Origin of the sequence: Colwellia sp. KU-HH00111 (assembly GCF_040362745.1) — a bacterium.
In the GTDB taxonomy this organism is placed as follows: Bacteria; Pseudomonadota; Gammaproteobacteria; order Enterobacterales; family Alteromonadaceae; genus Colwellia.
In genome coordinates this window covers 1-54,894 of sequence record NZ_BAABWO010000014.1, presented here as the reverse complement: position 1 = coordinate 54,894, position 54,894 = coordinate 1, and the positions used below count along the sequence as shown (strand labels likewise).

44 protein-coding genes are annotated in these 54,894 nt (G+C 36.2%); 24 read left to right on the top strand and 20 right to left on the bottom strand.

The genetic code is table 11. The annotated features are described in order from the left end of the window. Positions 1–36: 36 nt before the first annotated feature. The 5 genes from ABXG98_RS18620 to ABXG98_RS18600 form a co-directional block, all read right to left on the bottom strand. Positions 37–1,095 (bottom strand): XrtA/PEP-CTERM system-associated ATPase, encoded by a 1,059-nt coding sequence (locus tag ABXG98_RS18620; protein ID WP_353540214.1) that lies wholly within the window; start codon positions 1,093–1,095, stop codon positions 37–39. Between the two features lies 1 nt (position 1,096). Then, complete coding sequence (locus ABXG98_RS18615; protein ID WP_353540213.1) at positions 1,097–2,710, bottom strand: TIGR03016 family PEP-CTERM system-associated outer membrane protein; 1,614 nt, start codon at positions 2,708–2,710, stop codon at positions 1,097–1,099. Next, positions 2,673–3,563 carry an XrtA-associated tyrosine autokinase gene (locus ABXG98_RS18610; RefSeq protein ID WP_353540212.1) on the bottom strand — a complete coding sequence of 297 codons (891 nt, stop codon included), beginning with the start codon at positions 3,561–3,563 and terminating at the stop codon, positions 2,673–2,675. The genes ABXG98_RS18615 and ABXG98_RS18610 overlap by 38 nt, the downstream gene beginning before the upstream one ends. A 3-nt stretch (positions 3,564–3,566) precedes the next feature. Beyond that, on the bottom strand, positions 3,567–5,156 hold the full coding sequence (locus tag ABXG98_RS18605) for an XrtA system polysaccharide chain length determinant (RefSeq protein ID WP_353540211.1): 1,590 nt from the start codon (positions 5,154–5,156) through the stop codon (positions 3,567–3,569). Between the two features lie 502 nt (positions 5,157–5,658). After that, positions 5,659–6,294, bottom strand: a complete 636-nt coding sequence (locus ABXG98_RS18600; RefSeq protein ID WP_353540210.1) for an XrtA/PEP-CTERM system exopolysaccharide export protein — start codon at positions 6,292–6,294, stop codon at positions 5,659–5,661. A gap of 298 nt (positions 6,295–6,592) precedes the next feature. On the opposite strand from ABXG98_RS18600, the gene ABXG98_RS18595 reads away from it, so the two are divergent. The 6 genes from ABXG98_RS18595 to ABXG98_RS18570 all read left to right on the top strand — a co-directional run bounded on the left by ABXG98_RS18595 (position 6,593) and on the right by ABXG98_RS18570 (position 13,665). Then, positions 6,593–7,996, top strand: a complete 1,404-nt coding sequence (locus tag ABXG98_RS18595; RefSeq protein WP_353540209.1) for a TIGR03013 family XrtA/PEP-CTERM system glycosyltransferase — start codon at positions 6,593–6,595, stop codon at positions 7,994–7,996. A 3-nt stretch (positions 7,997–7,999) separates the two neighbouring features. Continuing rightward, complete coding sequence (locus ABXG98_RS18590) at positions 8,000–9,058, top strand: glycosyltransferase family 4 protein (protein ID WP_353540208.1); 1,059 nt, start codon at positions 8,000–8,002, stop codon at positions 9,056–9,058. After that, entirely contained in the window at positions 9,059–10,183 is a 1,125-nt protein-coding gene (locus tag ABXG98_RS18585) for a glycosyltransferase (RefSeq protein ID WP_353540207.1), read from the top strand. A gap of 180 nt (positions 10,184–10,363) precedes the next feature. Further along, positions 10,364–11,479 carry a glycosyltransferase family 2 protein gene (locus tag ABXG98_RS18580; RefSeq protein ID WP_353540206.1) on the top strand — a complete coding sequence of 372 codons (1,116 nt, stop codon included), beginning with the start codon at positions 10,364–10,366 and terminating at the stop codon, positions 11,477–11,479. A gap of 18 nt (positions 11,480–11,497) precedes the next feature. Continuing rightward, positions 11,498–12,679: a hypothetical protein gene (locus ABXG98_RS18575; RefSeq protein WP_353540205.1), complete on the top strand. Its 1,182-nt coding sequence runs from the start codon at positions 11,498–11,500 to the stop codon at positions 12,677–12,679. Next, positions 12,679–13,665 (top strand): polysaccharide deacetylase family protein, encoded by a 987-nt coding sequence (locus ABXG98_RS18570; RefSeq protein ID WP_353540204.1) that lies wholly within the window; start codon positions 12,679–12,681, stop codon positions 13,663–13,665. The genes ABXG98_RS18575 and ABXG98_RS18570 overlap by 1 nt, the downstream gene beginning before the upstream one ends. 5 nt (positions 13,666–13,670) lie before the next feature. On the opposite strand, the gene ABXG98_RS18565 is transcribed toward ABXG98_RS18570, so the two are convergent. After that, entirely contained in the window at positions 13,671–14,675 is a 1,005-nt protein-coding gene (locus ABXG98_RS18565) for a glycosyltransferase family 2 protein (protein ID WP_353540203.1), read from the bottom strand. 159 nt (positions 14,676–14,834) lie between these two features. On the opposite strand from ABXG98_RS18565, the gene ABXG98_RS18560 reads away from it, so the two are divergent. From ABXG98_RS18560 to ABXG98_RS18545, 4 genes are read left to right on the top strand one after another with little or no spacing between them, the layout of a single operon-like run. Then, entirely contained in the window at positions 14,835–15,572 is a 738-nt protein-coding gene (locus ABXG98_RS18560; protein WP_353540202.1) for a hypothetical protein, read from the top strand. Then, on the top strand, positions 15,572–16,075 hold the full coding sequence (locus ABXG98_RS18555) for a GNAT family N-acetyltransferase (RefSeq protein ID WP_353540201.1): 504 nt from the start codon (positions 15,572–15,574) through the stop codon (positions 16,073–16,075). Before ABXG98_RS18560 ends, ABXG98_RS18555 begins: the two co-directional genes overlap by 1 nt. 33 nt (positions 16,076–16,108) lie before the next feature. Continuing rightward, positions 16,109–17,296 carry a glycosyltransferase family 4 protein gene (locus ABXG98_RS18550; protein ID WP_353540200.1) on the top strand — a complete coding sequence of 396 codons (1,188 nt, stop codon included), beginning with the start codon at positions 16,109–16,111 and terminating at the stop codon, positions 17,294–17,296. A 3-nt stretch (positions 17,297–17,299) separates the two neighbouring features. Continuing rightward, on the top strand, positions 17,300–18,337 hold the full coding sequence (locus tag ABXG98_RS18545) for a glycosyltransferase family 2 protein (protein WP_353540199.1): 1,038 nt from the start codon (positions 17,300–17,302) through the stop codon (positions 18,335–18,337). 4 nt (positions 18,338–18,341) lie between these two features. Here the strand turns inward: ABXG98_RS18545 and ABXG98_RS18540 are convergent, their stop codons facing one another. After that, positions 18,342–19,877 carry an oligosaccharide flippase family protein gene (locus ABXG98_RS18540; protein ID WP_353540198.1) on the bottom strand — a complete coding sequence of 512 codons (1,536 nt, stop codon included), beginning with the start codon at positions 19,875–19,877 and terminating at the stop codon, positions 18,342–18,344. Between the two features lie 116 nt (positions 19,878–19,993). On the opposite strand from ABXG98_RS18540, the gene ABXG98_RS18535 reads away from it, so the two are divergent. Together ABXG98_RS18535 and ABXG98_RS18530 are read left to right on the top strand one after the other, a co-directional pair. Continuing rightward, entirely contained in the window at positions 19,994–20,389 is a 396-nt protein-coding gene (locus tag ABXG98_RS18535; RefSeq protein ID WP_353540215.1) for an FAD synthase family protein, read from the top strand. After that, positions 20,386–21,402, top strand: coding sequence for a CDP-glycerol glycerophosphotransferase family protein (locus tag ABXG98_RS18530; RefSeq protein ID WP_353540197.1), 1,017 nt, complete (start codon positions 20,386–20,388; stop codon positions 21,400–21,402). The genes ABXG98_RS18535 and ABXG98_RS18530 overlap by 4 nt, the downstream gene beginning before the upstream one ends. A gap of 164 nt (positions 21,403–21,566) precedes the next feature. Here the strand turns inward: ABXG98_RS18530 and ABXG98_RS18525 are convergent, their stop codons facing one another. From ABXG98_RS18525 to ABXG98_RS18500, 6 genes are all read right to left on the bottom strand, one after another. Further along, positions 21,567–22,883 carry an O-antigen ligase family protein gene (locus tag ABXG98_RS18525; protein WP_353540196.1) on the bottom strand — a complete coding sequence of 439 codons (1,317 nt, stop codon included), beginning with the start codon at positions 22,881–22,883 and terminating at the stop codon, positions 21,567–21,569. 12 nt (positions 22,884–22,895) lie between these two features. After that, the gene (locus ABXG98_RS18520) at positions 22,896–24,008 is read right to left on the bottom strand and encodes a GNAT family N-acetyltransferase (RefSeq protein WP_353540195.1); all 1,113 of its coding nucleotides are present in this window, start codon (positions 24,006–24,008) and stop codon (positions 22,896–22,898) included. 59 nt (positions 24,009–24,067) lie between these two features. Beyond that, on the bottom strand, positions 24,068–25,183 hold the full coding sequence (locus tag ABXG98_RS18515) for a right-handed parallel beta-helix repeat-containing protein (protein WP_353540194.1): 1,116 nt from the start codon (positions 25,181–25,183) through the stop codon (positions 24,068–24,070). Positions 25,184–25,357: 174 nt separating this feature from the next. Then, entirely contained in the window at positions 25,358–26,776 is a 1,419-nt protein-coding gene (gene xrt, locus ABXG98_RS18510) for an exosortase (protein ID WP_353540193.1), read from the bottom strand. A 17-nt stretch (positions 26,777–26,793) separates the two neighbouring features. Continuing rightward, positions 26,794–27,732, bottom strand: a complete 939-nt coding sequence (locus ABXG98_RS18505) for a glycosyltransferase family 2 protein (RefSeq protein ID WP_353540192.1) — start codon at positions 27,730–27,732, stop codon at positions 26,794–26,796. 42 nt (positions 27,733–27,774) lie between these two features. Further along, positions 27,775–28,881 carry a hypothetical protein gene (locus tag ABXG98_RS18500; protein ID WP_353540191.1) on the bottom strand — a complete coding sequence of 369 codons (1,107 nt, stop codon included), beginning with the start codon at positions 28,879–28,881 and terminating at the stop codon, positions 27,775–27,777. Between the two features lie 463 nt (positions 28,882–29,344). Here ABXG98_RS18500 and ABXG98_RS18495 point away from each other — a divergent pair, with 463 nt between their 5' ends. Beyond that, entirely contained in the window at positions 29,345–30,022 is a 678-nt protein-coding gene (locus tag ABXG98_RS18495) for an endonuclease/exonuclease/phosphatase family protein (RefSeq protein ID WP_353540190.1), read from the top strand. Here ABXG98_RS18495 and ABXG98_RS18490 read toward each other — a convergent pair. Further along, on the bottom strand, positions 30,019–31,359 hold the full coding sequence (locus tag ABXG98_RS18490) for a UDP-glucose dehydrogenase family protein (RefSeq protein ID WP_353540189.1): 1,341 nt from the start codon (positions 31,357–31,359) through the stop codon (positions 30,019–30,021). The genes ABXG98_RS18495 and ABXG98_RS18490 overlap by 4 nt on opposite strands. A gap of 232 nt (positions 31,360–31,591) precedes the next feature. Here ABXG98_RS18490 and wecB point away from each other — a divergent pair, with 232 nt between their 5' ends. The 3 genes from wecB (at position 31,592) to ABXG98_RS18475 (ending at position 36,556) form a co-directional block, all read left to right on the top strand. Continuing rightward, a complete protein-coding gene (wecB, locus tag ABXG98_RS18485) occupies positions 31,592–32,680 on the top strand; it encodes a non-hydrolyzing UDP-N-acetylglucosamine 2-epimerase (protein ID WP_353540188.1) in 1,089 nt (362 codons plus the stop codon). Between the two features lie 240 nt (positions 32,681–32,920). Beyond that, positions 32,921–35,572, top strand: a complete 2,652-nt coding sequence (gene prsT / locus ABXG98_RS18480) for an XrtA/PEP-CTERM system TPR-repeat protein PrsT (protein WP_353540187.1) — start codon at positions 32,921–32,923, stop codon at positions 35,570–35,572. 177 nt (positions 35,573–35,749) lie between these two features. Then, positions 35,750–36,556, top strand: a complete 807-nt coding sequence (locus tag ABXG98_RS18475; protein ID WP_353540186.1) for a PEP-CTERM sorting domain-containing protein — start codon at positions 35,750–35,752, stop codon at positions 36,554–36,556. A gap of 971 nt (positions 36,557–37,527) precedes the next feature. Here ABXG98_RS18475 and ABXG98_RS18470 read toward each other — a convergent pair. Both ABXG98_RS18470 and ABXG98_RS18465 read right to left on the bottom strand, forming a co-directional pair. Further along, positions 37,528–39,483, bottom strand: coding sequence for a ThiF family adenylyltransferase (locus ABXG98_RS18470; protein WP_353540185.1), 1,956 nt, complete (start codon positions 39,481–39,483; stop codon positions 37,528–37,530). Positions 39,484–39,496: 13 nt separating this feature from the next. Further along, positions 39,497–40,267 carry a PEP-CTERM/exosortase system-associated acyltransferase gene (locus ABXG98_RS18465; RefSeq protein ID WP_353540184.1) on the bottom strand — a complete coding sequence of 257 codons (771 nt, stop codon included), beginning with the start codon at positions 40,265–40,267 and terminating at the stop codon, positions 39,497–39,499. 230 nt (positions 40,268–40,497) lie between these two features. Here ABXG98_RS18465 and ABXG98_RS18460 point away from each other — a divergent pair, with 230 nt between their 5' ends. The 4 genes from ABXG98_RS18460 to prsT (ABXG98_RS18445) all read left to right on the top strand — a co-directional run bounded on the left by ABXG98_RS18460 (position 40,498) and on the right by prsT (ABXG98_RS18445) (position 47,606). Beyond that, positions 40,498–41,922, top strand: coding sequence for a mannose-1-phosphate guanylyltransferase/mannose-6-phosphate isomerase (locus tag ABXG98_RS18460; protein WP_353540183.1), 1,425 nt, complete (start codon positions 40,498–40,500; stop codon positions 41,920–41,922). A gap of 576 nt (positions 41,923–42,498) precedes the next feature. Next, on the top strand, positions 42,499–43,953 hold the full coding sequence (locus ABXG98_RS18455) for a phosphohexomutase domain-containing protein (protein WP_353540182.1): 1,455 nt from the start codon (positions 42,499–42,501) through the stop codon (positions 43,951–43,953). A 108-nt stretch (positions 43,954–44,061) separates the two neighbouring features. Beyond that, positions 44,062–44,511 (top strand): REP-associated tyrosine transposase, encoded by a 450-nt coding sequence (locus tag ABXG98_RS18450; RefSeq protein ID WP_353540181.1) that lies wholly within the window; start codon positions 44,062–44,064, stop codon positions 44,509–44,511. 347 nt (positions 44,512–44,858) lie between these two features. After that, complete coding sequence (prsT, locus tag ABXG98_RS18445; protein WP_353540180.1) at positions 44,859–47,606, top strand: XrtA/PEP-CTERM system TPR-repeat protein PrsT; 2,748 nt, start codon at positions 44,859–44,861, stop codon at positions 47,604–47,606. Positions 47,607–47,626: 20 nt separating this feature from the next. Here the strand turns inward: prsT (ABXG98_RS18445) and ABXG98_RS18440 are convergent, their stop codons facing one another. Continuing rightward, entirely contained in the window at positions 47,627–48,442 is an 816-nt protein-coding gene (locus tag ABXG98_RS18440; protein ID WP_353540179.1) for a patatin-like phospholipase family protein, read from the bottom strand. 139 nt (positions 48,443–48,581) lie between these two features. Here ABXG98_RS18440 and ABXG98_RS18435 point away from each other — a divergent pair, with 139 nt between their 5' ends. Further along, on the top strand, positions 48,582–49,349 hold the full coding sequence (locus tag ABXG98_RS18435; protein ID WP_353540178.1) for a S1 family peptidase: 768 nt from the start codon (positions 48,582–48,584) through the stop codon (positions 49,347–49,349). 255 nt (positions 49,350–49,604) lie between these two features. Here ABXG98_RS18435 and ABXG98_RS18430 read toward each other — a convergent pair whose 3' ends face one another. The 3 genes from ABXG98_RS18430 to gpmI form a co-directional block, all read right to left on the bottom strand. Further along, entirely contained in the window at positions 49,605–50,381 is a 777-nt protein-coding gene (locus ABXG98_RS18430; RefSeq protein ID WP_353540177.1) for a divergent polysaccharide deacetylase family protein, read from the bottom strand. 157 nt (positions 50,382–50,538) lie between these two features. Further along, positions 50,539–51,702, bottom strand: coding sequence for a murein hydrolase activator EnvC family protein (locus ABXG98_RS18425; protein ID WP_353540176.1), 1,164 nt, complete (start codon positions 51,700–51,702; stop codon positions 50,539–50,541). Positions 51,703–51,745: 43 nt separating this feature from the next. Further along, complete coding sequence (gene gpmI, locus ABXG98_RS18420) at positions 51,746–53,308, bottom strand: 2,3-bisphosphoglycerate-independent phosphoglycerate mutase (protein ID WP_353540175.1); 1,563 nt, start codon at positions 53,306–53,308, stop codon at positions 51,746–51,748. Positions 53,309–53,539: 231 nt separating this feature from the next. Here gpmI and ABXG98_RS18415 point away from each other — a divergent pair, with 231 nt between their 5' ends. From ABXG98_RS18415 to secB, 3 genes are read left to right on the top strand one after another with little or no spacing between them, the layout of a single operon-like run. After that, positions 53,540–53,968: a rhodanese-like domain-containing protein gene (locus tag ABXG98_RS18415; protein ID WP_353540174.1), complete on the top strand. Its 429-nt coding sequence runs from the start codon at positions 53,540–53,542 to the stop codon at positions 53,966–53,968. A gap of 24 nt (positions 53,969–53,992) precedes the next feature. Beyond that, positions 53,993–54,271, top strand: coding sequence for a glutaredoxin 3 (grxC, locus tag ABXG98_RS18410; protein WP_353540173.1), 279 nt, complete (start codon positions 53,993–53,995; stop codon positions 54,269–54,271). Between the two features lie 35 nt (positions 54,272–54,306). Then, positions 54,307–54,813: a protein-export chaperone SecB gene (gene secB, locus ABXG98_RS18405; protein WP_353540172.1), complete on the top strand. Its 507-nt coding sequence runs from the start codon at positions 54,307–54,309 to the stop codon at positions 54,811–54,813. Positions 54,814–54,894: the final 81 nt, after the last annotated feature.

The window sequence follows — 54,894 nt, the reverse complement described above, 5'->3', positions numbered from 1 at the left end:
AATCTCCAAGGTTTGTGGTTCTATGTAGGTTAGAATTTATTCTGACACATTATCTTGCTTTAGTTGTTCTGCTGCATATTCTCTATTCTTCTGTTTTAGCAGTTTATCAACATAACGGGTCATTTTAATTTTTTGCTTTATCGAGCCATCAAGAATTTCTTCTATTTCTCTTAAAACTTCTTTAATATTTTCAACGTTTTCAGACGAATTTACCACCACTTGCTGATTAACAGACTCACCGTTGTTTTGGTTATTTTTAAGCGCCTGAGAGCTTAATGAGCCTGTTAACTCAACTGACATTTCCTCGGCAACGTCATTAATAGCATCAACATCAAAGTTAGTTAACTCTTCTAAAAAGCCAAACAGCAATAAGCGATCAACAAAAATGTTAATTTTACGTGGCACACCTAAAGTCTTTTCATGGATTGCGGCAATAGCATCATCAGAGAACAGCTCATCCCTCTCACAACCTGCTTGCTGTAAGCGATGATTTATATAATCTTTAACCTCAGCTAGGCTTAGCGGCTTTAAATGCGCTGACGCAATAATCCGCTGCCTAAACTGTTCCATATTAGGCGCTTGAATTATATCTTTAAGCTCTTCTTGTCCCAGTAAAAAACTCTGAATCAAGGGTTTGTCATCAAGTTGAAAATTGGAGAGCATTCTCAGCTCTTCCACTGTTTCAGCAGGTAAATTTTGTGCCTCATCAACAAGCAGTAATGCACGTTTTCCTTGCTGGTGAAGTTGAATTAAAAAAGCCTCTATACTTCGAAGTACCTCAGCTTTGCTGTTACCATTAAGCGGGACTTTAAACTCAGCTGCAACTAATTCAAGCAGTTCATCAGGGGATAACTTGGTGGTAACTAATTGAGCTGCAACTATGTTGTCGTCGCCAATAGATGATAATAAATTACGTGCTATTGTGGTTTTTCCTGTGCCAATAGGCCCAGTAATAACAATAAACCCTTCACCTTGATCTAAGCCGTATTGCAAATAGGATAAAGCACGTTGATGATGACTGGTAGCAAAGAAAAACCGTGGATCTGGGCTTAATTGAAATGGTTTTTCTGAAAAACCATAGTAACTTTCATACATGTTAAAATTCTTTTTTTACGTTAATAATTGCGCGAACTTCATCGTAGCTATACAGCTCAACTGTAGAGTCTCGATTAACATGTTGAACTGTAAAGTCAGTAGATAACGATGAAGCTAAGTCTTTTGTGTAAGTTGCAGAAACGGTTCTGTAATAATCCTCTTGCCTAATGCCTTCAGGATTATTCTTATCAAAAATAAGGTAATCAAACTGAGCTAATAGAGTCAGGTTACTTTTACCACTAATTTTACGCGTAATGGTTAGAGAAGAGGTTAAAGTATCGTCGATAACGTCAGTTTCAAGCTTTTCACGCCTAGAGGCATTAGCGTTTATGATAAATGATGTTCTGGGTAATGTTAGAGTTGAGCGCCAAGAAAACTGCTTGTTCAATGAGAATTCATTGCTTTGTATCGGCTCTAATTGTGATAATCGACGTAATTCATAATCGCCCTCAACAGGCTGTTCAGCTTGCAAAGCACACTGTAAAATACTGATGTTGTCGCTACCAGCAGGGCACCAGAAGGTGCCAATATCAACCTGTTGATAATTGTATCGATCAAATACCTCTATGCTTTCATCGTAGGTAATAGCATTAGTTAAACGCTTTGTTTTGTGCTGTAGGTCAAGCAGATAGGAATCACCAAAAAAACGTTTGCTATACCCTGCCGTAAAAGAGGTTCTCGCTGATGGCTCCCACTGTATTGAAGAAGAAACGTAATTGTCACTAACAGTTTCATCTGCTACATAGTTGTATGAAACATCTATTTTCAAATGTGGCGAAGCAAGCCAACGAATACCTGGGCCCCACGAAGAGGTCGTTTCTTGATTTTGATTAGCAAAATTACCAGAAAAATCTTCATCGTAATAACGAATAAAAGGATTAAATCCAAATGCAGTTATTGCCCCTAGTAGAGCTTCAATTCTGAATTGTTCGCCCGTTCGTTTTTCACCAAAATCATCACTGCTTCTGTCGAAAAAACTTGACGAAGCTTGCCAAAAAACATGACGCGCATTATTAGTATTCTCTGTTGACAATATACCAACCACACCGTCGTACTCGCCAATAGAATCTTCCACCTTATTCGTGTTGTAGAGCAGAGAAGCGCTAACAGAAAAAGCATTGTTATTAATCATATAGCGTAGCCCAGAAACATACCTTTCAGATTGTATCGTATCTCCTGACACTAAATCTGCAAGGCTGTTTTTAGCCGAGTTGCGACTAATATTCTCGATTTTACCGCTAGCCACAAGTTGTAAACCACTATCACCCAAGGCGTATATTGCAGCAGTATCTAGGGTGAGAAAATCATCATCTAAGTCGTGATCATGACTATAAAATACATTACTGGTTTCTCCCGAAAACTCAAAGTGTATAAACTGAGACTGATACTCAGAAGTCAATCCGGCATTTACTTGTGAAACAAGGCTAGAGATAGGGTCGATAATGATTAATTCTACGTTATCAGTATGGGTTGCTTCTAATGCCAAGCTTGGAGCAAACTGCCACTCTCCGGCAAGTGTCGAAGATGAAATAACAAACCAAGATAATAACGCTGCAACATTTGCTGAGCGCAATGGGTTAATTTTTCTTACCATAGCCATAGCCGTAATAGCCATACTCATCCTTTTTAGAGCGTACGGTTTTGTTCATAACAAAGCCGATAGCAATATCTTCATCAAGCTGGGAAACCGCTTTTTTTACATTATTGACTTTTGTTTTAGACTCTTCCACCACAATAACTGCCTGACCAACAAGGCTTGACAGAACAGGTGTCTCAGTTACACCCAAAATGGGAGGACAATCAAATATTACTATTCTGTCGGGATAACGTTGGGCTAGCTCTTCAGCTAAAGCGGCCATTTTGGTACTAGCTAATAATTCATTTGTTAAACGGTGAGGTCTTCCTGCAGGTATTAACTTTAAATTAGCAACACTTGTATTATAAATCACGTCAGACAAAGTGGTCACTTCGTCAAGCAAATACTCAAGTAACCCTTGCCGGCTTTCAAACTCTAATTCACGGTGTAAGCTTGGCCTCAATACGTCAGCATCTACCAGCAATACGGTTTTATCTTGCTCAAGAGCGATACTTAACGCTAGGTTTATAGAAATAAATGTTTTACCTTCGTTTGGGTTAGAGCTGCTCACCATAATAAGGTTGCTGTGTTTCAACGTTTTTGCAGCTGGACCAAACGCATTATTTAGTAACTTACGTTTTATATGTCTAAACTCTTCTTGGATATGATGAGCGCTATCAGGGCTATAAATAAAACCTCGTTCGGTTAAGTGTTCGCCATTTAATACAATGGTTTCTTTATTTTGCTCTGATGGCTGAACAGCGGGTTCAGTTGTTTTAGCCCTAGGCTCACAGTCACTCTGATTGGATGTATCAACCGGCGTAGTGGTTACCTTGTTTTCATCTAGCTTTGCTTGTTTTTGTTTGGCTAACGCCTTTTCAATTGTACTCACGGCTTAAAGTATCCTTTTCAAAGGTGCTTGAATGGCATCAGGAAATAAAAAGTAACTCATAAACATAACCAAAATAACGAGTAATACCAAATTAGAGATAATAAAAATGATGGTTTTGTTTCTATGCCATTTTTGTAAGCCTAAGTTGGTATTTGCTGACACTACCCCGAAAACAGGCACACCAGTAGCTTTAGAGAGTTGCGCTGTAGAAGTGGCCACGGGTGATAATTGACTGAACAACAACGATAGCCCGATACCCGCAGCAAAACCGACAACAGTGACCACCATAAATAGTAAAATTCGTTTAGGGCCTGATGGTGCAGTTGCAGCTCTAGGCGGGTCTATAACTTTGAACTGTATTTTATTAGTGGTTTCATCAGCATTTTGTGCAAGTTGCGCGGTTTCTTGACGGCTTAACAGCTCTTCATATTTATTTTTGGTAATTTCATAGCCCCTGTTTAAAGCCACAAGTTCAGCTTCAATTTCTGGCAAAACATGAATTTTATTTTCAAGCTCTTTCACTTTAGCGCGCTGATCATCAACTCTTACCTTTATTGATGCTACTTGGTTTTCATATTCATTCACTTGAATTTGAAGTTGCTGTATTACGGGGTTTTGGCTAGTGATCAAGGTACTACCATCGCTACTACTAGTAGTGTTTAGGTAGTCATCAATTTCTTTTTTACGCTGCTTTGATAAATGCGTTAAACGTTTAGTTGCCTCAACAACATCTGGGTGTTTATCAGTATACTTTAATTGTAGTGAATCTAAAATAAGCTCTAATTCAGTGATACGGTCGTCATAACTGGTTCTGATAGAGCTTGAGGTTTGTATATTACCTTGCTCATTGTTAGCTTCGGTTGGCGCGGTACTCAGTTGTTCTTTAGCAGATTTAAGTTGCGTTTGATATTCTTTTAAAGTGAGTTCCATTATTGCTAATTGTTCTTTGGCAATATTGAGTTTGTTGTAATAACCGCCGTATTGGTCTGGCAGCATATTACTATATTTTTGCTTAAAATCGGTTAACCGAGCTTCAGAGCTAGCTAGCCTGTTTTCATATTCGGCAATTTGGTTCTTTAAAAACTTTTGTGCTGAATCAGCATCAGTGCGGTTTTCACCTAGGGTATTTTCAATAAATACAGTTAAAGATGATTGCACAACGTTTTTTGCCATTTCAGGATTTTTATCTTCAAAAGAGATAGTAAAGATGTTATCTCGGCCACGGGTTTTGATAATCTTAATATCTTTTTTCAGTCGTTCAATGATTTCTTCATACTGCTGAGGGTTTTCAGCTTGAATGTCTAAGTCCGTCATTCTTGAGATACGTTCTAAATTAGGACGACTTAATAATGTTTTAATCATTAAGTTGATTTGTACATCAGGATTAGTTTGAACCGTTAGCCCTTTAAGCAAAGGGGCTAAAATTGATTGCGTGTCAGCATATATTCTCGCTTCAGACTCATAAACATCCGGCATCATTGACACAACACCCCAGCCGATAGGGCAGATTAACCAAGTAGATATAATAATATATCTTCGCTTAATCCAAATTCCTTTTAAATAATCTAACAGATCATCAAATAACTCTTGCATTCGTAATGTTAACCTTAAATTTATATTCTTTGTAACGTGTTATTTATTTTGTAGGGTGTAATTCATTGCACCAATGTCTGAATAAATTCTAACCTACATTGAAGCACAAACCTTGTAGCACCAACCAATGTAGGGTGTAATTCATTGCACCAATCCCATGTAGGGCGTAATTTATTGCGCCATTGTCAGGCTCTTATTCCCTGCACCATGTCAGAATGAATTCTAACCTACATTAAGTCACATCTCATGTAGGGCGTAATTTATTGCGCTATTGTCAGGCACTAATTCCCTGCACCATGTCAGAATGAATTCTAACCTACATTGAAACACATCTCATGTAGGGCGTAATTTATTGCGCCATTGTCAGGCTCTTATTCCCTGCACCATGTCAGAATGAATTCTAACCTACATTAAGTCACATCTCATGTAGGGCGTAATTTATTGCGCTATTGTCAGGCTCTAATTCCCTACACCATGTCAGAAAATGCTAACCTACAAGTATTTAAAACCACGCTTCTGGAATTATAATAATATCCCCTGGAAGCATATCAACGTTTGCACTGATCTCACCATCTTTTAACAACTCATCAATCAGAATATCATATTGTTTTTGAACACCATTTTCTATTCTCACTAAAACAGCATCATCACCGTCAGCAAACTCAGTTAAACCACCCACTCTTATCATCACATCAAGCAGGGTCATGTGCTGAGTATAATTGATTGCTTGCGGCTCGGCGGCCTCACCAATAACTCTAATTTGTTCACTAAAGGGACCTACAAATTGATTCACAGTAACGGTAACAATAGGATCTCTCAAGTAGGTTCCAAGTATCTCTTCAATTGAACGGGCCAATTCTGTAGGGGTTTTTCCGGCAACGGCTATATCTTCAACAAGCGATGTGGTGATCATGCCATCAGGACGAACAACAAATGAGCCTGAAACTTCAGGATTACGCCAAACAAAAATATTGAGCACATCACCAGCACCAATAAGGTATTTGTATGAGCCAATATCTGTAGTATTAGAAGAGTGAAGTGTCGCAGAAGGTAAGTGATTATTTGAGCAAGCAGCGATAATTTGCGATAACAGTAAAGCAACTATTACTTTTAGTGTTTTGGTAATGTGTTTTTCCATGATTCATACCTTTGCATTAAAAAAACTTTAATTTATCTATTGATTGTATGGTATTTTATTGAAAGATGCACATGTTTTAACAACCCCAAATAAAGCGTTAACTTTAAGTATATATTTGATAGAATCAGCTCTTCGCTTTGTTTATAGCATTTTAAAATAATCAGTTAGAACGGGCATGTTAGTCTAATGTGGTAGTTGTTGTTTAATTTCAAGATTAATAATATGCATTGTTCTATTATGCCTGTAGGGCGGAATTTATTCCGACAAGTGTATAATTTACTAAGGAAACTAGTCTCATATGTCTAGCCCCAAGTTCCGAGATTTATCTATCGCGAGTAAGTCACTAATCATCATTGAGTTTTTACTTTTTGCTGGGGCATTGCCTTTAACCCTTTATGGCAATAATTTTGCTTCTTTTGTCGATATAACCACTATTCCAGACAATTATTTAGTTATTTACGTACTGGTGTTTGCCTTAATGAACCAGCTCACCTCGTTAGCTTTAGGTTTATATAACTCTAAATTAAGGGTTAATTTTCGTGGTGTTCTTCGTCGGTTATTGATGTGTGTAGCGGTTGCTTTTTTCATTGTTACCATACTTAACCCCTTCTATGGTCAATACGCTCTACCTATTGAAATATTAGCACTGGCATCGTTAGTTAGTTTTATTCTTGTAAGCTTATTTCGGTATTTAACCTTTAAAATTGATTTTTTTGGTTATAACAAACAACTTATCTTAGTACTTGGCGCTGGAGAGAGAGCCGCAATTATAGAAAGACGCATGAGACGAGATGTAGACAGGCAAAACTTCTGTGTACATGGTTACATTATTATGGATGGTGATGCTGAAGACGGCATTAAACAGGAAACACGCATAATGCTAGAGGGCTCTCTGGTTAATTACGCGTTAAAACACCACATCGACGAAATAGTAGTAGCCAGTGATGAGCGTCGCAACAACATTCCAGTAGACGAGTTGTTTGCTTGTAAAATCCGTGGCATTGAAATTACTGAAATTTTAGATTTTATAGAACGTGAAACAGGACAAATTGCGGTAAACCTAATTTATCCAAGTTGGGTTATCTACTCTAATGGTTTTGCCTCGGTGAATTATCTTCGTAACACGCTTGATAGGATCTTCAACGCCACCATGGCACTGGTTTTATTTTCTGTTACATGGCCAATCATGCTTATTACAGCCATATTGATAAAATTAGACGAAGGTATGTCAGCACCAGTTTTTTACCTACAAGAGCGAGTTGGCTTAGATGGCGAGCCCTTTAACATCTATAAATTTCGAAGTATGCGCCTTGATGCTGAAAAATTAGGCGCGCAAATGGCATCTGAAAATGACCCACGCATCACTAAAATTGGTAATATTTTACGTAAATATAGAATTGATGAATTACCACAAATATATAATGTTATGCGCGGTGACATGGGCTTTGTTGGTCCCAGACCCGAGCGCCCACAATTTGTACAAAATTTAATTAAAAACATCCCTTATTATAATGAGCGTCATAACGTTAAACCAGGCCTGACCGGCTGGGCGCAATTAAAATATCCCTATGGTGCAACAGAAGATGATTCGTTAGAAAAGCTGAAGTACGATCTTTATTACATCAAACACCGTAGTTTTATGTTGGATTTACTTATTTTAGTAAGAACGGTGGAAATTGTGTTGTTTGGGAAAGGTAGGTAATAAATGGAAAGGATTGCTCATATAGTTAGTAGTTTGAATGTTGGAGGGGCAGAAAAATTTGTTAAAAACATTTCAATTGAACAATTAAAAAAAGGCAACAATGTTGTTATCGTCAGTTTTGGTAAGCCCAGCGATGATTTTCAGCCTATTATCCAACAGCATGGAATTGAAGTGCATAATCTAGCCGGTGGGATTTTATCTCGTTTGGTTCAGTTTGTTAGAATTTTTTTAAATATTGAAATAATTCACATTCATTCCCCCGCGGTTATTCGTGCTCTCTTGCCAATATTCCCTATTATGTTATTGAAGAAGGTTATTTATACAATCCATGGGGAAGTAGATCCTCCTCAAAAATTGATAAAACTATCACATAAAGCCGCGTTGCTTTATCTTAACGCAGTGGTTGCTGTTTCAGAATCAGCGAAAAAGAGTGTTGAGAAACGTTATGATTGGAAAACAGGTCCAATAACGTTGATCAAGAATGGCGTTAATGTTGTAAAGTGTGTAAAGGGTAATGATAGCGAAAAAGGTATAAGATTAGGGGTAGTTAGTCGGCTTATACCACTTAAAAATATTCCAATGTTATTTAAGGCGCTATCACAATTGTCAAAAAATGATTCCGAGCAATTTTCAATTCAAATTTTTGGCGATGGTAGCGAAAAGAATAACCTTCAACAAATCGCAAGTAAATTACAAAATGACGGAATGAAAATTGAATTTCATGGGAATGTTATTAATGAAAGTGATATTTATAGCGTTTTTGATATTTTAGTCATGTGTTCAGATACTGAAGGTCTTCCTATGTCTATTCTTGAAGCCATGGGGTATGGCTTACCAGTTATTTCAACTAACGTTGGTGCTATTCCTGAAGTTATTTCACATGAAAAAAATGGTTGGTTATATAACGTTAAAGATACAGAGGGCTTACAAAAAATACTTGAAAATATTGTGTCCTCACCTCAAGTAATCTATAAGTTTGGAAGCTTAGCCAAAAAATATATAGATGAAAATTATGCAATATCATTAATTTACCATGACTATAATAAAGTGTACGCAGGCTAAATGAATAATCATAAAAACAACATACTTTTGTTTACTAGTATATACCCTTTGCCATGGCAACCTAATAAAGCCACCTTTAATTTTCAACAGTATCAGTGTTTGACAGATAAACACAATGTAGATTTTTTAGTTCCCGTCCCTTGGTTAGCATGGTTCAAAAATATTGGTATGTTAATTGGTAATCATGACTATAAGCATGTTTGCTATTTTCCTTTTTTTTATATCCCTGGAGTTTTTAGGGGGTTGAATAGTTTTTTTTTAGTGTTTTCAATTATTATTTCTATTGTACCAATCATAAAATTACTGAAAGCAAAAACGGTACTTGCTAGTTGGGCTTTTCCTGATGGGCTGGCTTGTGCGTGGTTAAAAATTGTTTGTAAATACCGTTTATATATTCAATGTTTAGGTAGTGATGTAAACGTGCATAGCAAAAATGTTTTTAGAAGAAAGCTACTGAAAAAAAGCTTTGATTTGTCTGACGGAGTTATAACTGTTAGTAAAGCTTTGCAGGATGAAGTGGAGAAAATAAGTATAAAGGCTAATGTCAAAACGATTTACAATGGCGTTAATTTTAATAAGTTTACCCTACCAGATGAAAAGTTTAATGAAACATCACTAATTTTTATTGGTAATATTATTAAAACTAAAGGGGTGTATGAATTATTAAATGCCGCTAAAATCATGGTTAAATCTGGAAAGGAATTTCATCTTCACATGGTTGGTAATGGCCCCGAAATTGACAATATAAAAGCAATTATTACATCTAATAATTTACAGCAGAATTTAACCATACACGGAACGGTGAATCATCACCAAGTTGTCGATTTATTGCAAAAGTGTCACGCACTTATTTTACCAAGTTATCAAGAAGGTGTACCTAATGTTATTATGGAAGCGTTAGCTTGTGGTGTTCCGGTTGTTGCTACAAAAGTTGGTGGTATTCCGGAAGTTGTTAATGACAACAATGGGGTGTTAATAAACCATTATAATGAAGCTGATATTGTAAAAGGTATAGAAAAGTGTTTGTTTACTCAATGGAATGCACAAACTATAAGAGAATCAATAAAAACCTATACATGGGACGCTAATGTGCATCAATTAAGTTCGTTTATATTTCATCGTTAATTTATAAAATTTCTTGGCTATGCACTTCACTCAGGAAAAAGTGTAACACCCAATGTAGGGGGTAATTTATTGCCCCGTGTTAGAATAAATTCTAACCTACATAGGATATTTCAAATTTAACAGTAGATCCTGAGTTGTCTACATAAACATGTAAAATTTAGTAAGACAGAGAATATATTTGTGGCAAACATTATTTTAGAGTGCTCACTAGGCTTTTTAATCTACACCTATTTGCTTTATCCATTAATTATTTGGTTAATGGCAAAGTGGTTTGGTAAAGAAATAACTAAAAGAATGCCAAATCAGCTTCCGCAAATCACTGTGGTTTTGTGTGTTTATAATAGTGAGAAAATAATTGAAGCGCGCATCCGGAATATTTTTGCTCTCTGTTACCCCACTGAAAAATTAAATGTAATTGTTGTTGCTGATGGCTGTACAGATAATTCTTGTGAAAAAGTTCAAAGCCTTGGTTTGGATAACGTAAAATTAGTTACCTATGAAAAAAACCATGGGAAATCATATGCGCTATCTCAAGCATTACAAAATATTGAAACAGATCTAGTTTTGTTTTCTGATGTGAGACAACGTTTTGAGGAAGATGTATTACAAAAAATGCTCCCCTATTTTAGTGATGAAAGCATTGGTGCTGTTACTGGTAATTTGTTAATTGAAAAGAGTAGTGGAGATCCTGGGCTTTATTGGCGCTATGAAAAAGCGATTAGAAAATGTGAAAGTGACTATTTATCAATTGTTGGTGTAACGGGGGCGATATATATGGCACGCACTAAATTACTACCAATTTTTCCTACTAATGTTGTTTTAGATGATATGTACGGACCGCTTAGCATTATTAGGCAAAAGTATAGAGTTGTTTATTGTGAAGAAGCGTACGCATACGATAGTGGTTCATTAACATTAAAAGAAGAGTTTGACAGGAAAGTTAGAACCTTAGCAGGTAATTATCAATTATTTTCATTATTACCGTGGACACTAAACCCATTTAAAAACCCCGTCTTTTTTGAACTTTTCTCTCATAAAATATGTCGTTTGTTAGTTCCTTATTTTATGATTTTAACATTTATTAGTAGTGCTCTAACAAACCACTGGTTTGGCATATTTATATTTTATAGCCAACTGTTTTTTTATGGTTTAACATTACTAGAATATTTCTTTTTCTATAAGAAGAAAGGAAAAACGAGCTTTATCTTAAGTTTTATAATGCTGAATTTAGCAGCATTAAAAGCAGGACTAGTTTATTGGATTCGCCCAACAAGCAGTTTATGGAAAAACCATTAAATAAGGAAAAGACATTCTATGTGGTTTGTGTTGTGTATTCTTTTTGTAATTGCATTAATCGGTTTTTTTTATTTAGCCAACCAACGAAATATGCTGCATTGGTTGCCTGAATATTTAAAACAGATTGTGACTCAACATAGAATGGAGGGAGAAGGTGCTAATGAAATTCAGCACATTATGTTTTGTTTCGTGGATCATTATGAACCGCAGTGGGAAAACCCTGATAATATCGAGTTAGAACGCCAAAGGGTTGATCGTTGGTTTGAACAATACCCTAGAATGGCCAGTAAATATCGTGATAGTGATGGCTACTCTCCAAAGCACTCATTTTTTTATCCAGAAGAAGAATACCGAGAAGAACACTTAGCTAAATTGTCTGATATATGCTATCGAGGTTTTGGCGAGATAGAGATTCACTTACACCATGAAAATGATACAAGTGAAAACCTAACAAATACTTTAACTGGTTTTGCCAAATTATTGAATGAAAAGCACAATGCACTTCCTGTGGATCCTAAAACCGGGCAAATAAAGTACGCTTTTATTCATGGGAATTGGTGTTTAGATAACTCTCACCCTAATGGAGAGTGGTGTGGTGTAAATGATGAGTTAATTGTACTTAACAAAACCGGTTGTTATGTAGACTTAACTTTTCCATCTGCCCCTAGCCCTACACAGCCATTAACAATCAATTCTATCTATTACGTGAAAGATGATCCTGAAAGACCTAAGTCACATGATAAAGGCCAACATATTAAAGTTGGCGGTAAGGCATGGGGAGACCTCTTACTAATCAATGGCCCACTTATGTTAAATTGGAAAAAGCGTAAGTTTGGCTTAATGCCTCGTGTTGAAAATGCCGATATTAGAACAAGCAATCCTCCAAGTAAAGAAAGAGTGGATCTTTGGGTTAAAGCTAATGTTCATGTTAAAGGTCAGCCAAATTGGCGCTTTATTAAGATACATACTCACGGTACACAAGATAAAGACATGGACATATTATTAGGTAAACCTGTAGAGGAAATGCATGAATACCTAACCACAAAGTATAATGATAATAAAAAGTATAAACTTCATTACGTTTCATCAAGAGAAATGTATAACATTGTAAAAGCTGCAGAATCAGGTAAAACAGGAGATCCAAACCAGTATCGAGATTTTAAATTACCTAAACCAGCATTTAAGGTGCTTGACCGATAATGTTTGATAAACAAAAATTGAAGTCAATGCTGATAAGGTTTTCTGGTTATGAAGCATATAAGTGGCTGACAAGAAAAAATGGCTTGTATTGTTTCAATTATCACAGAATAGGTGATAGCTCCCTTAGTCCTTTCGATCCCAATATATATAGCTGTACAGCAGAGAACTTTGAAAAACAGCTGCAATTTATAAAAAAGCAATTTACAGTCGTCACGCTTGATGAAGCCATTTCACTTACCCAAAACGATATGCCATTGAATAAGCGCTATGCACTAATAACTTTTGATGATGGCTATATTGACAACTATGAAATTGCTTACCCCATTCTGCAAGAGCAACAAGTTAGTGCAGTGTTTTTTATACCCACTGACTATATAGGTACAGATATTATTCCTTGGTGGGATGAAATAGCTTGGATGTTGAAAAACACTAAGAAAGAAAGCTTTATTTTTGGCGGAACTAATGAATTTCGGTTATCAAATGAGCCAATTGCCAGGGTAATTCAACGTTGCTTAGCTAGTGTTAAGTTTGATCCTAGAACAATGGATGAAAAATTACATGAGTTAAAAACAGAACTCGCTTGTGAATATTTAGCTAATTATAAAGATCAATCATTATTTATGACCTGGGAACAATTGCGTGAACTGAAAGCGGGTGGCATGTTTATAGGTTCTCACACTTGTAGCCACAGAATTCTTACCCATATCGATGAAAAAGAAAGACTTTTTGAGCTGCAAAGCTCGAAAAGTTGTTTAGAAAACAATTTAAACTGTCGCGTTGATGCTATTGCATACCCTGTAGGGGAAAACAACACTTTTAACCATGCAGTGTGTGAAATGTCAAAAAATATAGGGTATAAAATTGGTTTCTCTTTTACCAACAGTATAAATGACACGCCAATCAAAAATCCATTTGAAATTAGTCGTTTAGGTATAGATAACCACCCAGGCATGATGAGTTTAAGGCAAAAAATTGTAATGCAGTAATGACTTTATTTACGCCTGATAGTTTTTACTAAATCTCTCCTAATAGCTAAATATATCAGTTTTATTTGTATTTTTGGTAGTAGATTTGGGGAATAGTTTTTAATAAACAATAACCCCTTTACTCCACTAAAGCTTTTAATTTGTATAACTAGCAAGTTTTGTATTAATTCTTGCAAAGCAAGTTGATTAAAACAATTCATATGTTCATTATTTTTGAGCATAGTATCGTAAAAGTTTAATAAGTATTGCATTCCTTTTTTAGGCGCTTCGTGCCCAATGTAAGATAAAAAATCTTCTTTTAGAAGGTCAATATTGAGCTTTCTCAAGTTTTTACAGCATAACCTATAGTGAGCTTCCATCACTGTTTCTGAGTGCATATTAGTAACCTGAGCTTCATGAACTCTATATTTTAACAATACATCCGCAACATTAGAAAAATCACAATGTTTAGCTAAATCTGTCCACATAGCATAATCTTCACAGTGCTTATATTGCTCGTTATATTTGATATTATTATTTATTAAAATAGCCCTTTTCACCATTATACTTGGATGAGCAAACGGTGGAGAAATTAAAAGTTGTACTTTCAATTTACTGTCACTTTCAGGCTTAATACTTATATCATTGTTGAAACCAAAGTTTTGTGTAGAAGTACCACAAATTCCAATTGTGGGTTGCTTTTGAAATAATTGAACTTGTTTCAAAAACCGATCTGGAAAAGAAATATCATCAGCATCCATTCTGGCAATTAACTCACCATCTGCAATATCGATTGCTTTATTTAAAGTATAAATTAACCCATGATTTGTTTGATCAAATATTTTTACTTTCTCGTTGTTACTATATAGTTGGGATATTGTTTCTAATGATCTGTCTGTTGAGCCGTCGTTTATGATGATGAGTTCAAAATTATCATAAGTTTGATTTAGAATTGAATCTACCGCTTGTTGAATATGATCTTCTGCATTGTACATTGGGAGAATTACAGAAATCTTTGGATTATTATTCATATTTAAGGTTACTTACTCTTTTTGAATACATTATATTGTGATTTTATTTACTAAAAAGCAGTATATAGTAATTCATAAATGAATTAAAATTGAAATAGATACGCATTTTTATAATTAAAAATATCTGATGCTTCACTGGTAATATAAGGTTTTGATAGAATGGACGTAAAAGAAAAAATTGAAAAAGCGAAGGAAATTCATAGCTTACTTTTTAAATCCCCAAAGCTCAATTTATCATTGAAAATAGATGACACAATAAATAATGCCCCTTTCTTTAAAACAATTACAATTAACTTTTATAAAGAGATGACCAAAAGGCATAAAAAGCTTCCTCTTTTTGGTCAAATGACTAGAGGTGTAGCAATTTGTCCATTAAATGGCGATTATGAAAGTTATATTAAAGGCATTGAAAGTTCGGGGCATCGTAATGTAAAAAAAGCAAATCGCATCGGCTACACTTTTCAGCGAATTAACTTTAACGATCATCTTGATGAAATATGGGATATACGTAAGTCAACTACAGTGAGACAAGGTAAATTATCAGATGATTTTATAAATAATAAGCCTGATAAAATAACTGATCCAGAAAGTAACTCATTAGTACATGGCTTTCCTTATTTTGGCGTTTTTGATGAGAATCATGTTCTAGTAGCGTACGCAGGATGTTTTCTTGCGGGAGATGTAATCGAACTATCTCATTTTTATGGGCATGCTGAGCATCAAAAAAACGGAGTTGTCCCCTTGCTGATCACCTCAATAGCAAAAGTTGCGATTGAAGAGCACCCAACAGTTAAGTTTTTTATGTATGGCGGCCTAATTGGAGCCTCAACATCTTTAAAACGGTTTAAGAAAAAATTTAATTTTTTACCTCATCACGTAAAGTGGAGTTTAAAATAATGCTGCAGTTTGTTTATAAAATGAATTTAAACGACAAGCCAAATTCTAACTTCAGCCCACAAGCTGACGACATTAAGCCCGATGTTTTTTATAATATATTTGATGCAATAAAGTACTTACCTTCTTTAATTAAAAGGTTTGGTGTGAGCTCAGAATTATTGAAACTTTTATTGAAACTTGTATTAAAAAGAGATGCTTTTTATTGTTTGATTATAAATAAAAAAATAGTAAGCGATGGGTTGATCACTTTTGGCCGATGTAATTATTACGACGTAGGAAAACAAGATTGCATTATTGGAACAGTTTATTCCGAACCAAGCTATAGAGGAAAGGGGTTAGCAACAACGGCTATTCAATCATGTATTTCTAATTTAATTGTAAACCGTCCGTTGTTAGAGGCAGTGTATATAGACACTAGTGAAAATAATATTGGAATGCAAAAAGTGATAGACAGGTTGGGTTTTGGTCAGCCGTTTCATACATACGAGCGACATCAAAGTTAATATAAGTTTCAATAACAATAAGTAGGATTTTTCGTGAATATTTGCTTGATTACTACAGGTTTTCCACCAGAAAATGGGGGTGGCATAGGCACTTATATTTATAACCTTGCTAAGGGATTCGTTGCTATTGGGCATACAGTTCATGTTATTAGCCCAACTAGCCAGTCAAATTATAGTGTAGAACAGGTTGAAAAATTAATAGTTCATCGTCTTCCTAAAAAGTACTTACCGAAAATTGAAGCATATTTGCCAGGGATGAGGTGGAGCTTTCAGGTTTATCAATTAATCAAAAAACTACATAAACAAAGCCCCATAGATATCATTGAATTTCCAAATTGGGAAGCACCAGGTGTTATTTCTCAATTGTTGTTAAAAATACCAACAGTAGTACGAATGCACACACCGTTTTTTGAGACACTTAGTTTAGATAGCGATAATATAAGCTTTAGCGACAAAATGGTTTGTAATGCTGAAGAGTGGTCGTGCAAAAAAGCTAATCAGTTAATATCATCAACCCGTTGCCATGCCAATACAATTATTGACCAATACAAAATAGATATTGATGATATTAGCATTATACCATTAGGTATCATTGATAAGTATCAAGTGCTAAAAAGTAGAGATCTTGATAACACCTCATTTAAAATATTATATGTAAGTCGCCTTGAAAACCGAAAAGGTACTTTAGCTTTCTTGAATTCAATTCCCTTGATTCATGAGCAATATCAAAACATTCAGATTGATATTATTGGCTCTGACAGACCTCATGCGCCAGGTGATATTAAATTTCAGCAGTACTTTAATGAAAACCTTGGTAACTTTTCAGAAGTTGTAACTTTTCATGGCTTTGTTGATGATCAAATGCTTGACCGATTTTATACAGAGGCCGATCTTTTTGTTGTCCCTTCAGTGTATGAATCCTTTGGCTTAATTTATGTAGAGGCTATGATGTATGGTTTGCCATCAATTGCAACAATAGGCGGTGGAATTCCTGAAGTTATTACTGAAGGAGTTGATGGGTTTCTGACTGATATTAATGATAGCGAACAAATCAGCAAACGAGTTATTGAGTTAATTAATGATGAGTATTTATTAACTCAAATGGGAGCTATGGCAAGGAAGTCCTTTGAAGAAAAATATGAGTTTTTAATTATGTCAGCAAAAACAGAGGAACTTTATAAAAAAGTTGTCTCTCAATATGCCACTTATAGGAACAGTTAAAGTATGCCTAAACTAAGTATTATAGTTCCTGTCTTTAATACCGAGAGCTATTTAGGGGAGTGTCTAGATAGTTTACTTAATCAAACATTACTTGATATAGAGATTATAGTAGTTAATGACTGCTCGCCTGGCAATTGCAGTGAAATAGTTAACGAAAAAAAGCAAACAGACAACCGTTTACGTCTAATTGAAAATAAAATAAATTTAGGTACTTTTCATACCCGTAAAGCGGGAGTGCTATGTGCAGAAGGAGAGTTTATAACTTTTGTTGATAGTGATGACAGTCTAAAGTCAGAAGCTTGCTCAATGATATACAATGCGCTGATGTCTTCTGGCGCTGATATTGCCCATATTGCATGCTCAAGGTTTGAAGGAGTTAACTTCAAGCATATCCCATTCTCTGATGAAGCAGATGAACACGCTTTTAGGCCTCAAGCTGGCTTAGTTACAGCTGACAAGTGGCGTGAACAACTAATAGAGTATGATATTGATAATTGTGTTTGGAGTTACGCTGTTAGAAAAGAACTTTATTTTAAAGCTTATAGCAAGCTTGAATTTTGCCCTAGGCTTCTAATGTTAGAAGATTTTTTACTAATGTTTACTGTTTCAGGGGAGAATGTAAATAATTGTATTTACTTAGAAGAACGACTTTATAATTATCGGATAGATGCATCAGGTATAACTCAATCTATTGGTAATACAGATAAACTTATTGCCATGATATCTGATATCAGCTATTCATTGATTACTTCAGAGAAGATACTATCGAAATCTCAGTATTACACCCAAGAAATGTTACTTAGATTTAAGAATCGAATGATTCATGATTTTGAATGGTACGCAAAACAATTCTTCAAATTACCCGATGAGCAAAAGGCACTAGCAATAGAGCGATTGGATAAAAAAAATACGGCAACCATATGGTTGAATTTAATTGCTCGTTTAGGTGAAAAATATTCTAATAATAAATATTTAATTTTTGATTATTTACCAACCAAAGAAAAATTAAAAGTGATTATCAAATTCTTTTTAGGCAGGTAAAAGCTTATATTATTTTTCTAAAAAAAGGTAAGTATCGCTTTGGTATTAACTGTTTAATGTAAAACTTTAGGTTATCAGAAAACAACAAAAAGAATGCTACTAGCAAATAAAGAAAGCATGATATAGCGGCTAAAAACACTATGTGTATATAAGTATCTTTTATATTACTTTGGTAAAACCAGAAAAAAGTACTGTAAAATAAAAGAGTCACGATAAAGTACTTACCTAATAACTTATAATATTCATTTAAGTTTATTTCTAACAATTCACAAGAATATTTAGGCAATAAATAAGTTTTTACTAGAATTGTAGGAATAGCAGTACCAATTGCAACGCCAATGATACCGTATTCTCTTACTAAAACTATACTTAATACTAAATTAGCTATTCCTTCTAGAATATTAACTTTAGCGAAGTAATGATGTTTCGCTTTTGCATAAAGCACAGTAATACAAACTCTATTACATCCTGCTAATATAGCGGCAAAACCAAGAATTAACAAAGGGATATATGCATCAACAAATTGTTCTCCCATCCATATTTTTATGAAAGACTCACCTATTATCATTACAGTTGGCACTATAAGTAGAGTTAAAAAAATACTGATTTCACTTACGAGTAAAAATTTTTCTTTCATTGTGTCATTGTTATTTTGAGCTACATATTTTGTAAATACAGGTAAAAAACCTCCTAAAAGAGTGTTAAGAAATTGACCAATATAATTTACTAACTGTATTGCTATCGAATAATGGGTTACAGCCGCTAAACCAATAAACTTTGCAATGACTAAGTCATCTATTCTAAATCTTAAAATATCACCCAATGAGGCAATAAATGTAGATTTACTGTAATTCAAAAGTTTTTTAAATAATGAAGGGTCGATGTTTTTGACTGATATTCTTAATGGTGTATAAACCTTTTTTGCAGATATTGCAATTAAAATATACCCCAAAGTTTCAGTTAAAAGTGTAATAACGGCTAAAGCTACAATGGAATACCCCATTGTTAAATATAAGAAAATTAGTGTTGTTCTTAGGGCTAACTTAAATATTTCAATATAAGAGTCAATGTCGTATCTTAAATGAGCAGAAATGATTCCATTAAAAACCATAAATAAGAACATTATTGCCGTCTTTATTCCTAAAATGGAAATTACGACTTGGAATGTACGAAGCTCTTCACCAACCGGAAAAAACATTGGCGAAAGCCATAAAACAAAACAAGTAATTAGGATGGAAAATATACTTAATGCTGAAAATAATAAAAAAGAGGAGCTGACAATGGTGTTAATTTCACCATCTTTATCGTTGTGTAAAGCTTTTGCAATAAAACGCTGACAAGCCGAAGACAAGCCAAAATCTAATACCCCATAATACCCTATCAGTGATCCAACAATAACCCATAAACCGTACCATCGCTCACCCAAGTGCTTTACAACAAAAGGCATCATTAAAAAAGCTATGATTATGCTTAAAGTTAAGGATATTGCACGTAGTCCACCCCCAGAAATGAGGCGATGTAAAGTGGAGTTTTTATTCATAGAAAGTAACTAGAATCTTGTAGATGTCATTGAATTTGATTGATTCACTTTAGCAGTGATGTTAATTTGATCGGCAATAGCTTATGTTACCAAGGAAAGAAGAGTAGATGAAGAAAATAAAAACAATTATTACATTTGGAACCTTTGATGTGTTTCATGTCGGGCATGTGAATATACTTCAAAGAGCAGCATCTTTAGGAGATACTTTAATAGTTGGAGTTTCAACGGATCAGTTAAACTATAATAAAAAAGGTCGAAATCCTATTTATAACCAACTCGACCGTATGAAAATAATAAATAGTTTACGCTATGTCAATCTGTGCTTTTTGGAAGAGTCATTAGAAAAAAAAGAAGAGTATATTAGGAAATATGACGCAGATGTTTTGGTCATGGGAGACGATTGGAAAGGAAAATTTGATCATCTTAGTAACTTATGTGAAGTTGTGTATTTAGAAAGAACACCTTCTGTGTCTACCACCGAAATAATTGAAGTTATAAGTAGTGCAACATGATAGGAAAAAAACTATGTTTGCATCACGCATTATCTTTTATTTCTAGGCTCTTCCATAACAAAAAAAACATCATCTTAAATGCACCATTTAAACACCACTCTGTTCACTTAGAACCCATTATCCCTCACTTAATAGAATCAAAAGAGTATAATGTTATTTTGATTGGTACTTTTAATGAGTATAAAGGAATTAAATCATATGATTCTTTGACAGATTTACCTATACATAAGCATTATGATATATATATTTCCACTGAATTTGTTTTCCCTCCTTGGTGGTTAATAACTAAAAAAGTATTTTTTGGGCATGGAATTGGGCCAAAATTAGGTTATCAAGGTGAATCTGCTCTAGATTTTTTTGACTACAGCTTTGCCCCTTGCCAACCAATCTTTGACCTTCACAGCCAAAGAGATGTAAATGTTAAAAAAATTGGATTACCTCTTTTAGATATTGTCCCAAACGTTGATAGCAAAGAAGTTTATCAAGAGTATAATTTATCTACGGATAAACCTTACGTGCTATATGCTCCTAGCTGGAATGCAGATCAAAGTTTAATTTCTGATATAAAAAGCATTATTAAAAAATTAGAAACGTTTAAAAATCATCATGTTATTATTAGCCCTCACCCTAATCTATTGAAACAAAACATGTGTGATGGGAATGACTATTTTGGCTCTATTAGTCTTCCTCTAAATAAGTCGAGTAACAAATTTTCTACTTTTGAGCTGTGTGTTGGAGCTGAAGTCGTTATTAGTGACATTAGTTCAATTCTTTTTGAAGCTATGGCTATAAATAAAAGGGTCTATTTTGATGGGAATGAGAGAGTTTACCAAGCTTCAGGAGCTATAGAGATTTTGAATGCTATGAAAAAGGTTATACCAACTCTAAATTGGGGGGCTGACATGGAGTTAGAGTTTACTTCTTTATCTATTAACAATGCTTTTATCAATGAATATTTGTTTAATATAGGAAATTCTTCAAAGGCGTTTTTACAAGCTATTCGAACAATATAAAAATTAGAAATAAGAGATAAAGTGACTATTGAGTTGTAACCTAACTGAAAGCTTTAAAGTTACTTAAATCATGCCGAAGTACAGGCTAGCAATGAACTCAAAAAGAGACAATTTCATCGTTAGAACTGGTGGAATTAATAAAGAGCTTTGCATCATACTCGTAATTATAAGGTAAACTTTAAAATTACATATATAAAAATTATTATTACAATAGCGATAGCTATAATCTTTTTTAGTATATCAGTGAATATAAAGTAATCTTGATTTTCATTTAATTTCTTCAACCGTAAATATGACGCAATAGTTATGCCTGCCATCATGTAATAAACAATGAAAAAATTACGCGTTAGAAAAAAAGCAGTCATTGCAAAGCCGCATAGTGAATAAAAACAAGTGCTGCAAAGGGCCATTTCAGCTTTTAGCTCTTCACTTGCTTCTTCAAGGTTAATCTTTTTTGCATAAGTGATAATAGAAAAAGCCATAAATAGAGTGAAAAAGAGCGTTGTAATCCACAACATGTAGCCCAGTAATCCAAGTTCTGCTGCTAGTTGTATATAAGTATTGTGTGCTACTCTCCCGTGATGTTCTAAAAAGTTGTTACTGCCAACACCAAATAGAGGGTTGGCTTTTAGCATTTCAAGGCCATCCCACCATGCCCACAACCGTCCCATCGCAGAAGCCTCCTGAGAGCTAACAGCCCTAAAAGCTGACACTACAAACAATGCAGGAGGTGCTAATGTTAAGCCCGCAATAAATGCTTTAGGGCCGCCATATCTTATTAGTAAATATAACCCTAAGACCCCAGCTAAAGCTAACATACTACCACGAGAGTTGGTCATGAATATTCCGTACAATAGACAAATGCAACTGAGTAGGCCTAGTAATTTCCCCAACCCGCTTGATTTTCTAAAAAAGTAGAGTGAAAAAGGGATATTCATCATAAAAAACATACCTAAGTCATTCGGATCACTTAGTATGCCAATATATGTTATACGTCCATCTTCAACATAATGAGAATTAGCGGCCCAACCAAAACTCGTTCCAGAGTTTTGTTGAACATGTCCATTATGTACAAAAATAATGGCAGCAAGTAATGACAACCACATATAGGTTTTTTGCCTGCCTGCAGAAGTGTAAACAACAGAAAAAATGAATAGTGGAATAAGGGCACTATTAATATATTTAGTTCCTTCGGTAACCCCTTCACCAAACCAGCCATTTAGTAGACCTGATAAAGCAGCAACGGGAAACATACCTAAAAGAAGGTAGTGCTGAGGTACTAGTTGAATCGGCCTGTGGGCAAGTATAATAACAATAACAGAAAGCGCACTCAGTATAGCAATTATTGGTAACCCATGAAGAGGCTGAAAAAGCTCATGGGGTCTAACGAGCGTAAAAAAAGTAAATACTAGTGTTAAGAAAAAGGCAAACGCAGGATTTTTATCTTCTTCTATTGGGATGCGTCGTTGAAAATTACTCATAGTCTGTATTTTTTACCTAAGTAATTTTAGTAGGTGTTTTAAGCCAAGTTTGGCACGATAGACAGCGAGCCAAAACCAATTTAATTTATTGGATGATAACATTGTTATATTGATAAGTTCATCACCTTGCTGAGAAAATTGACTTTTATAATCATTTTGTTTTGATTTTAGTAAGTTATATTGTTTAATATTATGCTCTTTGCAATATCCAATAAGCAATAGGTGGTTCAATAATCCAGGTGATAAATTTGGCTTGTAGTGTTCATCTATTCCACTCTGGTAAAAATATAAAATGTTATGCCATTTTATTGAGTAGTTCACTGAGATTACTTGATTTTCAATTTGTATAGCAGACAGTACAATCTTTCCTTTTTTAAAGTTCTTTTTTATAAAGTTTTTATGAAAGTCATAAAAATAATTATTTGAGAATACGCCAGGTTTGTTTTTTTGTTGCCAACGTTTTTGGTGTAAATCTACCAGTTGATCATATAATTTAAGTGCTTGTGATTCTTTATTAGCGATAATGAATTGATCTTGCTTGGTGTTACTTATTTTTTCAAATTTATTAAGTATTCGTTTTTTCTTTTTTAAGAAAGACGTTGAGTATTGATATGCACTAGTTGTATTTAAGTAAAATTGATAACCAGTTATATGTTCTTCGTATGCTATTGCTTGCAGTTTTAACTGCTGACAAACAGCATACATAACAGATTGTTTATTTAAATCTTTAAAATTAAATTTAGTAATGTCTGTTAGCTTATTTAGCTGTGAACAGAGTAATTCAATAATTTCTTGTTTTTGTATATGCTCGGTTGAGTAAGCAATATCTATAAACTCTGAAGTAACTTCGCAATGCTCAGGCTCGTTAGTAGCAATAAAAGAGAGTGTTTTTGTAGTAATACCCCATGTGTTGTTAGAGCAAATATAAAAAGGGGCTATAGTAATATATTCATCATTATATAATACACAAATTATTTTTAATTCAACAATGTAATCTTGGTAAGTTTCTAACCATTGACTTAACCACTCCCAAGACATAAAACACTGTAAGCTTTCTTTGTTATTATAATTAGTAGGATAAAATTTAGTTTCTGTTAAGGTGCGCCATGCATTTTCAAGTAGCATAGCTTGTTTAACGTTGGTTATTGTTTTAACTGTATATAATGAGGGCATAAATAATTAGATCAAAGGAGCAGAAATAGATAAGAATTGAATTCAGCAATTCTTTTTTCTTTTAGTAGTTTAACCACGGGTAGGCTTAACTTATTTTTATTAGAAATAACATACTTATAAAATATTTTTGATGAGTTTTTATCATTTTTGTAATCTTGTTGCCATTCATTTAATGGCAAGTAATGTTCATCATTTAATGCAACAAGGTTCCGCCCATACCCATATAAATTATTATTAGCAGTAAAAGGCATAACATTTGTTTGGTTGTTGGCGCTTAAATCTACCGGTAATACATCATAAATTCCCCTAAATGAATCTTGAGAAATTATAATGTTATTCGTAAAATAATTTTCACCTCCAGAATTTTTTATATTGACTGCCCACTTAGAGTCTTTAGCCATAATAATTAAATTATCTGATACGTTTATATTACTCGAACCAACAGCACCGTCGCCTTTAAAGATTGAAATGCTAGCGGCCTTATTGTTGATAAGTATATTGTTATTAACATTTCCATCAACAACACCGTCTAAGTTAATTGCACTACCGCCAACTAAACCATTTCCACTTAAATAGTTATTAGATATCTCTACATTCGATATTATTCCATCCCCTTTTACTTTCGCTGCGCCCCCCATGTTAATATCACCATTTATGTGGACTCCGCAACCGTTAAAATTTTGTATGAAATTAGAAGTGATTTGAACATTGTCACCACTGTTGGAGTGATAAATACCATGTTGTTCTGCGGGGCCCACAATTGTGTTGTTTGTGGCTATAAAATGGTTAGAGTGATTGGTGAATACTCCCCATACACCATTGTCAGTTAATTTATTGTTTTTTATTGTGATGTTGTGACTATTGTTAACTCTAACACCTGCCCTTGGTGAATGATTAATATTGAAGCCAGTGAGTATTAAATGAGATGATTGCTTGATCTCTATTAGGTCTTTATTTTTTTTAGGGTTTAATGATATTTCTGCTTTACCTATAGAAAAAGAACCATTAAATGTAATTGGCTGCTTACTTGTTCCGTGAATGTTATTGATTATAAAGGAAGGGTAAACACCTTTTTCAAAAAATACAGAATCACCTGGTTTTAGTTGTTTTAACAATAAATTGTTCAAAACGCATGCATTGCTTTTATTGCAAAGACAGCTACCCATTGTACAAGATTCAATGGGTTGTGACGGAGGTAATACCCAATACTCTTTTGCGTAAACTTGCTCGGTATAGCTGATAAAGAGAATAAAAAAAAACCTGTTTTTATTACGTTGTATAAATTCATTTTTCAACTTCCATTAGAAGAATTTAATAACCTTAAAATTATTTAAAGCTTGATTTAACGTTATTTTTTCAAGCTCACAATTTGTTTTACAATCGATTCTCAGCCAATGTAATTTTGTTTCCTTTGTGCCAATTAGCCCTGCTTTAAGTCTTGCCATTTTAAAATTACTTTTATTGGCATATAGTTGATCATTTAGTTGTAAAGAAGTTGCAACCAAGCTTTTTTGTGATCTTTGTTCTAATTCTATAATATTCCAATGATTATGTTGATACCGATTGTTTATTTTCCAACTATCTGGCGTTGATTGATTATTGTAAAATGTTGGCTTTGCATCTAAATCATAACCAGAGAAATTATAAGTTTCCATAGGAATGTTAGTATTTTCAATGGTTAAAATATTGTTGTTAACACTGGTGTAGTATTGAACAAAAGGTGTTAATTCTTGTTGCTTCTGATACTTTTTTAATGATTTTGACATTAAATGCTGATCAGAGATTAAATTATTTGAAATAGTTGTAGAGCTAATAAATAAACCAATTAATATCAATAATGTTGATGGGATATTGATTTTAGAGTCAACTTTATGCTTTGGTTTTAAAGCTGGTTTGGAATGATCTTCAGCTAAATAATTACCAAAAATAAATAATAAAATCATAAAAGGGGCGAATATATACCAACCAAAATTATTGTGATCGACCATTAAGCTACTTGTCATATCAGTATAGTTTCCAATCACTATTAATAATGTGATTCGTATCCAATTAGTAATTAAGGCACCTATAATTGCAACCGTAATAAATAAGGTAATATTGCGAACATTCTTCATATTCAGAAATACAAATAAAGAACTGATCGCAAGTGAAACAATAAAGTATCGAAGGCCACTGCAGCCACCGGCTATTTCAAAAACACCGGCAGGGATAGAGACAAAATTACCTTCAACATAAGTTGGAATACCCGTATAGCCCATCATAATGTTAACAGCATACACAGAGATACTTTGTAATATTTTGCCTAATGGTCCCCACATTGGGATAATTAAAATAAGAAAAGCGGCTGGAAATATTACGCGCCAATGATATTGGTACAACATCATGATGGCAGCAATAAGAATACCTAAACTTGCAAGCCAATAACCGATACTGAGCTGGGCTGATGCTGATATAAATAGGCCATAACAACAAGCGACAAACAATAGAAAGCCGAACCTTGAAAAGCTGGCTTTATACACTAGCAGCTTATCATTTTGTAATTGATAATATAAATACAAAGTAATAAACGGAATTAAATAAGCGTGAGAGTACGTGCCGTCATCAAAACTATGTCGCCATAGAGTTGCTATCACCGGTAAGTTTAGCAATGTAAAAAGTATTAAGAGTGTAACTATCCCAATAAGTGGGAGGTTTGATTTTATTTTTTTAATTGCAGTCATTTTTCGCTTAGTATAATTTAGTTGCCATGAATGGTTTTATATTCTTCGTGCTTGATACCAAAAAATCCGGCAATGGTTCCGGCAAAAGAGCAAAATCTGAATAAGCTATTAACTAAAGTTGTTTTGTTAAGCGTTACTATTCCTAATAAGAAATAACCTATTGCTCTAACAAGCCTAACGCTCGCCATGGTTAAACAAAAGAAGATGGCTGAAAATAGTGAATCTTCAAATAAATGGCTGCGTGTAAAACCAATACCTGAGCGAAATCCTCGGCGTAAAAACCATTTAACGGTTGCGCGCGATTTTGGAAACTCTTCAATAACAGGAGCGTTTGTATAGAATGCTTTAAAGCCAGCTTTAGTGCACTTTAAAGCAAAGTGATAATCACTGGCACCAGTCATTGCAAAACGTTTGTCAAAAGCGGGGTTGATTTGTTCAAGCACGTGACGGCATATTAATAAATTATTAGTGTAAAATTTGTTTACAGTCTCGCCTTCTTGTAAAGGATTTTTACCGTAAATTAACTCAACCGCCCATTCAGGTGTACCCGGTTCACCAACAGAAAGAATGTGACTGGTGACTACATCGGCGTTATATTCTTTTTGTTTGTTTAACAGGTTTTGCGCCCAACTTTCTTCAGCAGGCCATTCGTCGTCGTCAATAAAGAAAAGATATTGCGCATCAGTTTGAAGGAATTCAGTGACACATTTATTTCGTGCTGCAACTATTCCGGGAGTTTTTTCACAGGCGTAAGTTATTTTAAAAGGACTTAAAGATGAGACTTCATTAACAACATCTACTGTTGTTTGTTCGCTTGCATTATCAACAACGAGAATGTTTAACACTGTACTATCATCAATATTTTGCTTTGTTAATGATTCAAGTAATCGTTTAAGCCATATGGGCCTACGACATGTTATTATTGCGATCGTTGCGGAGGTATTATGTACTTCCATTTTTTAGTATCCTATTGCGACTACAGTACTACGCGAAGTAGCTTATAATGTTTTCAGTTTTATGTCATCTATCAATACACTTCCTTCGTAGTAATTAATATGGGGGTCACCAATCATAAAGTAATCGGGATAAGCGCTATTTATAGGCCAAGATGTAAAATCCTTTCCTAAGAAAGTTTGCACTTGGTTATTTACACAGGTGGTATCAAGTTCTTCTGGTGTTTGGTTATAATGGAATACACAATTTTTATGAAGCTCTATTTTATTTTTGTATGTCGTTTGACCTGCATTTTTGAATCTGCCTGTAATTGAAAATTTATAAAATATGCTAGTTCGTGTAAACGTAATGGTATACCACTCGTTAGGTAAATAATTATCTATAGGGGTATCTGAAACTTTTTGCCAACTGCGATCAACATAGCTAATAAACTTTTTCCCAAAAGCTGTATGTGTTTCACTTGCACCATCAAGTGCAATAACGTTTACCGTATTATGCTTGTCTTGTCTATTCCAGCTGTCTATTACAAATTTACGATGGTGGTGGCTCCATATGTTGTTGTGGGGCTTTGGTAACTGATCCATTAGGGCTAACCAATAAAAACCATTATGTCCAACGCTTGAACCATCTCGCCAAGGCTCTGCCATTTCATTGCCTACATCATATCCATTTAATTCACTATCATCCCCATAATTAATAAAACCGACCTTGAAACTGAGTTGATATTTTTGAGGTAAAGGCTTTTTAGGGCGAAGTATTACGCCGTCTGTATGAACAGGGGTGCTTAATTTTAGCACTTTATTATTGGAGTTTACTGGGTCGGTAATGATATCTAAATAATCTAAAAGTATTGGCTTTTTCGTTCTTGTGTATATTTCAGCAACTAACCAACTATTTTCTCCTAATGGAATGGTATTTCTTAAGGCTTCTGGAGGATATATATTTAGTTGCTGATAATATTCGCCTAATTCAGTATAAGGTCCTGTGTTTTCATTTGGATCTGAAACCCACCCAGGAATATTTGAAAAAGGGAAGGTTTCAAAACTCTCATTGAGTACAAGGGGGGTAGAAACATTGTTTTCAATTTTTTCTGAACAACTGAAAAGGAAAGCAGAAAAAAGTAATAACGTGCATGTTGGCAGCTGTTTCAAGAGAAACCCTTATATTTTTAATTTCAAAAAAGACTATTATAAATTATCATAACAAAGAGACCATAAATTTTACAACTTACCTTTTTATTATAAATTTAACTAGTTATAGTTAAGTTTTTAATAGTCATAGTCAAATGCAGATGAAAAATTGAACAAGCCCTTTTGGTTAAATATTATTGCAAAAACTTCCTTCTACTGCTTTTATTTTAGTGGTTTTCTTGTGGTTCTTTGTCATGTTATCCCTTGGTCTACACTTTGGGCTTTAGTTGAAATGCCTTTGTTATTCGCACCAAGATATTGGACTTTTTTACTATTACTACCTGTTGTAATAATAGACAGCTCATTAATTATTAAGCAATGGAAAGGGGTATTGATAACCCTTTTTATTGCTTTTTTCTATTTAAATTTTCAATTGCCTATTAGTAACCTATGGGTTAATTCAGCAGGACAATCATTATCATTAATGTCTGTTAACTTAGGAGGTGGCGTTGAAAACCCAGGCTTGATAAAGGAGCAGATTGTTAACGAGCAATTAGTGCTTATTGCTTTTCAAGAAACTCCTGGAAGCGAAGTAGCAAAAGTGGTTCCTCAAGGTTGGGATACTCACTGTATTGGACAAATGTGTTTAGCAAGTGCTTATAAACTGAAATTCTTGAAAAGTCAGAGTCGCCGTATTTTGGGTGGTTGGGGGCAGCTTGGTTTACTGTATGAATTACACATAAGGAAACGAAAAATATATGTTATGAATCTTCATTTAGAAACACCGCGTAAAGGGTTTGAAGACTTTCAACTATCAAAGTTAAATTTTGAAGCTATTTTTAAAAATACAGAGCAACGTTATATTGAATCTAGTATTATTTCTAGTTGGGTAGAAAAAAAAGCTCCCTTAATCATATTAGGTGATTTTAATATGCCAGTTGAAAGCTCTATTTATCGTGAAAATTTTGGTCATTATAAAAATGCTTTTAATGAGGCCGGCTTTGGTTTTGGTTTTACGAAACATATTCGAATGTTAAGTGTAAGAATCGATCATATTTTAACAGATGAAAATTTTAGTGTTCTAAAAGCTAAAATTGGGAATGATGTTGGTAGTGATCATAGCCCAATATTAGCCACTGTTGTGCTAAATGAAGTGCTTTAGTTGGTTTTAACACTATCACCACGGCCTATAGCATAATAGGCAAAGCCTTTTTTCTTCATTAAGCTTGGCTCAAACAGGTTTCTGCCATCTATTAACACTTTATTCTTTAATTGTTGGGCAATTATATCAAAGTTAGGTGCTTTGAACTGACTCCATTCAGTGCAAATGACTAATGCATCAGCATTTTTTAAAGTACTTTCTTTTGTTCCAGCTAAAGTCAAATCACTTCGAGTGCCATAAATACGTTGGCATTCTTCCATTGCTTCAGGGTCATATGCTTGTACATTTGCTTTAGCTTGCCATAATGCTTCCATTAATTCTCTTGCGGGTGCTTCTCTCATATCATCGGTTTGGGGTTTGAATGATAGGCCCCAAATTGCAATTGTTTTCCCTGCTAGGTCACCATTAAAATGATTATTTAAGTGAGTGAATAGCTTTTGCTTTTGTTTATAATTAATAACTTCTACTGCCTCTAGCAATGCCGGCTTATAATTAACTTTGTTTGCTGTTTGTACTAATGCTTGAACATCTTTTGGGAAACATGAACCACCGTAACCACAGCCAGGATAAATAAATTGATAGCCGATACGTGAATCTGAGCCTATACCGTGGCGAACAGACTCAATATCTGCACCTAGTAACTCTGCTAAGTTTGCCATTTCGTTCATAAAACTAATTTTAGTCGCAAGCATGCAATTTGCTGCATATTTGGTTAATTCTGCAGAGCGTACATCCATGAATATTATTCGTTCATGGTTTCGGTTGAAAGGAGCATATAGCTCTCTCATTGCTTCTTTTACGTTCTCGCAGTCTGTTCCTATCACAATTCTATCGGGCTTTTTACAGTCACTTACTGCCGCACCTTCTTTTAAAAATTCAGGATTAGACACTACATTATAGGTAAGTTTAACGTTTCGTTGGGTTAGTACTGAGGCTATTTTAGCGGTTACCTTATCAGCAGTGCCAACAGGAACAGTGGATTTGTTGATAACAATTCTTGAACTAGTCATATAAGTAGCAATAGTTTCGGCTACTGCTAATACATATTTTAAATCAGCTGAACCATCTTCGTCAGGGGGGGTTCCTACGGCAATAAATTGAACCTCACCATGTTCAACTCCAGCTTTAGCATCAGTAGTAAAGTTTAGTAATCCGTTTTTGTAAGTTTCCTGAACCAACGATGTTAAACCTGGTTCATAAATTGGAATTAAACCTTTTTTAAGATTGTCTACTTTACTTTGATCAATATCGACACAAACTATATCGTGCCCTACTGAAGCTAATACTGCGGCTTGTACTAAACCAACATAACCAATACCAAATACTGTAACTTTCATTAACTTCCCTTAACGATATTTATATGTCTAAATTTTTTTGAATCTATTTTCAATATGTTATTACTGATTGTGTAGTTAAACAGAATAATATGCTTTAATCCAATCTTGATTACACCATTGACTAGGGCGCTGCACTATTGGGATAGATATTAGACAAAGTGCTTTTTAATATTTATTAAACAGGTAAACTGCCGTTATTAATTGATAAAAATTATATCAGAGGAACGTTTAAATGAAAATTGGGATTGTTGTTGGTACTCGCCCTGAAATTATCAAAATGGCACCTGTCATTAGAGAATGCAAAAATCGTGGCATTCCTTACTTTATTATTCATTCTAATCAGCATTACTCTGAAGAAATGGATAGTATTTTTTTTAAAGACTTAGAGTTACCTAACCCCCAGTATAACTTATGCGTTGGCTCAGGTTTACACGGCAACCAAACGGGTAATATGTTAATAAAAATGGAGCCCATTTTAATTGAAGAAAAGCCTGATGTAGTGCTAGTGCAAGGTGATACTAACACGGTCCTTGCTGGTGCGCTTGCTGCTTCTAAGTTAGGCATAAAGGTGGGACATATTGAAGCTGGCTTACGTAGTTACGACCGAACCATGCCAGAAGAAACTAACCGTATTATGACCGACCATATTAGTGATTATTTGTTTGCGGTAGGTCCTAATCAGAATGCCATATTACTGAAAGAAGGGATTGATCCTAATAAAATTCATACTGTGGGTAACACTGTTTCTGACTCTCTTTTTCAGCACTTGGGAATATCTGCAGCTAAAAGCACTATTTTAAATACGCTTGAACTAACTGCGGGCGATTACTTTTTGGTAACAGCACACCGTGCGTCGAACGTAGATATAGCATCAAATCTGATGGAGTTATTGCATTTGCTGGATGAAATGCATAGCAATTATACAGGCACTATCGTTTGGCCTATTCACCCTAGAACTCAATCCAAATTAAAAGAGTTTAATATTGAACTGCCTAGTTATTTAAAACTTATTCCTCCCGTGGGCTATTTAGACTTTATACAATTACAAAAATTTGCCAAGTTGATTTTAACTGACTCTGGTGGCATTCAAGAAGAAGCCTGTTTATTGGGCGTTCCAAGCCTTACACTGAGAGAAAACACCGAGCGCCCTGAAGCGGTAGAAGTGGGGGCAAGCGAACTTGTAGGCCGCAATGCTGCAAAAGCCGTTAAAGCCGCTAAAGAATGGCTGTCTGCTGGTAAAACAAGTTGGGAAAACCCATTTGGTGATGGTCATGTTGCAGAGCATATAGTCGATATTCTTACGGGAACTAATTCAAAGTAGTAAAGTTATTGTGTTGCAGTGCCAGCCATCATAAAAAACTAGTTGGGCTCAAGGTTAAACTTATAGTGCTTTAGTTGTCATTGTTGTGGTTGCAAAAAATGGTCAAACTGTCATCATTGAATCTATAATAACCCCGTATTTAGGCATTCCTTGTTAAATACCAGTCGTTAAAAGTTAGTTATTGGGATGCAAAGGATTAAAAATTAACAAACTGATGTTGTATTCAGGATAAGGAATGATATGAAAAAAGAAATAATCAAGTCATTAATAGGAATCGGCGGAGCTATTGTTTTTACTGCTTGCAGTCCCACATTAACGCCTTCGGAGCATATAGAAAAGAGTAAGCATTTTTCAGCTGAAAATAATCATGGTGCGGCAATAGTTGAGTTAAAAAATGCGATAAAAAGTGCTCCTAGCAATTTAAATGCAAGAATTTTGCTCGGTAAGGCCTACATGAAAGTTGGCAACGGCGAAAGCGCAGAAAAAGAGTTTAATAAAGCGTTAGAGCTAGGGGGGAAGTCTGAAGAAATAAAGCCACTGTTGCTTGAAGTGTTAAATTACAATGGAAATTATGATGAAGTTTCTTTTTTAATCGCGCAATTGGAAGATGATTTACCTGCAGAAGCCTTTGATGCAGCCTATTTACAATATGCCATAGCACTCACCTATGCATCACAATTAAAAAATCACCCTGAGGTGGCAGAACACTTAAAAAATAGTGCTAATCCATCTTTTCATCATGCTGGCGTAGTTTTTGAAAAAGTAATCGCTGGAAATTTGCCAAATATAGAGCAAGCATTAGACGAGTTGCCAGCTGTTGAGTTGAATAAGGAGTTTTGGTTTTTATCAGGTACTCTTTATTTAAGTAATCAAAACTTTACCAAAGCAACCGAGATGTTTGACAAATACCAAGGAGACAATACCGGTAACTTGAGGCTTTATTTGTATAAGGCACAAAGTTTAATAGGAGAGTCGAAAACAAGCGAAGCAGAAACGCTTGTTGATCAAATATTAAGTAAAATTGAGGGACAACCTTTAGCAAATCACATGAAGTCAATTATCGCTTATAAAAAAGAAGAATTTGAATTAGCGAAAATACATGCTGAAAAATCTATTCAAAGTGGTTTAAGCACAGATATGAACAGGCTGGTAGCTGGCCTGAGTGCATATAAGTTAAAAAGTTTTGAGGTTGCTAGTCAATACCTGTCATCAGTAGTTGAACGCTTGCCAGTGAATCATCCGGCAAGAAAGGTTTATGTGCTGGTGCAGAATGAGCTAGGTTATTCTGCTGAGTCTCCCAGTATTTTTAATGATACTAACGCTATAGCAGAGGAAGACTTTGATTTGTTGGTACAAGTTAGCCAAAACTTTATTAATAATGGCGAATATGAAAAAGCTCAAGCATTAATAAGTAAAGCTGACGATGTTAGCAGTATCGATGCAATATTTAAACGAGGTGTGTTAAAGCTTTCTATGAATGACTTGGATGGCATTCTGGATTTAGAGCGAACATTGAACATATCTTCTGATCATATCCCCGCAAAAGTAGCACTTACACAAGTATATTTAGTACAAAAAAACTTCGAAAAATCGTTAGAGCTTGCTAAAGAGCTAGTGTCTAGTGCTCCAGAAAAAGCGGTTAGCCACAAGTTGCTGGCAAGGGCTTATTTAGGTCTGGGCGATAGAGTTAAAGCTGAAAAGCAAATAAGAGAAGCGCATAAAATAGATGCTGATGACACAAGTTCAGTTTTGTTTTTAGTGAAACTGTTATTTGAAGATGCAAGAGAGCAAGCAGCAATTGATATATTGCGCAAAAACCTCGATCGTAAACCAACAGATATTAGGTTGTTATCAGCACTCTATTATTCCGAGAAAAAACAGGGTAACCCTGAACATTCTTTAAAATTGATAAAAACAACCCTTGACGGTAATGTTAATAATTTAAACCTGAAATTATTGTATGGTACGGCTTTATTTGAAGAAAAAAGGTACAAAGACGTTGTGTCTTTGTGGAATAACTTGCGATCTCAACAAGTGTCTTCACAGGTATTTTGGAATACTTTAGGTGAAAGCTACCTTCAAATAAATGATATAAACGCAGCAATTTCGGTTTTTGAACAGTGGCATTCGTTATTTCCGAAGCAAAAAACCGCTGCGATTAGGCTAGCAAACTCCTATGAAAGAGCTAATCAGTTTGAAAAAGCTTTAAACGTTGTTAAGCAAGGCTTAAGCCGTTACGCAAATGATGAACAGCTTATTTTATTATCAATATATTATAAAATACGTTTAGGTGACTATGACGGGGCTATGTTAGCTATTCAACAACTGAGTAAAACCCAACAAAGCAGCCCATTAATAAAAGGGTTAAAGGGCCAAGCTTTGTATGGTATGAAAAAGTATAAAGAAGCAAGCACCTATTTAGTTAGTCAGTATGAAATAGAGCCGAATACACGCCATATTAGCTTACTATCAAGTGCTTATAATCGAGCGGGTCAAAATGATAAAGCTATAGTTGCTTTAAAACGTCATCTTAAAAATCGCCCAACGGATTATTTTGCTAAAGGATTATTAGCGCAATATGCGATGGATTCAGACCTTGCGCTATCGAGAACGCATTACAAGGAACTATTAAAGCAGTATCCAAATAACGCATCTCTGCTAAATAATTTGGCATGGGTTGAATACAAAGATAAAAATTATAGTGAAGCAAAGGCCGTAGTTAATCAGGCGTTATTAATTGCCCCCGACAACGCTAAAATTTTAGATACCTTAGGCATGATACATATGGCATTAGGCGATAAAGAATCAGCACGCTCTGCGTTTAATAAGGCGCTGCTGATATCTCCCAATGATGCGAATATTGCAGAGCACCTCAAAAGTGCCTCTCAATAATTAATCATCAAAAATGGTTAAAATGGTGTCGGTTTTTTTTACAAGGCTGCAAAGCGTAGACAAGAGTTTATTTTCAAATACTTGATTTTAAAGTAATAAATAATAGTGGCATACGGCTTGCTTTACATGAGTCAGGTAATATGAAACAAATTAAACTTTCTAAGAAGGGAATTAGGCATGAAAAATAAATTAATTGCTTTAGCTATGATGACAGCTTTAAGTGCATCAGCAAATGCAAGTGTAATTACACTTGATACAACTGGATTTGGTGGCTCAACTACTTTTGATTTTGACCTGATTCAATTCTTATCTGAAACTGGAGCTAATTCAGCAAGTGTAACTCAAACCGATACCAGTGGTGACGGTTCTATTGCTGGCCCAGATGCTTTTATGGAAATGGGTGGCACGTCAGTTTTAAGTTTTAACTTAGATGGTTCATTGGCTCAGTTTGGCCAAGGTGTTGATGGTTGGAATATCTTTTTTGATTACCAAGTTGGCGGTATGGCTAACCAAGATGTAACGGGTGATTTGCAAGTTAATTTTGACACTCTTATTTCAGGTAGCTTATATGCTGTTGATACATCAACCAATATCAACTACGGTTTAGCTACTTTCTCTTTACTTGGTGGTGATTGTGATATTGATGCGGATGTTGATGGTACAGGCTCTGTATTTGTAGAAGCGGCTAGCTCTTGTCATTTAGATTTATCAGGTGTGTTTGAAGATGGCTATTTTACTGACTCAACTGGTTTGGACTTAGGTCAATATGATGATCTTGGTAAAGCACTTACTGTTAGCTATGATGCTACGGTAACTGCAATCAACGGTTTAAAAGCTGTATACCCAGGTGGTCCAGGTTCTTCTCAAACCTTTAGTGTTGAGCATACAGCATCAATGGAAATCAACGTTCCAGAGCCTACTACCGTTGCTATTTTAGGTTTAGGTCTTTTAGGCTTTGCAGGCGCAAGACGTCGTAAATCTTAATATCATTTAACGATATATTATTTTAAAAACCGGTTATTTTAACCGGTTTTTTTATGTCCAAAATTTGTGCACCTCAATGTAGGTTGGAATTTATTCTGACATTGGCGCAATGAATTACGCCCTACAGGGGCGGTGATCTAATGTAGGTTAGCATTCATTCTGACATTGGTGCAATGAATTACGCCCTACAAGAGATGTGATCTAATGTAGGTTAGCATTCATTCTGACATTGGTGCAATGAATTACGCCCTACAGGGGCTGTGGTCTAATGTAGGTTAGAATTTATTCTGACACTGGCGCAATGAATTACGCCCTACAAGAGATGTGATCTAATGTAGGTTAGAATTTATTCTGACATTGGCGCAATGAATTACGCCCTACAGGGGCTGTGGTTTAATGTAGGTTAGAATTTATTCTGACTTTGGTGCAATGAATTACGCCCTACAGGGGCGGTAGTTTAATGTAGGTTAGAATTTATTCTGACATTGGTGCAATGAATTACACCCTACAGGTGTGGCGCAATGAATTACGCCCTACAAGGAATGTGGTTTAATGTAGGTTAGAATTTATTCTGACATTGGTGCAATAAATTACACCCTACAGGGGCTGTGGTCTAATGTAGGTTAGAATTTATTCTGACACTGGCGCAATGAATTACGCCCTACAGGGGCTGTGGTCTAATGTAGGTTAGAATTTATTCTGACATTGGTGCAATGAATTACACCCTACAGGGGCTGTGGTCTAATGTAGGTTAGAATTTATTCTGACAAAGGTGCAATAAATTACACCCTACAGGTGTGGCGCAATGAATTACGCCCTACAAGAGATGTGATCTAATGTAGGTTAGAATTTATTCTGACATTGGTGCAATGAATTACGCCCTACAAGAGATGTGATCTAATGTAGGTTAGAATTTATTCTGACAAAGGTGCAATAAATTACACCCTACAGGTGTGGTGCAATAAATTACACTATTTAACAAGCAGTTTATCTAAAGGTAGCCTTGTTGATCGTGACTTGGGAAGTTCACTCCTGCCAATACGCCCCAAAAACACCGTGTTTTCAGCATTTTGTACAATATTTTCAAACATTGCTTTACCTTTTTTGGCATTTTCAATGACGGATTTATCATCTGTAAAATGAATGTCATTGGTGAGGTATTTTGAAAATATAACCGGGGTTTGCTCTGGTTGGAAGCCTAAACCAAGCTTAGCTGAGGTTAACCAAAAGCGTTGTAAAACCCGTCCTGCTGCAATGTATTCTGCTGTCGTTGTTATCGGCTTGTCTGTTTGCAAAGCGAAGTGAGCGCAGCTTTTTAAGCTGGGAATAAAATCTAACTGTATACGAGGCATAAGTGTGCCAGCTAGGTATTTATTAGTAAATTCTATTCTACTCCAACTATGAAACATCCATTGCATCAAGCGAGCAGTCATCCAATCAACTCCTAAGGCTTGCTCTGGTATTTTTGTTTCACTGTATTGGGCTTTCCATTCAATAATTTCTTTATGAACGGCAAAAGCTTCTTTCATGGTTAAGCGAGTTTTTGCGTTAGTGAAATTGAGTTTTGCAATGGCAAGTTTTTGATCAGATGACTCAAACCACTGAACATTGAATCCTGGTTCTAATGTACTCTCTAGTTCAGATTTTTCAGCAGCAGTTAGTTTTCTTGTTCCCATTGCTCGTCTTTGAACCGCTCTGGTTTTTATGTAAGGTACTAAGGCGCTTTCAGTAATATTATCATCAGTAACTAAAGTTACTGATATTTTGATGTGTTCATCATTCGATAAGTCGCTCTCAATATTAGCCTTCAGCTTAAACTTGCTAGCAGCAATATCTATTGTTTCAAGTAAAATTCCGTGTGCTAAGTGGCTTGAATGACCATCTAAATCATATACTACGCCCTGCCTTGTATCGGTTGCATGAATAATAAAAGAGGTGTCGTTAATTAATTCAAAGCGCCAGCATTGAGTATTATCTCCGCTTGGTGCCCATCGGGCATAATCAAGTACTTTTTCTGCTAGGGTTTTCTGCACAGACTCAACTTCAGCAGGGCTTTTGATAGCTCCTTCAGCAAGGAACATCTTTTTACCCAAACTAAAGGCTAACCGTTGCATTGGATTTTTATATCCACCAGGGCGCCATGTTTTTTTAAACTGATTGGTATAAGCATCAAAATGCAATCCCCAAGGCACGTTTAAAACATCACCTCGATTCAATAGTATTTTTGCAACCTGTGAGCCAGCAACTCCTGAAGCTAGTTGACAGCCCATCATGGTGGAAGGGCCCTTTTTGTTGGCTAAATCAAGTTTGGAAGGGTCAACTAAGTATGATTTTTGTAATGCTGCTGGCGTTAAACCAATAAAGAACTTTAAATATTGTTCGTTTTCTGAGAAACCTTCTAGCCCGAAGTATTGTTCAAATGTCATTTTACCTGGGAGAAAATTCAAATAGGCGGTACCCATGCCTATGGGAGCGGCGGTCGTTGCAGGTATTCCTAACTCAGCACACAGTTTGAAAACAGTTTTTCTAGCCTCTAAGGCAAAAAAATCTAGCGAATCAACATAACAATCAACATCTGTTAGAAACTCGGTAGCGTTATTCGAATTGATGCCATCAGGAAATAACTTTATCTCAACTTCAGGGTTAATAGATTTGGCCATTTCAACCATGGTGTCTAATTTTTTTACATCATAACTATGGATGTTGGCACCGGCTTGGCGGTTAGTGTTTTCACAGGCAAACTCGTCAAAATCAGAAAGGTGAAATTTGGTAATGCCAAGGCGTAATAGGGTAAGTAAGTGCGACCCGCCGACACCACCCATACCTGCTATAGCAATGCGCTTTGATTTTAAAATGTGCTGTTCGGCTTCACTAAACCAGCCAATATTTCTTGAGAAAGCTAAATCATAATCGAAAAAGTTTGCCATAAAGGTCTCTAAATTATTTATCTGCTAAGTTGGTATAAGGGATAAAAAACATTTGCTTCTTTAGATCATTATAAATAATGTCATATAACTCACTAATTTGGCTGGTTAATTCACGATGAAAGTTTTCACGAGATAAATAAAACATGGCTCGTCGTCCATGATAATCAGTTTCTTCTCCAATTTGTTCAAAAGGCAAACCAAAACGTTGCAGGCGCCTATTTAGCCTTGGTTCCATCATGACAAGAATGCCAACATGGTTACATATTTCAGCTAAAGCTAACCCAGACAAGTATAACCCCATGGCAATATTAGGGAAATTTCTGCGCTCTATTTCAGAAAACACCACGTCAGGGTTAACGTTATTTAAAACATATGGCGTATTTTTTTCTTTTTCACGACGTCTAAAGTCTGATAGCACTGCCAACCTTGAAATTTCACCAAAACCACCACGTGGTAATTGTTGGGTATCAATAGCACCTGGAATTGCGCTATCTAAGCAGCTTTCTTCAAAGGGTAATTTGAGCTGAGGATTATCTGCAGGGGGTATAACTAATCTGATACAACCGGCAAAAGTTTTAGTTCTTTTGTGTTCTAACACACAGTGAAACGAGTAGTTATCACATTTGTCTGTTTCCATTTGACGTTCATTTTCCGGCTCCCAGCCAAGTTCATCGCAATAAACACCGTAACGTATTTTAAAAGCTGCTTGCCTTAATGCTTTAGTATTGGCAAATTTAATTGCAAAGTACTGGCTAAAGTTTTCAGCAATAGAAAATTCACTCATTCTAATTCCATAGTTGTCTGTATTGGTTGTCTATATTGAAAATTAAAAATATTCCAATTAAATATAGCAGGAAACTGTGTCTTTTCCTCGCTTTTTTAAGATCTTATTTAAAAAAAAAGCAAAGGGATCGCTAGTAATATAGGTACTCAAGATTGGTTACAGTTCAAAAGCCATGTTATTTAGCATATTATAATATGCTAAATAAATATGATCCTGATAACGGTATAAAAATGAATCAATTAAATTCACATATGAATATACTTCCTATTATCATGTGTGGTGGCAGCGGTACTCGGCTTTGGCCTTTATCACGAGCTCAATTTCCTAAACAGTTTATACCCTTAGTCAATGATACCAGCATGATGCAAGATACGTTGGCGCGCTTACCTAGTAATCATCAAGCCCCTGTTTTTATATGTAATGAAGACCATCGTTTTTTAGTGGCAGAGCAGGTTAAGCAAGTACAGTGTAATGATGCAACCATTTTACTTGAACCTGAAGGGCGTAATACCGCACCTGCAGTGGCGCTAGCGGCACTTAATGCATTAGCTGAGAATAAAGAGGCACTGTTATTAGTATTGGCAGCTGATCATGTTATTGAAAATGTTGATAAATTTCATCAAGCCATTGATCTTGCCACTGTGTCTGCAAAGCAAGGTAAATTAGTGACTTTTGGTATTGTTCCCACTCATGCGGAAACAGGTTATGGCTACATTAAGCAAGGTGCTGCATTGGATAATGTTTATGAGGTTGCACAATTTGTTGAAAAACCGGATAAAGATACAGCTCAGCAATATTTAGCCTCAGGTGAATATTTATGGAACAGTGGTATGTTTTTGTTTAAAGCGAGCCGCTACCTTGAAGAATTAGAGAAATCTAGGCCAGATATTTTAGCGTCATGCCGAAAATCAATGGCCAATATAGAAAAAGATTTGGACTTTACTCGCCCTGACCGAGAAGCCTTTTTAACGTGTGCTGATGAGTCTATTGATTATGCGGTCATGGAAAAAACAGAAGATGCTGTTGTGGTGCCACTTGATGCCGGCTGGAGCGATGTAGGCTCTTACTCTGCTTTGTGGGAAGTGTGTGAGCAAGACACACAGCAAAATGTGCTTAAGGGGGATGTTATAGCTCATGATACCGCCAACAGCTATATCCACAGTCAAAATAAACTTGTGGCCACTTTAGGGGTCAATAATTTGGTGGTAATAGATACACCCGATGCGGTTTTAATTGCAGATAAAGATAAAGTGCAAAATGTAAAAGATATTGTTAATGAGCTTAAAGAGCAGCAGCGCTCAGAAGTGAATTTACATCGAGAAGTATACCGTCCTTGGGGGAAGTTCGATAGCGTAGATAATGGTGAGCGCTTTCAAGTCAAGCGAATTACCGTGAATCCTGGTGCTAAATTGTCGGTACAAATGCATCATCATAGAGCTGAACATTGGATTATTGTGTCAGGAACAGCAAAAGTGACACTAGATGGTAAAACAGTGTTATTAAGTGAAAACCAATCAACGTATATACCAGTTGGTGTTGTTCATGCACTTGAGAACCCTGGAAAACTGCCATTGGAAATGATTGAAGTACAGTCGGGTAGTTATTTGGGTGAAGATGATATTGTTCGGTTTGAAGATAAATACGGGAGAACGTAATTTAGTGGCGGAATGAATTCCGCCCTACATTGGCTGGTATTTGTTGTAGGTGTTTAATGTAGGGTGTAATTCATTGCACCATATCGCTTGGAGGGTGTGATTTATTGATTCCCCCATGTAGGGCGTAATTTATTGCGCCAGTGTCAGAATGAATTCTAACCTACATGGTTAATGTTTGGCGTGGGTGTTAAATGTAGGATGTGATTTATTGGTTCCCCCCATGTAGGGCGTAATTTATTGCGCTAGTGTCAGAATGAATTCTAACCTACATGGTTAATGTTTGGCGTGGGTGTTTAATGTAGGGTGTGATTTATTGGTTCCCCCATGTAGGGCGTAATTTATTGCGCTTGTCAGAATGAATTCTAACCTACATGGTTAATGTTTGGCGTGGGTGTTTAATGTAGGGTGTGATTTATTGGCTCCCCCATGTAGGGCGTAATTTATTGCGCTTGTCAGAATGAATTCTAACCTACATGGTTAATGATTGGCGTGGGTGTTTAATGTAGGGCGTAATTTATTGGTTCCCCCATGTAGGGCGTAATTTATTGCGCGAATGACAGTTAAGGTTAAATAATAATGAATGATATTTTCAAAGGTGAATCTTCGCAACTCGACACCTGCAACTCGAAACCGCTTTCTTGTTTTAAAGCCTACGATATCAGAGGTCAGCTTGGGGAAGAGTTAAACACGGATATTGCCTATCGAATAGGGCGTGCTTTTTCCGAGCACACTAAAGCTGAAAAAGTAGTCGTTGGTGGTGATATTAGACTCACCAGTGAAGAGCTTAAGCAGGCGCTCGCAAAAGGCTTAATGGCTGGTGGTACTAATGTTATTGATATTGGCTTATGTGGTACGGAACATATTTATTTTGCTACCAGCCATTTAAAATGTGATGGCGGTATTGTGGTAACGGCAAGTCATAATCCTATTGATTATAATGGTATGAAGTTGGTAAGAGAAAATTCAAAACCGATAAGTGGTGATACAGGCCTTTTGGATATTAAACGCCTCGCAGAGCAAAATAAATTTGCAAAAGTTTCATCGCACGGCCAATTAACAAGCCTGAGTATTAGTCAAGCCTATACAGATCATCTGCTAACCTATATTGATGTCGGAAACCTATCATTGGTCGATCATGCTGGGGAGTCTAAGCTATTAAAATTAGTTGTAAATGCAGGTAATGGTGCAGCAGGCCCAGCACTTGATGCCATTGAATCAGCGTTTAAAAAATTGTCTGTAGCAGTTGAGTTCATCAAAGTGCATCATCAACCGGATGGGAGCTTTCCTAATGGCATACCTAATCCATTATTAATAGAAAACCGAGCCGCGACGCGAGAAGCGGTGATTAAGCATAAAGCAGATATGGGTATTGCTTGGGATGGTGATTTTGATCGCTGTTTCTTGTTTGATGAGCAAGGAGAATTTATTGAAGGGTATTATATTGTTGGTTTGTTAGCAGAAAACTTTCTGAATAAATCTTCAACAGATACTGTTTCACAAGCAAAAGTGATTCATGATCCTAGGCTAACATGGAATACTATTGATATTGTTGAGAACGCCGGTGGTCAAGCAGTTCAAAGTAAAACAGGTCATGCTTTTATCAAAGAGCGTATGCGCAGTGAAGATGCTATTTATGGTGGTGAAATGAGCGCGCATCACTATTTTAGAGATTTCTTTTACTGCGATAGTGGTATGATTCCTTGGTTATTAATTGCGGAATTAGTGTGTTTACGTCAACAACCGCTTTCAAGTTTGGTTCGTGCGAGAATTAAAAAATATCCATCATCGGGGGAAATAAATAATACGATACCCGACCCGAAAAAAGCAATAGCACGTGTGTTTGACCACTATCAAGCTGATGCCGGGGTTATTGATAAAACTGATGGAATTAGCATGGAGTTCGGTTCATGGCGCTTTAATTTGCGCAGCAGTAACACCGAACCTGTGGTTCGATTAAATGTTGAATCCAAAGGTGATGTGGCGTTAATGGAAGACAAAACCCAAGAAGTATTAGCTTTGCTATTGCAATAATTGTTAATTAGCAGAAGATTGTCAGAATAAATTCTAACCTACATGGGGTGGAGTTAGTTGTAGGGCGTAATTCATTGCGCCAACATATTATTTAAAAGAGGAACTACTATGTCACGGACTGACTTATACAAAGGTAGGTATAGCGAAAAACACAGAGAATATTTCGTCACCTTTGTCTGCAAAGGCAGAATGAATTTATTTTCGAATGAAAATTTGGCACGATTATTTTGTGAAACAATTGCTATTAATGAAGAGCATTGTGACAGTATTTGGCTAACTTGGGTATTAATGCCAGATCACTTTCATGGTTTGTTGAGGTTAGGTGAGACATTATCACTATCTCAAACCATTAAACACTTGAAAGGTAGTACGGCTAGAAAAATTAATATCGAATTAGAGCAGTCAGAGTCTATCTGGCAACAAGGTTTTTTTGATAGAGCCTTAAGAAAGTGTGAAGATAGAAGACAGGTGGCAAGGTATATCGTCGCAAACCCGTTAAGAAAAAGAATAGTATCCAATATTGGTAATTATGCGTATTGGGATAGTGTTTTTTTGTAGGGCGTAATTTATTGCACCATATCTCTTGTAGGGCGTAATTCATTGCGCCAAGGAAAGAGTGTAACCGTTAACACGCTAGTAATTGTCAGAATGAATTCTAACCTACATGGTTAATGTTTGGGTTGGTGTTTGTTGTAGGGCGTAATTCATTGCGCCAAGTAAAGAGTGTAACCGTTAACACGCTAGTAATTGTCAGAATAAATTCTAACCTACATGGTTAATGTTTGGGTTGGTGTTTGTTGTAGGGTGTAATTTATTGCGCGAGATAAAATGTTTGATTGTAGGGCGTAATTCATTGCGCGAGTAAGTTTTAAAGAGGGATTATAATCCCCAAACAGGATGGTTAAATGAAAATAATAAAATCAATAATATGTATCAGTGTTGCTATGGCAATTTCAGCTTGTAGCGAGCAAAAATCTGCACAAACATATATAACTGAAGCTGAGAGCTTACTTGTAAAAGAACAAAATACCGAGGCAGCTATTGCGTTGAAAAACGCGTTAAAAATAGAGTCTAAAAATACTCAGGCAAGATTCCTCTTAGGTAGCTTATACTTAGAAGCAGGTGATGCTGAAAGAGCCATTAAAGAATTAGAGCTGGCCAACAGGTTTAAATATGACACTAACCAAGTGTTACCCTTATTAGCTCGTTCATATATGTTAGTAGAGGATGATGAGCAGCTATTATCCCTCGCTGCGCAAGAAAAGTCCCTATCATCAGTTAACACTCAATACCTAGCTTATAAAACGCTAGCAGCGTTGCGAACCAACCAAAGTGAACTTGCACAAGAAACTGTTAATGCAGCGTTAGCGTTTTCAAAAACAGATGGCTTTAGCATGTTAGCCAATGCATATTTAGAGTTTTCTAAACAGAATGTGGCTCAAGCTGGTGCTTTGGTAAAGCGCACGTTAATGGCAACACCAGATAATGTTGATGCGCTAATGCTGCAAGGACAAATTGCCACGGTTGAAAAGAATTATGAGCTTGCGGTGGATAGTTTTAAGCGCTATTTAGCGCTGCAACCCAATTCAGGTAAAGTACGCTTATTTATTGCCGATGGTTTGGTAAAAAATGGTCAATATAGTGAAGCCGAAGAATTTGCTGATAGCATTTTAGCTAAAGTGCCAACTCAGCCTTTTATGCAATATATTAAAGCGATGGCGCGGTTTAGTGATAATGATTATCAAGCGGCAAATAGTTTTGCTAGTCAATCTTTAAGCTCTGGGTTTAAATCATTTAGTTTGAAGTTGGTTGCAGGGGCAAGTGCTTTTTATTTGAAAAACTATGAGCAGAGTAATTTACATTTAACCGATATTATTGCTTACCTGCCACCCGAACATGCAGCAAGAAGAATGCTAGCGGTTAGCCAACTGCAACTTGGTTTAATTGACGATGTGGGTGAAACGCTTAAAAATTATGATTCGAAAAACCAAGAAAATGCTCAATTTTTATCAACGCTAAGCTATGAATTATTAGAGCTTGGGGCTTATGAAAAAGCCCAAGAAATGGCTGATTATGTTTCCCAAGCTAACGATTTGACTCCGGAGCAAACCGCGAGGGCAGGTGTGTTAAAGTTGATGATGAATGATCCTACGGGCATAGAAAATCTAGAGCTAGCCTTAAAGCAAAACCCTGAAATGGTTTCAGCAGAGCTGGCTTTAGCTTTTGCGTCAATTAAAGCAGGTGACCTAACTCGAGCAACCGAAATAGCTGAAAAATGGTTGCAACAATACCCGGACAAAGCCGGAGGTCACAATTTACAAGCAACCATTCTATTTAAAAAAGACCAACTATCACAGGGAAAAGCAGCATTAGAAAGAAGTCTCGAATTAGAGCCTAATAATGTTTACGCACTCACTCAAATGGTTAAGCTTGCTCATCATCAAAAAGATACTAGTCAAGCTATGCTATGGGCCGAGCAAGCATTAAAAGCACACCCAGACAATCTTGACGTGTTGCGACTGTATTTTGAATTTCATAAAAATGAAGAGGGCTTAAAAGTAATTACCAAGGCTCAACAAGATCATGCTGATAATGTTAGCTATGGCATTTTGTTGGCAGAAGCATTAATGCACTTAGAACAGTTTAAGCAAGCAAGTACCTTATTAAATAGCTATCAAGTGAATGTAAAAACCCCAAAACGTTATTGGCAGTTAGTACTTGGGGCAAATGGCAAGTTACCCGAAAGTAAAGATGTTTATTTAATTTTAAATAAATGGAATAAGACCAACCCTTATCACATTGAACCTGTTTTTTTGTTAGTGAATTATTGGACGAATAAAAAATCGCCAGAAAGAGCGTTAAGTATCTTGAAAGAGGCGTTAAACAAGAGCCCAAATAATTTAGTACTGCACTTGATTAAAATGCAGGTGTTGTTAGATTTCCGCCGCAATGATGATGCAAAACACTTGCTAGAATCTTTAGCTAAATTTGATATAGACAATAGTGTGCTTGCAGGCATTGAAGGACGAATTTTCTTACTTGATAGGAAGTTTGCGGAGGCAATTCCTAAACTTCAGCTTCGATACCAAGCTAAACCTACCACGATTAATGCAACCTATTTAGCCTTGGCGCTGGAGGGCAATGGCCAACAAACTCAAGCGATAAAACTACTTGAGCAAGTTGCAGAAGCTGAATCAAAGGACAATGCTTTTGATGCTAATGTCAGTTTAACCTTGGCTAATATGTATTTAGCGGATGATAAAAATAAAGCAGTTACTGAATATGAGCGGTTAATTAAAGTTAAACCCAATAATATTGTGGCACTCAATAATTTATCTTGGCTTTATATGAAAGAAGGCAAGCTTGCTAAATCACTGGAATTTGCAAAGTTAGCTTATGAGCAGCAACCTAAGATTCCTAATGTGGTAGACACATACGGACAAGCGTTATTGAAGTCTGGTCAAAAGATAAAAGCATTAGCTAAGGCGAAAGAAGCATATGAGTTGTCTGAAGGTAAAAATGTTGATATTGCATTAAATTATGCAGAAATTTTATTAGTTAATAAAAGAGTAGCTCAAGGCAAAGCTTTGTTAAGTAATATCAATGCAAAAACTGCATTACAGAAAGAAAAGAAACAGCAGTTATTGAAGTAAGCTTATAAGCCCAAAGAATATTATTTCATTTTAAGTGGAATAATTTCTTTGGCAGTTTGGTAGCCAATGTCAAACAGTGCGTTTTTTTGTTGTTGCGACATTTTGAAGTCTATGCCTGAGCATTCACCGGTGTTAATGACAATGGTATTATGCCAGAAATTTTCATTAATATATTCACGAGATATGGTAGTCATGAAGGCGCGAATGAGCAAATGAATATAATTTACGATTGGGAACATACCTGAAATTTTAATTTCGTCATATTCATTTTCACTGCGCAGTCTAAAGCATAATATTGGTGTTCCTTGCTCGTCCCAATCGCGGTGCAAGGCATCTTCAGATAAAATACTCCCGTCAACAAGAATGTGTTTTTCGAACGATTGAAAGCTAAAAACTAATGGAATAGACATAGAAAAACGCACCGCTTTAGACACTTTCATGTGGGGGGTTTTCTCTTTATTAAATATGACGGGCTTGCCATTGTTCACATCGGTGGCAATGATGTGCAAGTTTTTGTCCAAATCATTAAAGGTTTTTCCTGATAATTGGCGTTCTACCCATTGCTCAAAGACATTGCCAGAGCTTAAGCCACCATTTCGAATTAATTTGAGCAAAGAAAATTCGCGAAATTGATTGTAATCTGTTGAAAAAGCAATATCTTTACTTTCTTCTAAAGATAAACCCGCAGCATGAAAGCTGGCTACTATACTGCCGCCAGAAACACCGACTAAACTATCAAATGAAATATTCAGTTCATCCAATGCTTTTATTACCCCTAAATGAGCGGGTAATCGCGTACCGCCACCAGCAAAAATAGGTACAATATTGTTACTCATTGAGAGCCTTAAAATAAGTTTGAGTACTAATAAGTATGGATAAAAGTACCGATTTTGCTAATGTTCGCGCTTTTATTTTTTTCGGGTAAACTATATCTACCTATTGAATTACCCTTTTATCTAAAAAATAAGGACGTACATGAAGACAATATACGGATTATTAATTTCAGTAACGGTGCTATTTAGTCAAGTAGTACAAGCCGATTTTGTTGATGTGGTTGCTAAAATTAAACCGTCTGTAGTAGGTGTTGGCATACATACACCGACCAGTCGACCGCAAAATATTTTGAGGGGTACAGGCTTTGTTATCGGCAACGGTCATTTCGTCGTCACCAATGCGCATGTTTTACCTCCTGAGCTTGATGATAAGTTATTACAAAAAATGGCGGTATTTATTGGCTCAGGCAAACAGGCTCAGGTTAGACAAGCGGAGATTATTGCTACGTCTGAATTATATGATTTAGCTATTTTAAAAATATCAGGCACTGCTCTACCGGCAATGACTTTAGCCAAAAAACAGCTAAGAGCGGATGGTACTTATATTGCTTTTACCGGTTTTCCTATTGGCAGTGTGCTAGGTTTGTACCCAGTAACTCATCGCGGCATTATTGCCAGTACTACACCGACAGTTGTGCCTGCACAATCGGCACAGCAAATTAATATAAAAATGCTAAAGCGTATGCGTAATCCGTATTTGGTTTATCAACTAGATGCAACAGCTTATCCGGGCAATAGTGGTAGTGCAGTTTACGATATGAGTACAGGCGAGGTTTTAGGCATCATAAATAAAGTATTTGTTCAATCTACCAAAGAAGCGGTGATTAGCAACCCCAGCGGTATTACCTATGCGATCCCTGTTAAGTACCTTTATCAGGTAATAAAGGAAAATAAAATTAAAATCCAATAAATAATAGCGCAATAAATTACGCCCTACAGGTGTGGTGCAATGAATTACGCCCTAAAAGGGATGCGATCTAATGTAGGTTAGAATTCATTCTGACACTGGCGCAATGAATTACGCCCTACACGGGCTGTGGTCGAATGTAGGTTAGAATTTATTCTGACACTGGCGCAATGAATTACGCCCTACAAGGGATGCGATCTAATGTAGGTTGGACTTCAGTCCGACAACGTGCAATAAATTACGCCCTACACGGGCTCATTATTCTCCAACGGCTAATTGCGTTTGATGACCTTTAAGCGGTAAATATAACGCTGACAAAGGCACTAACTCTATATTGTTTTTCGCCAATGTTGGGATAAGACGTTTCAACACTTTAATGGTTTCAGGATGAGGGTGAGCGATTGCAATTGCCATTTTTTGTGAATTGGCATGTTTGATTAACAATTGAAACTGTTGGCTGATATAACTATCGGTTAATTGATTATCAAGAAAGATGTTGCGATTTTTTACTGGTACACCAACGGCTTTAGCGATATCTGACGCCTTTGAATAAGGGCTAGTTTTACTGTCTAAAAATAGTAAGCGATGTTGCTTTAAAAATCCCATCGTCCATGACATTGGAGCTACTAACTGAGTTAAATGACTACCCATATGGTTGTTTATGCCTATGGCAAACGGAATTTCTGCTAAGGATGCTTGTAAGCTAGCCAAAATTTGTTTTTTATTCATGGTGCTAGTGAGCGAACCGGGACCTAGTTTTTTGCCATTTTCAGCTTCCATGGGGATATGCAACATCACATCTTTGTGTTTGGCTTTTGCTTTTATTGCGATTTTTTTGCCATAAGGCGTATGTGGCAAAATAGAATAGGTTATTGCACCGGGTAACGATAGCGCATGCTGGTCAGTATAGCGATAACCAATATCATCAATAATGATGGCAATTCGATCGGGCTGAGCTTGTACTAAGCTCGTATTAAAAAGATAGGCGATAGGTAACAAAACAAGAAGCGTAAACTTCGATACGGCAATAAACATTCTTTTAATTTTTATAATCGACGAATGATGTAATCATACCATTTGCTATGATTTTATTATACAAGCTTTTACCATGTAAGGCGGAATTCATCAGACCAAAATCTGGTTAGATGCTCCGTCCATGTAGGGCGGAATTCATTCCGACAAATAACTCTCATCAACGACACCAAATTTTAGGATTAAGGGCATTTCCTTGATGGCGAATTTCAAAATAAAGCCCCGGTCTATCTTGACCACCACTTTGACCAACCAATGCAATGGGCTCTCCGGTTTCTACTCGATCACCGACTGATTTTAATAATGTTTGGTTATGTGCATATAAGCTCATATAGCCATTACCATGGTCGATAACCACTAATAAGCCATAACCCTTTAGCCAGTCTGAAAATAACACTGTGCCGTTGTGAATCGTTTTTACTTGTTTGCCAATAGAAGCGCCGAGTAATACCCCTTTCCACTTCAAGTATCCTTGTTTACGACTACCAAAACTATGTAATAATCGGCCTTTTACTGGCCAAGACAGCTTTCTTTTAAGCTTACTGAGCCCAGTTAAATCGATTTCTGCTTGAATTAAAGCGGTTAGTTTTTGTAAGGCGGCGGTTAAGTTGGCCTCTTCTGCTTTTAGTCGATTTAACTGTTGTGTGCTTGATAATAATTCTTTGCTTAGTGAAGCTAATGTGTTATTTCTGCTGGCTTTATTATTACTTAAACGTTGACGTTGCTTTTGTTGACTTATTTTTAAAGCATTTAATTGTTCAACTTGTTGTTGGTGTTGATTAGTTACTGCTATGAGTTGAGTTATGGTGATTTCAAATCGTTCAATTTCATTAATGCGGGCTTTGTTCAAGTATTGATAATAACTGATAGTGCGTTGAATTTTTTCACTTTGTTCTTGGTTTAATAGTAGCTTTAAATAGTCATGCTGGCCTGTGGTGTAGGCAGAGCGAAGTTGTTGTGCTAATAAATGCTCCTGAGTATTTTTTTGTGCGGTTAGTTGTTGCTTCTCTTGCTGCAAAGATGCGATTTTCTTTTGGGTGGCCTTTAATTGCTGCTGCGTTTGATTAATGGCTTTGGCTGTTTTGGCAATGGCCAAATCATCTGCTTTTAACTGTTGCTCTAAGTCTGCTCTGGCTTTATTCGCTTTGATGATATTTGATTCTTGCTGAGCAATAGCTTGCAGCACATCATTGAGCTTTGCGGTGTTTTGTTTTTTTGCTTGTTCATTGTCAGCAGCCGCCCTAGTTTGATCAATAAAGCACAAGCTGCTTAGTAAAACTAAACAGCATAGGAGTTTATTAGATAAGAATACGGCTTTGAACATTAAAACGTCAGCATGTTGGGTAAATGACAGCCAGTTTGCCGGATTAATCTAGTTGCATCAATACCGAACCTGTCATTTCTTTTGGCTGCTCTATGCCCATTAGGTTTAATAATGTTGGCGAAATGTCACTTAAGGTGCCGCTAGTCGCTGCTTTGGCGTTTCTACCAACATAAATCAGAGGAACTGGTTCACAGGTATGTGCGGTATGGGCTTGGCCTGAATTTTCATCTAGCATTTGTTCGGCATTACCATGATCAGCGGTAATTAAACATTCACCGCCAGTTTCTTGTAAAGCCGTGACAACACGACCCATACAGCTGTCCACCGCTTCACAGGCTTTAACTGCCGCAGCAAAATCGCCGGTGTGGCCAACCATGTCGCCATTTGGGTAGTTACACACAATAAAATCATGCTCGCCACTATGTATTGCTTCTACTAATTTGTCTGTGAGCAAGGTCGAGTTCATTTCTGGTTGTAAATCATAGGTAGCAACATTTGGCGAAGGTACTAATATACGTTGTTCACCGGCAAATGTATCTTCCTGTCCGCCACTAAAGAAGAAAGTAACGTGGGCATATTTTTCTGTTTCTGAAATACGTAATTGGGTTTTATTATGCTTTGCTAACCACTCGCCCATCACATTATTTAGCGCTTCAGGGGCAAAAGCGATATTGGCTTTAATGTCTGCTGAGTATTGTGTCAACATGACAAAGTCGCTAATAGCCGGTGTTTTCTTACGAGGAAAACCATCAAAATCATTTTCGGTAAAGCAGCGACTGAATTGACGCGCACGATCTGCTCTGAAATTCATAAACACTAACGCATCACCATCATTTATTGCTATCGTATTACCTTGACTATCCACGATAGCGCTAGCACTGACAAATTCATCATTTTCATCACGTTGATAAGCAGCCTCTAATGCAGAAACTGCATCGTCATATTGATATTTCGCTGCTCCTGATACCATTAAATCGTAAGCCGCTTCAACGCGATCCCAACGTTGATCTCGGTCCATAGCATAATACCGTCCAATAATTGAGGCGATTTGGCCTTCACTGGATGGTGCTGCAAACAGTTGTTCAAACTTGCGCTGTGCATTTTCTAATGACTTTTTAGAACTGCGCGGCGGGGTGTCGCGACCATCTAAAAAAGCATGTAAATAAACTTTATTGGCGCCACGGGTTTTGGCTAACTCCATCATGGCAAAGATATGATCTTCATGGCTATGCACACCACCGGGAGACAATAAACCAAAAATATGAACGGCTTTATCTTTTTCAACGGCTTTGTCTACGGCTTGGCATAAGGCAGGGTTTTGCTTGAACTCACCGTCTGCAATTGCTTTAGTGATACGCGTGAAGTCTTGATATACTACACGCCCTGCACCAAGGTTGACATGACCTACTTCAGAGTTACCCATCTGTCCCTCAGGTAGGCCTACAGCCATACCTGATGTTTGTATCAGCATATTTGGGTAGTCAGCTTTGAGTTGGTCGAGTACTGGCGTGTTAGCCGCTTGTATGGCATTTGAATCACCGTTTTCGCGATAGCCCCAGCCATCTAAGATAATTAATACGGTTGATTTTTTATTGTCATGTGCCATTGCGTGCTTGCCTTTATGGAATTGAAGATAATTGTCAATATTGTACACCTAAGTGTGCGTTTAATTAAGTAAGAAATGATTCAATGCGGGTTACTAAATTTTAAGACAACTTGATAAAGAGGGGCGGGGATTAACTCGCAATTCTAAATAGCTTGGGTATAATGTCTCGATTTTTATATTTATCAAGCGATATTTACACCTTTTACTATTTACAGATAGAGTCGATCATATATGGAACAATTTATTACTTTTCTTAGCAATAATGGCATGTTGAGTGCTGTTTGGGTTGCCCTTGTTGTTATGATTATCGTGACAACCATCAAAATTAATTTATCACCGGTAAAGCAAATAAGCCCACAAGATTTAACTTTTTTGATGAATAGAGAGCAAGGTGTAGCTCTTGATATTCGTAGCGACAAAGATTTTAACGCCGGCCATATTCTTGATGCAATAAGCCTGTCGAATGAGAAAATTACTAAAAATGGTTTTGTTAGCCTTGAAAAACACAAACAAAATCCCATCATAGTGGTATGCAGTGCTGGCCTTAGTGCCGTGAAAATTGCTAACGATATGCATAAAGCGGGCTTTGCTCGAGTTAGTGTATTGAAAGGCGGTATGGGTGCATGGACAGGTGCAGGCTTACCAGTCACTAAAAAATAACGAATTAAAATTAAGAGTAAAGTTATGGCTAAAGTTGATATTTACACTAAAGCGTATTGTCCCTATTGTACGCGAGCAAAGGCTTTACTTGAGCAAAAGCTAGCACAACATCCATCGTTGCACATCACAGAAATCGATATCGGTGGTGACATGACATTGCGTGAACAAATGATTGAACGAAGTGGCGGCGGGTATACCGTTCCGCAGATATTTATTGATGATGTTCATGTCGGTGGCTGTGATCAGCTAGTCGCATTAGAAATGAATAAAAAGTTAGATGCTTTACTAGCTGCTAACAATTAATAATTTACATAAAATACAAATACAGGAAAACCACCATGAGTGAAGAAAACCAACAACCAGCAGCTGCCGAAGCAACACCACAATTTGCTATTCAACGTGTGTACACTAAAGATGTTTCATTTGAAACACCAAACTCTCCTGCTATCTTTCAAAAAGAGTGGAAGCCAGAAATCAAGTTAGATTTGGATACGCGTTCTAATAAACTAGCAGATGATACTTATGAAGTCGTGTTAGCCGTAACGGTTACTGCAACCGTTGAAGGTCAAACAGCGTTTTTAGCTGAAGTACAACAAGCCGGTATTTTCACTATTGGTAATTTACCAGATGCACAATTAGCCCACACTATTGGCGCTTTTTGTCCAACTACGTTATTCCCATATGCACGTGAAACTGTTGCCAGTTTAGTTAACCGTGGCTCGTTCCCACAATTTAACTTATCGCCAGTTAACTTCGAAGCGCTATTTGCATCTTATGTGCAACAACAGCAAAAACAAGCTGCTGAAGCAAAGGTTAACGCACCAGAAAGTACAGAAACGCACTAGATAGTTTCGGCTTTAGTCCATGCGCAATAAATTACGCCCTACAGGGTTGTGATGCAATGTAGATTGGACTTCAGTCCGACA

Coding starts and splice junctions, on each gene's coding strand:
- ABXG98_RS18565 (WP_353540203.1), bottom strand. CDS start 14,675: ATGAATAATAATCCAAAGATTTCTGTAATTCTCCCAATGTACAATGCA.
- ABXG98_RS18475 (WP_353540186.1), top strand. CDS start 35,750: ATGAAAAATAAATTAATTGCTTTAGCTATGATGACAGCTTTAAGTGCA.
- ABXG98_RS18600 (WP_353540210.1), bottom strand. CDS start 6,294: ATGGAAAAACACATTACCAAAACACTAAAAGTAATAGTTGCTTTACTG.
- xrt (WP_353540193.1), bottom strand. CDS start 26,776: ATGACTGCAATTAAAAAAATAAAATCAAACCTCCCACTTATTGGGATA.
- prsT (WP_353540180.1), top strand. CDS start 44,859: ATGAAAATAATAAAATCAATAATATGTATCAGTGTTGCTATGGCAATT.
- prsT (WP_353540187.1), top strand. CDS start 32,921: ATGAAAAAAGAAATAATCAAGTCATTAATAGGAATCGGCGGAGCTATT.
- ABXG98_RS18570 (WP_353540204.1), top strand. CDS start 12,679: ATGTTTGATAAACAAAAATTGAAGTCAATGCTGATAAGGTTTTCTGGT.
- ABXG98_RS18450 (WP_353540181.1), top strand. CDS start 44,062: ATGTCACGGACTGACTTATACAAAGGTAGGTATAGCGAAAAACACAGA.
- ABXG98_RS18615 (WP_353540213.1), bottom strand. CDS start 2,710: ATGGCTATTACGGCTATGGCTATGGTAAGAAAAATTAACCCATTGCGC.
- ABXG98_RS18590 (WP_353540208.1), top strand. CDS start 8,000: ATGGAAAGGATTGCTCATATAGTTAGTAGTTTGAATGTTGGAGGGGCA.
- ABXG98_RS18530 (WP_353540197.1), top strand. CDS start 20,386: ATGATAGGAAAAAAACTATGTTTGCATCACGCATTATCTTTTATTTCT.
- ABXG98_RS18455 (WP_353540182.1), top strand. CDS start 42,499: ATGAATGATATTTTCAAAGGTGAATCTTCGCAACTCGACACCTGCAAC.
- ABXG98_RS18605 (WP_353540211.1), bottom strand. CDS start 5,156: ATGCAAGAGTTATTTGATGATCTGTTAGATTATTTAAAAGGAATTTGG.
- ABXG98_RS18555 (WP_353540201.1), top strand. CDS start 15,572: ATGCTGCAGTTTGTTTATAAAATGAATTTAAACGACAAGCCAAATTCT.
- ABXG98_RS18425 (WP_353540176.1), bottom strand. CDS start 51,702: ATGTTCAAAGCCGTATTCTTATCTAATAAACTCCTATGCTGTTTAGTT.
- ABXG98_RS18620 (WP_353540214.1), bottom strand. CDS start 1,095: ATGTATGAAAGTTACTATGGTTTTTCAGAAAAACCATTTCAATTAAGC.
- ABXG98_RS18490 (WP_353540189.1), bottom strand. CDS start 31,359: ATGAAAGTTACAGTATTTGGTATTGGTTATGTTGGTTTAGTACAAGCC.
- ABXG98_RS18525 (WP_353540196.1), bottom strand. CDS start 22,883: ATGAGTAATTTTCAACGACGCATCCCAATAGAAGAAGATAAAAATCCT.
- ABXG98_RS18560 (WP_353540202.1), top strand. CDS start 14,835: ATGGACGTAAAAGAAAAAATTGAAAAAGCGAAGGAAATTCATAGCTTA.
- ABXG98_RS18540 (WP_353540198.1), bottom strand. CDS start 19,877: ATGAATAAAAACTCCACTTTACATCGCCTCATTTCTGGGGGTGGACTA.
- ABXG98_RS18545 (WP_353540199.1), top strand. CDS start 17,300: ATGCCTAAACTAAGTATTATAGTTCCTGTCTTTAATACCGAGAGCTAT.
- ABXG98_RS18575 (WP_353540205.1), top strand. CDS start 11,498: ATGTGGTTTGTGTTGTGTATTCTTTTTGTAATTGCATTAATCGGTTTT.
- grxC (WP_353540173.1), top strand. CDS start 53,993: ATGGCTAAAGTTGATATTTACACTAAAGCGTATTGTCCCTATTGTACG.
- ABXG98_RS18470 (WP_353540185.1), bottom strand. CDS start 39,483: ATGGCAAACTTTTTCGATTATGATTTAGCTTTCTCAAGAAATATTGGC.
- ABXG98_RS18460 (WP_353540183.1), top strand. CDS start 40,498: ATGAATCAATTAAATTCACATATGAATATACTTCCTATTATCATGTGT.
- ABXG98_RS18415 (WP_353540174.1), top strand. CDS start 53,540: ATGGAACAATTTATTACTTTTCTTAGCAATAATGGCATGTTGAGTGCT.
- secB (WP_353540172.1), top strand. CDS start 54,307: ATGAGTGAAGAAAACCAACAACCAGCAGCTGCCGAAGCAACACCACAA.
- ABXG98_RS18585 (WP_353540207.1), top strand. CDS start 9,059: ATGAATAATCATAAAAACAACATACTTTTGTTTACTAGTATATACCCT.
- ABXG98_RS18595 (WP_353540209.1), top strand. CDS start 6,593: ATGTCTAGCCCCAAGTTCCGAGATTTATCTATCGCGAGTAAGTCACTA.
- ABXG98_RS18505 (WP_353540192.1), bottom strand. CDS start 27,732: ATGGAAGTACATAATACCTCCGCAACGATCGCAATAATAACATGTCGT.
- ABXG98_RS18520 (WP_353540195.1), bottom strand. CDS start 24,008: ATGCTACTTGAAAATGCATGGCGCACCTTAACAGAAACTAAATTTTAT.
- wecB (WP_353540188.1), top strand. CDS start 31,592: ATGAAAATTGGGATTGTTGTTGGTACTCGCCCTGAAATTATCAAAATG.
- gpmI (WP_353540175.1), bottom strand. CDS start 53,308: ATGGCACATGACAATAAAAAATCAACCGTATTAATTATCTTAGATGGC.
- ABXG98_RS18465 (WP_353540184.1), bottom strand. CDS start 40,267: ATGAGTGAATTTTCTATTGCTGAAAACTTTAGCCAGTACTTTGCAATT.
- ABXG98_RS18495 (WP_353540190.1), top strand. CDS start 29,345: ATGTCTGTTAACTTAGGAGGTGGCGTTGAAAACCCAGGCTTGATAAAG.
- ABXG98_RS18440 (WP_353540179.1), bottom strand. CDS start 48,442: ATGAGTAACAATATTGTACCTATTTTTGCTGGTGGCGGTACGCGATTA.
- ABXG98_RS18435 (WP_353540178.1), top strand. CDS start 48,582: ATGAAGACAATATACGGATTATTAATTTCAGTAACGGTGCTATTTAGT.
- ABXG98_RS18430 (WP_353540177.1), bottom strand. CDS start 50,381: ATGTTTATTGCCGTATCGAAGTTTACGCTTCTTGTTTTGTTACCTATC.